Source organism: Alkalibacterium thalassium, assembly GCF_900101165.1.
In the GTDB taxonomy this organism is placed as follows: Bacteria; Bacillota; Bacilli; order Lactobacillales; family Carnobacteriaceae_A; genus Alkalibacterium; species Alkalibacterium indicireducens.
The window spans coordinates 1-57,671 of record NZ_FNFK01000005.1; the positions used below are offsets into that span (position 1 = coordinate 1).

Annotated in this window: 51 protein-coding genes, 1 tRNA gene, 1 riboswitch and 1 other annotated feature; of the genes, 48 read left to right on the forward strand and 4 right to left on the reverse strand. The window is 42.7% G+C overall.

Annotation, left to right across the window (positions count from 1 at the left end):
* Positions 1-119: 119 nt before the first annotated feature.
* Entirely contained in the window at positions 120-1,529 is a 1,410-nt protein-coding gene (locus BLR76_RS02175; RefSeq protein WP_091263916.1) for an ISLre2 family transposase, read from the reverse strand.
* Positions 1,530-1,738: 209 nt separating this feature from the next.
* On the opposite strand from BLR76_RS02175, the gene BLR76_RS02180 reads away from it, so the two are divergent.
* The 3 genes from BLR76_RS02180 (at position 1,739) to BLR76_RS02190 (ending at position 4,076) form a co-directional block, all read left to right on the forward strand.
* The gene (locus tag BLR76_RS02180; protein WP_091264901.1) at positions 1,739-2,518 is read left to right on the forward strand and encodes a Cof-type HAD-IIB family hydrolase; all 780 of its coding nucleotides are present in this window, start codon (positions 1,739-1,741) and stop codon (positions 2,516-2,518) included.
* 104 nt (positions 2,519-2,622) lie between these two features.
* Positions 2,623-2,695: transfer RNA gene (locus BLR76_RS02185), tRNA-Ala, on the forward strand.
* A 43-nt stretch (positions 2,696-2,738) separates the two neighbouring features.
* Positions 2,739-4,076 carry a DUF1576 domain-containing protein gene (locus BLR76_RS02190; RefSeq protein ID WP_091264903.1) on the forward strand — a complete coding sequence of 446 codons (1,338 nt, stop codon included), beginning with the start codon at positions 2,739-2,741 and terminating at the stop codon, positions 4,074-4,076.
* Positions 4,077-4,180: 104 nt separating this feature from the next.
* Here the strand turns inward: BLR76_RS02190 and def are convergent, their stop codons facing one another.
* On the reverse strand, positions 4,181-4,756 hold the full coding sequence (gene def / locus BLR76_RS02195; RefSeq protein ID WP_091264905.1) for a peptide deformylase: 576 nt from the start codon (positions 4,754-4,756) through the stop codon (positions 4,181-4,183).
* Between the two features lie 442 nt (positions 4,757-5,198).
* Here def and pdhA point away from each other — a divergent pair, with 442 nt between their 5' ends.
* From pdhA to pnp, 27 genes are all read left to right on the forward strand, one after another.
* Positions 5,199-6,305, forward strand: a complete 1,107-nt coding sequence (gene pdhA / locus BLR76_RS02200) for a pyruvate dehydrogenase (acetyl-transferring) E1 component subunit alpha (protein ID WP_091264908.1) — start codon at positions 5,199-5,201, stop codon at positions 6,303-6,305.
* 2 nt (positions 6,306-6,307) lie between these two features.
* Entirely contained in the window at positions 6,308-7,285 is a 978-nt protein-coding gene (locus BLR76_RS02205) for an alpha-ketoacid dehydrogenase subunit beta (protein WP_091264912.1), read from the forward strand.
* Positions 7,286-7,413: 128 nt separating this feature from the next.
* Positions 7,414-8,766 carry a dihydrolipoamide acetyltransferase family protein gene (locus tag BLR76_RS02210; protein WP_091264914.1) on the forward strand — a complete coding sequence of 451 codons (1,353 nt, stop codon included), beginning with the start codon at positions 7,414-7,416 and terminating at the stop codon, positions 8,764-8,766.
* Positions 8,767-8,778: 12 nt separating this feature from the next.
* The gene (gene lpdA / locus BLR76_RS02215) at positions 8,779-10,185 is read left to right on the forward strand and encodes a dihydrolipoyl dehydrogenase (protein ID WP_091264916.1); all 1,407 of its coding nucleotides are present in this window, start codon (positions 8,779-8,781) and stop codon (positions 10,183-10,185) included.
* Between the two features lie 137 nt (positions 10,186-10,322).
* Entirely contained in the window at positions 10,323-11,102 is a 780-nt protein-coding gene (locus BLR76_RS02220; protein ID WP_091264919.1) for an inositol monophosphatase family protein, read from the forward strand.
* A gap of 187 nt (positions 11,103-11,289) precedes the next feature.
* Positions 11,290-13,122 (forward strand): translational GTPase TypA, encoded by a 1,833-nt coding sequence (gene typA, locus BLR76_RS02225; protein ID WP_091264921.1) that lies wholly within the window; start codon positions 11,290-11,292, stop codon positions 13,120-13,122.
* 121 nt (positions 13,123-13,243) lie between these two features.
* Complete coding sequence (locus BLR76_RS02230; RefSeq protein WP_091264923.1) at positions 13,244-13,519, forward strand: DUF1507 family protein; 276 nt, start codon at positions 13,244-13,246, stop codon at positions 13,517-13,519.
* A 69-nt stretch (positions 13,520-13,588) separates the two neighbouring features.
* A complete protein-coding gene (locus BLR76_RS02235; protein WP_091264926.1) occupies positions 13,589-13,909 on the forward strand; it encodes a YlbG family protein in 321 nt (106 codons plus the stop codon).
* Between the two features lie 369 nt (positions 13,910-14,278).
* Positions 14,279-14,836: a 16S rRNA (guanine(966)-N(2))-methyltransferase RsmD gene (gene rsmD, locus BLR76_RS02240; protein WP_091264927.1), complete on the forward strand. Its 558-nt coding sequence runs from the start codon at positions 14,279-14,281 to the stop codon at positions 14,834-14,836.
* Complete coding sequence (gene coaD / locus BLR76_RS02245) at positions 14,837-15,334, forward strand: pantetheine-phosphate adenylyltransferase (RefSeq protein WP_091264930.1); 498 nt, start codon at positions 14,837-14,839, stop codon at positions 15,332-15,334.
* Positions 15,335-16,372: a SepM family pheromone-processing serine protease gene (locus BLR76_RS02250; protein WP_091264931.1), complete on the forward strand. Its 1,038-nt coding sequence runs from the start codon at positions 15,335-15,337 to the stop codon at positions 16,370-16,372.
* Between the two features lie 472 nt (positions 16,373-16,844).
* Positions 16,845-17,513 (forward strand): helix-hairpin-helix domain-containing protein, encoded by a 669-nt coding sequence (locus tag BLR76_RS02255; RefSeq protein WP_176759579.1) that lies wholly within the window; start codon positions 16,845-16,847, stop codon positions 17,511-17,513.
* A 93-nt stretch (positions 17,514-17,606) separates the two neighbouring features.
* On the forward strand, positions 17,607-18,083 hold the full coding sequence (locus tag BLR76_RS02260; RefSeq protein WP_091264936.1) for a ComE operon protein 2: 477 nt from the start codon (positions 17,607-17,609) through the stop codon (positions 18,081-18,083).
* A 13-nt stretch (positions 18,084-18,096) separates the two neighbouring features.
* The gene (locus BLR76_RS02265) at positions 18,097-20,475 is read left to right on the forward strand and encodes a DNA internalization-related competence protein ComEC/Rec2 (protein WP_091264938.1); all 2,379 of its coding nucleotides are present in this window, start codon (positions 18,097-18,099) and stop codon (positions 20,473-20,475) included.
* The gene (holA, locus tag BLR76_RS02270) at positions 20,459-21,496 is read left to right on the forward strand and encodes a DNA polymerase III subunit delta (protein ID WP_176759580.1); all 1,038 of its coding nucleotides are present in this window, start codon (positions 20,459-20,461) and stop codon (positions 21,494-21,496) included. The genes BLR76_RS02265 and holA overlap by 17 nt, the downstream gene beginning before the upstream one ends.
* A 153-nt stretch (positions 21,497-21,649) precedes the next feature.
* Complete coding sequence (gene rpsT, locus BLR76_RS02275; RefSeq protein WP_091264941.1) at positions 21,650-21,901, forward strand: 30S ribosomal protein S20; 252 nt, start codon at positions 21,650-21,652, stop codon at positions 21,899-21,901.
* A gap of 95 nt (positions 21,902-21,996) precedes the next feature.
* On the forward strand, positions 21,997-23,982 hold the full coding sequence (gene uvrB / locus BLR76_RS02280) for an excinuclease ABC subunit UvrB (protein WP_091264944.1): 1,986 nt from the start codon (positions 21,997-21,999) through the stop codon (positions 23,980-23,982).
* 341 nt (positions 23,983-24,323) lie between these two features.
* Positions 24,324-24,866, forward strand: a complete 543-nt coding sequence (gene pyrR / locus BLR76_RS02285; protein ID WP_091264945.1) for a bifunctional pyr operon transcriptional regulator/uracil phosphoribosyltransferase PyrR — start codon at positions 24,324-24,326, stop codon at positions 24,864-24,866.
* A gap of 248 nt (positions 24,867-25,114) precedes the next feature.
* Positions 25,115-26,029: an aspartate carbamoyltransferase catalytic subunit gene (locus BLR76_RS02290; RefSeq protein WP_091264948.1), complete on the forward strand. Its 915-nt coding sequence runs from the start codon at positions 25,115-25,117 to the stop codon at positions 26,027-26,029.
* Positions 26,030-26,048: 19 nt separating this feature from the next.
* Positions 26,049-27,329: a dihydroorotase gene (locus BLR76_RS02295; RefSeq protein ID WP_245683002.1), complete on the forward strand. Its 1,281-nt coding sequence runs from the start codon at positions 26,049-26,051 to the stop codon at positions 27,327-27,329.
* Entirely contained in the window at positions 27,326-28,417 is a 1,092-nt protein-coding gene (locus BLR76_RS02300) for a carbamoyl phosphate synthase small subunit (RefSeq protein ID WP_091264951.1), read from the forward strand. The genes BLR76_RS02295 and BLR76_RS02300 overlap by 4 nt, the downstream gene beginning before the upstream one ends.
* Entirely contained in the window at positions 28,410-31,595 is a 3,186-nt protein-coding gene (gene carB, locus BLR76_RS02305) for a carbamoyl-phosphate synthase large subunit (RefSeq protein ID WP_091264954.1), read from the forward strand. Before BLR76_RS02300 ends, carB begins: the two co-directional genes overlap by 8 nt.
* Positions 31,596-31,619: 24 nt before the next feature.
* A complete protein-coding gene (locus tag BLR76_RS02310; protein WP_091264956.1) occupies positions 31,620-32,546 on the forward strand; it encodes a dihydroorotate dehydrogenase in 927 nt (308 codons plus the stop codon).
* Positions 32,539-33,246 carry an orotidine-5'-phosphate decarboxylase gene (pyrF, locus tag BLR76_RS02315; protein WP_091264962.1) on the forward strand — a complete coding sequence of 236 codons (708 nt, stop codon included), beginning with the start codon at positions 32,539-32,541 and terminating at the stop codon, positions 33,244-33,246. The genes BLR76_RS02310 and pyrF overlap by 8 nt, the downstream gene beginning before the upstream one ends.
* Positions 33,247-33,251: 5 nt before the next feature.
* The gene (gene pyrE / locus BLR76_RS02320; RefSeq protein WP_091264964.1) at positions 33,252-33,881 is read left to right on the forward strand and encodes an orotate phosphoribosyltransferase; all 630 of its coding nucleotides are present in this window, start codon (positions 33,252-33,254) and stop codon (positions 33,879-33,881) included.
* A 136-nt stretch (positions 33,882-34,017) separates the two neighbouring features.
* The gene (gene rpsO, locus BLR76_RS02325) at positions 34,018-34,287 is read left to right on the forward strand and encodes a 30S ribosomal protein S15 (RefSeq protein ID WP_091264966.1); all 270 of its coding nucleotides are present in this window, start codon (positions 34,018-34,020) and stop codon (positions 34,285-34,287) included.
* 232 nt (positions 34,288-34,519) lie between these two features.
* Entirely contained in the window at positions 34,520-36,634 is a 2,115-nt protein-coding gene (gene pnp / locus BLR76_RS02330) for a polyribonucleotide nucleotidyltransferase (RefSeq protein WP_091264969.1), read from the forward strand.
* Between the two features lie 109 nt (positions 36,635-36,743).
* On the opposite strand, the gene BLR76_RS02335 is transcribed toward pnp, so the two are convergent.
* Complete coding sequence (locus tag BLR76_RS02335; protein WP_091264971.1) at positions 36,744-37,724, reverse strand: biotin--[acetyl-CoA-carboxylase] ligase; 981 nt, start codon at positions 37,722-37,724, stop codon at positions 36,744-36,746.
* Positions 37,725-37,894: 170 nt separating this feature from the next.
* Here BLR76_RS02335 and BLR76_RS02340 point away from each other — a divergent pair, with 170 nt between their 5' ends.
* The 7 genes from BLR76_RS02340 to BLR76_RS02370 all read left to right on the forward strand — a co-directional run bounded on the left by BLR76_RS02340 (position 37,895) and on the right by BLR76_RS02370 (position 45,861).
* A complete protein-coding gene (locus BLR76_RS02340; RefSeq protein ID WP_091264973.1) occupies positions 37,895-39,577 on the forward strand; it encodes a ribonuclease J in 1,683 nt (560 codons plus the stop codon).
* Positions 39,578-39,602: 25 nt separating this feature from the next.
* Positions 39,603-39,708: riboswitch (TPP riboswitch) on the forward strand.
* 91 nt (positions 39,709-39,799) lie between these two features.
* Positions 39,800-40,366, forward strand: coding sequence for an energy-coupled thiamine transporter ThiT (thiT, locus tag BLR76_RS02345; RefSeq protein WP_091264975.1), 567 nt, complete (start codon positions 39,800-39,802; stop codon positions 40,364-40,366).
* A gap of 90 nt (positions 40,367-40,456) precedes the next feature.
* Complete coding sequence (cls, locus tag BLR76_RS02350; RefSeq protein WP_091264978.1) at positions 40,457-41,911, forward strand: cardiolipin synthase; 1,455 nt, start codon at positions 40,457-40,459, stop codon at positions 41,909-41,911.
* Positions 41,912-42,385: 474 nt separating this feature from the next.
* The gene (locus BLR76_RS02355) at positions 42,386-43,552 is read left to right on the forward strand and encodes a betaine/proline/choline family ABC transporter ATP-binding protein (RefSeq protein ID WP_091264980.1); all 1,167 of its coding nucleotides are present in this window, start codon (positions 42,386-42,388) and stop codon (positions 43,550-43,552) included.
* Between the two features lie 45 nt (positions 43,553-43,597).
* Positions 43,598-44,197, forward strand: a complete 600-nt coding sequence (locus BLR76_RS02360) for an ABC transporter permease (RefSeq protein ID WP_176759582.1) — start codon at positions 43,598-43,600, stop codon at positions 44,195-44,197.
* Between the two features lie 16 nt (positions 44,198-44,213).
* Complete coding sequence (locus BLR76_RS02365; RefSeq protein WP_091264985.1) at positions 44,214-45,170, forward strand: osmoprotectant ABC transporter substrate-binding protein; 957 nt, start codon at positions 44,214-44,216, stop codon at positions 45,168-45,170.
* 1 nt (position 45,171) lies between these two features.
* Positions 45,172-45,861 carry an ABC transporter permease gene (locus tag BLR76_RS02370; RefSeq protein ID WP_091264987.1) on the forward strand — a complete coding sequence of 230 codons (690 nt, stop codon included), beginning with the start codon at positions 45,172-45,174 and terminating at the stop codon, positions 45,859-45,861.
* Between the two features lie 47 nt (positions 45,862-45,908).
* On the opposite strand, the gene BLR76_RS02375 is transcribed toward BLR76_RS02370, so the two are convergent.
* Complete coding sequence (locus BLR76_RS02375) at positions 45,909-46,232, reverse strand: hypothetical protein (RefSeq protein ID WP_091264989.1); 324 nt, start codon at positions 46,230-46,232, stop codon at positions 45,909-45,911.
* 250 nt (positions 46,233-46,482) lie between these two features.
* Here BLR76_RS02375 and BLR76_RS02380 point away from each other — a divergent pair, with 250 nt between their 5' ends.
* The 11 genes from BLR76_RS02380 (at position 46,483) to BLR76_RS02430 (ending at position 57,658) form a co-directional block, all read left to right on the forward strand.
* Positions 46,483-47,349 carry a DegV family protein gene (locus BLR76_RS02380; RefSeq protein WP_091264991.1) on the forward strand — a complete coding sequence of 289 codons (867 nt, stop codon included), beginning with the start codon at positions 46,483-46,485 and terminating at the stop codon, positions 47,347-47,349.
* Between the two features lie 117 nt (positions 47,350-47,466).
* Positions 47,467-47,513 (forward strand) — a sequence feature (sodium ion sensor (DUF1646 type); this cis-regulatory element may regulate processes involved in with the transportation of sodium ions).
* A gap of 43 nt (positions 47,514-47,556) precedes the next feature.
* Positions 47,557-47,883: a hypothetical protein gene (locus BLR76_RS02385; protein WP_091264994.1), complete on the forward strand. Its 327-nt coding sequence runs from the start codon at positions 47,557-47,559 to the stop codon at positions 47,881-47,883.
* A complete protein-coding gene (locus BLR76_RS02390) occupies positions 47,870-49,831 on the forward strand; it encodes a V-type ATP synthase subunit I (protein ID WP_091264996.1) in 1,962 nt (653 codons plus the stop codon). The genes BLR76_RS02385 and BLR76_RS02390 overlap by 14 nt, the downstream gene beginning before the upstream one ends.
* 32 nt (positions 49,832-49,863) lie before the next feature.
* Positions 49,864-50,340 (forward strand): V-type ATP synthase subunit K, encoded by a 477-nt coding sequence (locus BLR76_RS02395; protein WP_091264998.1) that lies wholly within the window; start codon positions 49,864-49,866, stop codon positions 50,338-50,340.
* A 110-nt stretch (positions 50,341-50,450) separates the two neighbouring features.
* The gene (locus BLR76_RS02400) at positions 50,451-51,029 is read left to right on the forward strand and encodes a V-type ATP synthase subunit E (RefSeq protein ID WP_091265000.1); all 579 of its coding nucleotides are present in this window, start codon (positions 50,451-50,453) and stop codon (positions 51,027-51,029) included.
* Positions 51,030-51,043: 14 nt separating this feature from the next.
* A complete protein-coding gene (locus tag BLR76_RS02405) occupies positions 51,044-52,048 on the forward strand; it encodes a V-type ATP synthase subunit C (protein ID WP_091265003.1) in 1,005 nt (334 codons plus the stop codon).
* The gene (locus BLR76_RS02410) at positions 52,038-52,349 is read left to right on the forward strand and encodes a V-type ATP synthase subunit F (protein ID WP_091265004.1); all 312 of its coding nucleotides are present in this window, start codon (positions 52,038-52,040) and stop codon (positions 52,347-52,349) included. Before BLR76_RS02405 ends, BLR76_RS02410 begins: the two co-directional genes overlap by 11 nt.
* Positions 52,350-52,415: 66 nt before the next feature.
* Positions 52,416-54,146 carry a V-type ATP synthase subunit A gene (locus BLR76_RS02415; protein ID WP_425425692.1) on the forward strand — a complete coding sequence of 577 codons (1,731 nt, stop codon included), beginning with the start codon at positions 52,416-52,418 and terminating at the stop codon, positions 54,144-54,146.
* A complete protein-coding gene (locus tag BLR76_RS02420) occupies positions 54,139-55,515 on the forward strand; it encodes a V-type ATP synthase subunit B (protein WP_091265074.1) in 1,377 nt (458 codons plus the stop codon). Before BLR76_RS02415 ends, BLR76_RS02420 begins: the two co-directional genes overlap by 8 nt.
* Before the next feature lie 5 nt (positions 55,516-55,520).
* Positions 55,521-56,153 (forward strand): V-type ATP synthase subunit D, encoded by a 633-nt coding sequence (locus tag BLR76_RS02425; RefSeq protein WP_091265010.1) that lies wholly within the window; start codon positions 55,521-55,523, stop codon positions 56,151-56,153.
* 131 nt (positions 56,154-56,284) lie between these two features.
* Positions 56,285-57,658: a patatin-like phospholipase family protein gene (locus BLR76_RS02430; protein WP_091265012.1), complete on the forward strand. Its 1,374-nt coding sequence runs from the start codon at positions 56,285-56,287 to the stop codon at positions 57,656-57,658.
* Positions 57,659-57,671: the final 13 nt, after the last annotated feature.

The window sequence follows — 57,671 nt, forward strand, 5'->3', positions numbered from 1 at the left end:
GTATGTGTAAAGTTATTCTCGGAAATTTATTCTAGAAATCTGAAACGTAGTTTATTGTTTTTGTCTTTCTCAAGCCTTTTTTGCTCTTCGAGCTTTTAAAAGGCTTGAGAAAGTCAGTTCTAATTAAATAATTTCTGTAATTGCCCCATTGGACTTGATGGAGAGCCATTATTAGCTATTCTTCCAATTTTTACACCTATTGAAGGTCTATGTTGGCTTTTCTTCAAAGCTGCTCTCACTGCACCCTTAAACTCCGGCTGGAGTTTCGTTGTAAGTTCCGGTATTTTATCTGTTAGCGCTTTGAGAAACGTTCCGTTCTTACGTGCAGATATGATCGCTGCTACATTCCCAGCACCTTGAGCTGAAAACCCTCGTCCTTGTCGTTTCATACGATAACTATAAGGACGATGATTACTTTCGCAAACACCAATCCCTTTATTTACGGGTAAATCCCTCATTTTAAATGGTTTAAGACTTTCCCAATTTCTATATAGATAAGCTTTTAACATGGTAAGTTCTTCCTGAAATTCAGTTGCTTTTTCATTGTTAATTTCAATGCGACTCTCCGTTGTAGCGATTATGGTTTCAATACGATCCCAATCGTATGTACGCACAGCTTCTTTCATTTTCTTTTCCATCTTTTTATCAAAATACATTCGTTGTTTGATTTTCTCGTTTACATGATAAGCATCTCTAAAATGTTCGTGTCGCTGGCATTTGCCAATGATTTGATGGAATTTATCTTTGTCGTAACCACTGCCTCCATCACTGTTTGAAATGACGATCGTCTCGCGTATATCATACAGCGACTCTAACCAAAGGCTTGCACGTTTAAAAGCTTCTTTACTTGATACAGTACTCTCAAACATTTTAGAATTAATTAAGACAGGTCTTTTCTGTTTTCCTTTATACTCTACCCCTTCATGAAACTGAACACGATGAATCTCAGGACGTTTTTTCTCCTTGCCTTTTGTAAGCATTAACCCGTCACCTTCAATAAATAAGACAGGCGTTTTTTTCTTATCTTTCTGAGACGTCTCGTCTTGAAGAGGTGCTGTTTCTGTCCATTCTTGAATGGTTTCACCGACTTTTTGAGTGATAGTATGAATGGTCGTATGACTCAGCGAAAAAGATGTAAGAAGATTAATAGCTTCTTCTGCTTTGCGGTACGTTCCATCTGAAGCTATTTGAGCTGCTTTCATCTCTACAAGAGGAGAATTACGGATTCTAGGCTTTAAGCCGACGGCTTTATCAAAAGGAATCACACTTTTTTCGCCTTCTTTTCGCATACGGTGGCGTTCAAATTCAACGGTTCCGAATGTAAATTGAAGCGTACGGTCAGGCACACTGTCAATCTCATATCCTTGTTCTTTGTAATCATGAAGTAATTCTAAATCAATCTGTTTAATAGCGGCACTGAGTAACTGTTGAGTGATACGTTGAAAAACCGTTTCTAAGGCTAATTCTGCTTCTAAAAGGGAAGAAGAATCCTTTAAAGTTGTGATGATTTCTGATATAATTTGATTCATAAGAAGACCTCTTTCTCTAGCGTTGTCGTTATCTCTAGATTAAGGGTCTTCTTTCTTTTTGTCTAGGTCGAATTTCCCCTCTTCCGACATTAATTTTACACATAGAAGCCGCCATCATCGAAACAATCTGTTGATAAAGCATTGAGTAAATGCTGCTTTATGTATATAGTAGGAGAATAGCAGTGAAAAAAGGAAGTGTGTAAATAGATATGGCAAACAGGAAATTATTCGTATTTGACATTGACGGCACTCTGCTGGACGAGAACAAGCAGATTCCTGACAGTACGAGAGAGGCAGTTAAGAGACTGGCTGAAAATTATGAAGTAGCTATAGCTACTGGCAGAAACCGGACCATGGCTTCAGAAATTATTGAGGAACTGGCCATTGAAAACTATATTGTCTGCAATGGTGCAGCTGCATATTATAAGCACGATTCAATCTATACCAATTTTTTAAATAAGGATGAGCTTGATCGCCTTATTAGATTAGCTGACGAGAACGGACATCAAATTGTATATGAAACTGTCGATGAGCTCAAAAGACGAAGCAGCCAGGCAAATAAGAGGATGGAGGAAGGAATGGCTCATGTCGGGTTTCCAGTACCTGAACACGATCATGACTACTATAAGGAACAGTCTCTTGTACAGTGTCTGATTTTTTATACAGAAGAAGAATCCTCATTGTATGAAGATGGACAATTTGATCATTTCAGATTTGTGAGATGGCACGACAAAGGGGTCGATGTTCTTCCTGTTGGAGGATCCAAGTTTTCGACTATTGAACGTCTGGCTGAACACCTTGATATAAGAAATGAAGATATTGTGGCCTTCGGTGACGGATTTAATGATATGGAAATGATTAAACATGTCGGCACTGGTGTAGCGATGGGTAACGCTGAAGCTGAGGTAAAAAAAGTTGCTGATCTTGTAACAACAAGCAGCAGTGAGAATGGTATTCAGCTGGCTCTTGAAAAATTGGGTTTCAACTGATGAAATATGTCAATCTTGTGAAAAACGACTGGGAAACCAGTCTTTTTTCTATGATCTTATAGACAAAGTAGGGTCTATGAGTAATAATAAGAAAGTATGACGCAGGGGGTATAGCTCAGTTGGGAGAGCGCTTCGCTGGCAGCGAAGAGGTCGTCGGTTCGAGCCCGTCTATCTCCATTCAACCATCTAGCGTAACTACGCTGAGGAAAGAGGAATTGATGTGATATCTGAAAACCAGCTGCATATTACTCAATACACTGTCATATCACAGAATGTGAAGTATGGCTTTCTGTTAAGTCTGGCACTGTTTTTTGCTTCTCTGGCATTCTTATTCAATACCCCTCAGGAAATCATCACTGGACAGATTACGATCTTAACTTCTCCAGCCAATCTGACAACCGATTATTTTGCACTTTCAAACGTAGGCGCTACGCTTTTTAATTCTGCATTATTGACAGCGCATTCTATTGGTATCATCCGCCTGACGCGGGCGAAAGTCAACGGTCCGATTATTGCCGCTGTCTTTACAGTAGCTGCCTTTTCATTTTTTGGTAAAAACCTGTATAATTCCATGCCGATTGTTCTGGGTGCTTTTGCTTATGCAAGGGTAACGGGAGTCCCGGCAGAGAAATCCTTGCTGGCCGCTTTATTCGGGACAGCACTTGGACCGCTGGTGAGTGAAGTGACATTCAATATAGGTCTGCTGCTCCCGGTAGGTATTTTTTATGGATACTTAGTCGGATTTGTTGCTGGCTTTATCCTTCCGCCTCTGGCTAAGCACTTTGTCGGGTTTACAAAAGGTTTCAGTGTCTACAACGTTGGTTTCACCAGCGGTATAGTTGGAACAATTTTTACCTCACTTCTGAGAAGTACTGGTAGAGACATTGAACCCGTTTCAATGATATCCAGCGGAAACAATCAGCCATTTACTATCATTTTTTTAACTTTGTTTACTCTGATGCTAGTAGGGGGGCTGTATTTAAATTCCTGGACGCTGAATGGTTATGGCGCACTGATCAAGCATTCCGGCCAGCTGTCCACTGACTTTCTTACTACCAACGGATTCAGTGTTACCCTGATCAATATGGCACTGCTAGGTTTTGTCTCGACATTTTATGTGCTGTTTCATGGCGGAGAAATAAACGGACCGGCTATCGGTGGGATACTTACAGTTGTCGGGTTCGGTGCATTCGGGAAACACCTCCGCAACGTTATTCCTATTCTCATAGGGGTCACCTTGATGGGATATATCAATGGGTACGACATGAGTGCAACATCGGTAGTAATCGCAGGGTTGTTCGGGACGACGATTGCGCCTATAGCAGGTCGCTACGGCACGCTGATCGGTATTCTTGCCGGCGCACTTCACCTTAGTGTCGTCAGCAATACAGGGTATCTGCATGGTGGGATCAATTTATATAATAACGGGTTTGCAGGAGGCTTCGTAGCAGCCATTATGATTCCTCTGCTGGAAGCAATTCAGTATCAGCAGCAGAAGAGAAGACAGCTGAGAGAACCGGTGGATCCTGCGGATGAAATTAGAGTAGAGGAACGCTGACTTATAAGTTAACCTAAATTGAAAAGACGATAGTCTTTCCGGCCACTTTAAGCCGGAAGGACTATCGTCTTTTTACATTATTATTCAGGTAATTCGCATTCGTATTAGTCTTCTACTGTACCTAGTACATCAATGTCATCTGGCAGTGCCAATGGATTTTCAGGATCGATTCGATCGTAGAACATGATGCCGTTCAGGTGATCGATTTCGTGCTGGACGACAATTGCCGGAAAATCTCTTAGTCGAATGCTCTGTTTTTTTCCGTCCAAGTCAAAGTAATCCACTTTAATCCGCTTGTGTCTTGGGACATAGCCTGGAACTTCGCGGTCGACAGACAGGCAGCCTTCTCCATCTGACAGGCAAGTCTGCTGGACAGAATGACTGATGATTTTAGGGTTGATCATCACAGCGCTGAACTCGGGGGTGCTGTCTTCTTCATCTGCCGAAGGGACATGTACAGCAATCAGCCTTTTAGATACATCGACCTGGGGAGCTGCGATTCCCACTCCAGGTCTCAATTCATACTTTTCAGCAAGGTCAGGGTCCTGACTGTTCTTTAAAAACTGAAGCATATCTTCTGCGAGCGACTTTACTTCAGGATCTAAAGGAAATTCAATTGTTTCAGCAATTTGTCTTAAAGTAGGGTGTCCTTCTCTAATGACATCTTTCATAGTTAACACGCATATAACCTCCAATGCTATTATTCTTTTCCTATTCTAACAAATATGAATAGGTCCCGCACCTCAAATATTCCTATAGTCAAAATAAAAGTATTCTAATAATAAATAGTGATCTGATTCACATGCGAAAAGCTGCTTATCCTTCCAATGGTACAAAGACATAGCTCTAAGTTCTTTTATATAACAGATAAAATGCCTGTATTACTTTAATTAATCAAGTTCCGGAGGGTATCGTATGGGGAAAGTATAACAGCGTGTTTGTTATAGTTATCACAATGGGCTGTAATTGCTTTAATATCAAGGATTTATACTGCGACACTACATGAATATCGCTTGCATTAATTCATGAATCATGATAGATTTAGAAAGGAATGGATTAAAATGTAACAGGGGATATTATCTGTTATATTGAACTTTAAAAACAGAGAGGAATGGGTAATCTATGGCAAAGCAACCAGTTGATTACGAAGCATTACTAAGTACAATCGAAGCTTCGTTTCCGATGGTTCAAATTCTGGATAAAGATGGGAAAATCGTCAACGAAGACATTATGCCGGATTTATCTGATGATGAATTAGTAGAATTAATGAGAAGAATGGTGTGGTCACGTGTTCTTCACGATCGCTCAATGGCACTTGCACGTCAGGGAAGACTAGGTTTCTATGCACCTACTATGGGGCAGGAAGCTTCTCAGTTAGCAAGTCATTTTGCATTTAAGAAACAGGACTGGTTCTATCCTGGGTACCGTGATGTACCTCAGTTGATCCAGCACGGTCTACCTGTATCACAGGCTTTTTTATGGTCTCGTGGACATGTAGAAGGAAACAACTATCCTGAAGATTTACACGCTATTCCACCTCAAATCATTATCGGTGCTCAATTTATTCAAGCAATGGGTAATGCCGTGGGACAGAAAATGGCTGGGAAAGAAGATGAAGTGACATTCACCTATACTGGTGACGGTGGATCTTCTCAAGGTGATGTATACGAAGGGATGAACTTTGCCGGACGTTACAAAGCGCCTGTCGTATTCTTTATCCAAAACAATGGGTATGCAATCTCTACTCCACGTGAGAAGCAGTCTGCTGCTAACACACTTGCTCAGAAAGCTGCTGCTGCAGGTATCCCTGGTGTTCAAGTTGATGGAATGGACCCACTTGCAGTATATGCTGTTACTAAACAGGCTCGTGAATGGGCTGCTGCAGGAAACGGACCAGTATTGATCGAAACAATCACGTCACGTTTCGGCCCTCACTCAACTTCAGGTGATGATCCTACACGTTACCGTGAACAGGAATCATTTGACTACTGGGAACAGAGAGATCCACTTATCCGCTTCCGTAACTTCCTGACTGAAAAAGGTCTGTGGTCAGAAGAACAGGAAGAAAAACTGATTGAAGAAACTAAAGAAGAAATCAAACAAGCTGCTAAAGAAGCAGATCAAGCTCCTAAGATGAAAATTTCAGACTTCCTGAAAAACATGTACAATGAGCCTGGTCAGAACATTAAAGAGCAGATTGAGAAATACGAAGCAAAGGAGAGTAAATAATCATGGCGAATCTTACAATGATTCAAGCAATCACGGAAGCACTTGATCAGGAAATGGCCCGTGATGAAAAAGTCCTGGTTTTCGGTGAAGACGTAGGTAAAAACGGCGGAGTATTCCGTGCGACTCAAGGACTTTTCGACAAGTACGGTGAAGATCGCGTCAGTGATACTCCACTTGCTGAATCTGGTATCGGAGGAATGGCTTTTGGTTTAGCTGTTCAAGGTTTCCGTCCAGTTATGGAAATCCAGTTCTTCGGATTCGTATTCGAAGTAATGGATTCAATTGTTGGTCAAATGGCTCGTACCAGCTACCGTATGGGTGGAAAACTGCACCTTCCGGCAGTTGTTCGTTCACCATTTGGTGGAGGAGTACACACGCCTGAAATGCACGCAGACAGTCTTGAAGGACTAATGGCTCAGTCTCCTGGACTTAAAGTTGTTATCCCTTCAAACCCTTACGATGCAAAAGGTCTTCTAACTTCAGCAATCCGTGACGAAGATCCGGTTGTTTTCCTTGAGCACATGAAACTTTACCGTTCTTTCCGTGATGAAGTTCCTGAAGAACAGTACACTGTACCTCTAGGTAAAGCTGCTGTAGCTAAAGAAGGAACAGACGTAACAGTTGTAGCCTATGGTTACATGGTCCGTGAAGCATTGAAAGCTGCTGAACAGCTTGAAAAAGACGGCGTATCTGTTGAGGTGATCGACCTGCGTACTGTTTCTCCAATCGACTATGAAACTGTTGTAGCTTCTGTTGAGAAAACTGGCCGCATGGTCATGGTTCAGGAAGCTCAGCGCATGGCTGGAGTAGGAAACACGGTTATTTCTGAAGTGTCTCAACGTGCAATCCTTTCTCTGGAAGCACCTATCGGATTTGTTACAGCACCTGATACAGTTTATCCATTCGGACAAGCTGAAAACGCTTGGTTGCCGAACGCTAAGGACATTACTGATTCAATCAAAGAAACCGTTGAATTTTAATATAATTTGATACAGTAAACTCAAAAAGGAACATTCTTTTTAACTCGATACAAGAGAATAGAAAGATTGTTCCTTATTGAGTAAATTTAATTTCTTAAATGAAATCATTATAGAAGGGAAGAAGAATAATGGCTTTTACATTTAAACTCCCTGATGTTGGGGAAGGTATGGCTGAAGGCGAAATCGTCAGCTGGTTAGTTTCTGAGGGAGACACAGTTGAAGAAGGCGATTCGATTGCAGAAATCCAAAACGATAAATCAGTTGAGGAACTAGCTTCTCCAGTTGATGGAACAATCAAAAAATTCTTAGTTGAACCAGGTACAGTAGCTTCTGTAGGAGATCCAATCGTTGAGATCGACGCAGAAGGTCATGAAGGTGGCGAGGAAGAAGCTGATTCAACTGAAGAAGCAGCTGAATCTGAAATGTCATCTGAAGAAACTGCTGCTGGAACAGAAGAAACAGATCCAGCAGGTTCAGAAGGTGCTACTTCCGGTGAGGTAGTTAAAACATCTGATCCGAATAAACGTGTACTGGCTATGCCATCTGTTCGACAATATGCGCGTGAAAAAGATGTAGACATCAGCCTGGTTGAAGCCACTGGTAAAGGTGGACGTACAACTAGAGACGATATCGACCGCTTCTTGCAAGGTGGCGGAGCATCTGCTGAATCTAAATCAGCTGATCAAGGGTCTTCTTCTGAAGAAGGAACTTCAACTGAAAGCAAGCACATTCAACGTGTATCTTCAGAAGCGAAACCATTCAAATCTGGTCGTTCTGATGAAGAAACTAGAGAAAAAATGTCTACTACTCGTAAAGCAATCTCTAAAGCAATGGTCAACAGTTCATTGACAATTCCTTCAGTATCACTGTTCGATGAAGTTGATGTAACTAAATTGATGGCTCACCGCACTAAATTCAAGACGATTGCCGCTGAGCAGGATGTTAAACTGACATTCCTACCTTACATTGTTAAAGCTGTCATCTCAGTTATGAAGAAATTCCCGGCATTGAACTCATCTATCGATGATACAACTGATGAAGTAGTCTACAAAAACTACTTCAATATCGGTATTGCTGCAGATACTGAACAGGGACTTTACGTGCCAGTTGTTTCAGATGCTGATAAGAAATCAATGTTCGACATTGCATCAGAAATTTCAGAACTTGGGGCTAAAGCTCACGAAGGTAAATTGAAATCCAGCGACATGGCTGACGGCTCTATTTCAATTTCCAACATCGGTTCTGTTGGCGGCGGATGGTTCACACCAATCATCAACCACCCTGAAGTTGCCATTCTAGGTGTTGGCCGTATCGCTAAAAAAGCGATCGTAAACGACGAAGGTGAAGTCGTTGCTGCTCCAATGCTTGCATTGTCACTAGTATTCGACCACCGAGTAATCGATGGAGCGACAGGTCAGAAAGCTATGAACGAACTTAAACGTCTATTAGCAGATCCTGAATTATTATTAATGGAAGGATAAGGTGAATCGTAAATGGTAGTAGGAGATTTCGCAATTGAACTGGATACAGTAGTTATCGGAGCTGGACCTGGCGGATACGTAGCTGCAATCAGAGCTGCTCAAATGGGACAGAAAGTTGCTATTGTAGAAAAAGAATATATCGGTGGTGTATGCTTGAACGTTGGATGTATTCCATCTAAAGCATTGATCGCTGCTGGTCACAAATACCAGGATTCTCTTGATTCTACATCTTTTGGTGTATCATCTGAGAACGTAACGATCGACTTCGCTAAAACTCAGGAATGGAAGAACAATCAAGTTGTTTCTAAACTGACTAAAGGTGTTGAAGGTCTGCTTAAGAAGAATAAAGTTGAGATTCTTGACGGAGAAGCTTTCTTCGTTGACGAAAATACTCTACGTGTTATGGGCGAAGATAAAGCTCAGACTTATTCTTTCAACAACGCTATTGTTGCAACAGGAAGCCGTCCGGTTGAAATCCCAGGATTTAAATTCGGTGAACGTGTTCTTGATTCAACTGGCGCATTGAACCTATCTGAAATTCCTGGAAAAATGGCTATCGTCGGTGGTGGATACATCGGTTCTGAATTAGCAGGAGTTTACGCTAACTTAGGTACCGAAGTCACTATCCTTGAAGGTCTGCCATCTATCCTTAATGGTTTCGACAAAGATATGGTTAAACTTGTTGAGAAAAACTTTAAATCTCGTGGCGTTGACATCGTTACTGATGCAATGGCTAAAGAAGCTGTTGTTTCAGATAACGGAGTGACAGTTAAATATGAAGCTAAAGGAGAAGAAAAATCTCTTGACGTGGATTACGTACTTGTCACTGTAGGACGTCGTCCAAACACTGACGAGTTAGGTCTTGAACAGGCTGGCGTTGAAGTTGGAGACCGTGGTCTGATCAAGGTCGACAATCAGGGACGCACGAACGTATCAAGCATCTGGGGCATCGGAGACGTTGTACCTGGACCTGCGTTGGCTCACAAAGCCAGCTATGAAGCTAAAATCGCAGCGGAAGCTATCTCAGGTAAGAAAGTAGCGGTAGATTACCGTGCACTTCCTGCAGTAGCCTTCACTGATCCGGAAATTGCTTCTGTTGGTTTAACAGAAAGTGAAGCGAAAGAACAGGATATGGATATTAAAGTCACTAAATTCCCACTTGGCGGAAACGGACGTGCATTATCTCTTAATGCCACTGAAGGATTTGTCAGACTGGTCACTACAAAAGAAGATAATGTCATTGTAGGGGCTCAGGTTGCAGGAATCAGTGCATCTGATATCATTGCTGAATTAGGGTTAGCTATTGAAAGTGGTATGAATGCTGAAGATATCGCATTGACTATCCACGGCCACCCTTCACTAGGCGAAACAGTTATGGATGCTGCTGAAGCTGCTTTAGGATTACCAATCCACATGTAAGATTCAACAACTGGTTAGAAAGACCTTTAGTATGACTAGAGGTCTTTCTTTCTGTACATAGTCACCGAAGATTTTGCTTTTTGTCTTCACTTTTATTAAAATAAACCTATTCATTCGACACAGAAGAGGAGAATACGATGACAAATCCAGAGAATAGACATGCATTGATTCTACAATGGTTAAAAGAAATCAAGTCATATATTACTGAACAGAAGAACAATGATTTGAACGTCGAGCAGAAAACAGCAGACAACGATCTGGTAACGAAAATGGATCGCTCGATAGAAGAGGAACTAGTAGAAAAAATTCGTAAGCATTTCCCCGATGATAAAGTTGTAGGGGAAGAAGGCTTTGGAGACGATGTATCTAGTATGGATGGGACTGTCTGGTTTATTGACCCAATCGACGGCACACTTAACTTCGTCAAGCAGCAAGAAAACTTCGCCGTTATGCTGGCAGTTTATGAAGATGGAATAGGCCAATCTGCTTATGTGTTTGACATCACGGGAGATAAATTGTACAGCGCAACTAAAGGGAAAGGCGTCAGTTGTAATGGTCAAAGGTTAGCTGAACCTGCGGACCTTTCACTCAGAGAGGGACTGATTGCAGCCAGTTCTGCACTGATGATGAAAGAAGAAAAAACAATTATACGTGAGATTGGAAATACGAGCATGGGAGTACGTATGCTAGGATCTGCTGGTCTTGAGAGTGTAGAGGTAGCTAAGGGAAGTGTAGTGGCTTATGTGGCTTCTAATCTCAAACCTTGGGATGTCGCTCCTGGACTTGTATTTATGGAAGAGTTGGGGATGTCTGCTGTGACGTTTACTAATGAACCGATCGATCTCCTGACTAACAATGACATTGTCTTTTCGACAAAAAATGCACACAAAGACATTATTAAGATGCTTAACGCTTAAAAAACGTTGTACATGTCTTCTAATTACTGATATAATATTCTCTGCAACAATACAGGATATCTGGGAAACATTTATTCTTGAGTTAGGTATTCAGGAGTAAGTGTTTTTTTTTGTGAAAGTATATGAAAGTGTTATGAAAACACTATAAGCCAATTATTGATTTAGAACCACAAACTGGAGGAAATTTATGAATAGACGAGATGATATAAGAAATATTGCAATTATTGCCCACGTTGACCACGGAAAAACTACCTTGGTTGACGAACTGCTGAAACAGTCGGACACTCTGGACGCGCACAGCGAACTAGGGGAAAGAGCTATGGATTCCAACGATATCGAAAGAGAACGTGGTATTACGATTCTTGCGAAAAACACAGCAGTTAAATACAAAGATCACCGTATCAATATTCTGGATACCCCAGGACACGCCGATTTTGGTGGAGAAGTGGAACGAATCATGAAAATGGTTGACGGTGTTATCCTTGTCGTGGATGCTTATGAAGGAACGATGCCTCAGACACGTTTCGTTTTAAAGAAAGCTTTGGAAATGAAACTTCGTCCACTAGTTGTCGTAAACAAAATCGATAAAGATACTGCTAGACCAGCCGAAGTGGTTGACGAAGTATTAGATTTGCTGATCGAACTGGATGCTGACGAAGATCAGCTGGAGTTCCCGGTTATCTATGCCTCTGCAATCAACGGAACAAGCAGCTATTCTGCAGACTTGAGCACTCAGGAAAAAACGATGGAACCAGTCTTTGAAAGTATTCTTAAAGAAGTTCCATCTCCAGTAGATAACAGCGAAGATCCGCTGCAGTTCCAAGTCTCTCTACTTGATTATAACGATTATGTCGGTCGTATCGGAATTGGACGAGTATTCCGTGGAACCATTAAAGTTGGAGATAACGTTACATTAAGTAAACTTGACGGCACAACTAAGAATTTCCGTGTAACCAAATTGTTTGGATACTTCGGTTTACAGCGTGTTGAAATTGAATCGGCTAAAGCAGGCGATCTGATTGCTGTTTCCGGTTTTGAAGATATCTTTGTTGGAGAGACGGTAACACCTGTTGATCATGTAGATCCACTTCCGATCCTTAGAATTGACGAACCAACTTTACAAATGACTTTCGTTGTAAATAACTCTCCATTTGCTGGTAGAGAAGGTAAATTTGTGACTTCTCGTAAAATTGAAGAGCGCTTGATGCTTCAGTTACAGACAGACGTATCATTAAAAGTTGAACAGACAGACTCACCTGACGAATGGATCGTTTCAGGTAGAGGAGAACTGCACCTATCTATTCTTATTGAAAATATGAGAAGAGAAGGATACGAACTGCAAGTTTCCAGACCTGTGGTTATTATTAGAGAATTCGACGGTAAGAAATTTGAACCGTTTGAAAGAGTTCAAATCGATACTCCAGAAGAATACATGGGTAGTGTCATTGAAAACTTAGGAACTAGAAAAGCAGAAATGCAGGACATGATTCATACTGGAAATGGACAAGTTCGTTTAATATTCCTTGCTCCTGCCCGTGGTCTGATTGGATTTACTAACGAATTTCTATCTATGACACGTGGATACGGAATCCTGAACCACACATTTGACCAGTATTTACCAATGCTTAGCGGTAAAACAGGTGAACGTAGAAATGGTGCACTGGTTTCTATGGAAAATGGTGTGGCTACAACTTACGGCATTATGAACCTGGAAGATCGTGGAGTGATCTTCGTAGAACCGGGTACTGAGATTTACGAAGGAATGATCGTTGGTCAGCATAACCGTGACAATGATCTGGCCGTTAACCTGACTAAAGAAAAACAGAAAACAAATATTCGTTCAGCTAACAAGGATCAGACCAATGTCATCAAGCGTCCAAGAATCATGACACTTGAAGAATCACTTGAGTTCCTGGCTGACGATGAGTACTGTGAAGTAACGCCTGAGTCAATCAGACTGAGAAAGAAGATACTGAACAAGAATGAACGTGAAAAAGCAGCTAAGAAATCTAACAGCTAATTAAACTGTGTGATAGTCTGAAGCTGATCTCCAGGTCATATAGCCTTTCACATTCCTGAGCAGTATGCTATACTAATGTAAGTTATAGACTACTTATGGATGATAAGGAAAGGAAATGCCTATGGATCAGCTGCAGACTGCTCTAGCTAAAGATGTTCTTAACGAAGATGCGAAAAAGATATCATCACTGATTGAAAATCAGCAGCATCTTTGTGTATCGTGTCCTGCTTTTGAAGAAGTCATAGATACTCAAATGTTCGGATTTTCGAAGAAAGTAGAATTTGCTATCGCTATGGGTATGATTGATGAAGAAGAAGGGCATCTGATGCTCGGGACCCTTGAGAAACATTTAAATGATGTTTACTCAGAGGCTTTTAACTCTAAACAAAATGACTGAAACTTAAAAAACCCTCTCACAAAGAGGGTTTTTTTGATATAATGAAAAAAACTCTTGAAGGTGAATCTAATGAGCGAACAAAAAAATGGAAGAGCCGGGCTTATCGTATGGCTTTATACTACAAAATATGTAAATAAACTAAAACGTTATGGGCTAGTGCACTATGTCTCTAAAAATATTAATTACGCAGTTCTGTATGTGAACAAGGACGAACGTGAAGATCTGAGTAGAACCATCAGCAAACAGCATTTCGTCAGAAAAGTGGAAAATGCCTACCAGTGCGAGCTGCCGAAGACATTTGACGGTGTTCTCGACAAAGTGACGGAGATGGCAAAGAAAAAAACTGAACTTGAAAAATCTGAACTGGAAACATCCAGACGAGTCATTTAACGTAATTCCGAAAGAAGTCTCCCACTTCTAAACGTATGGGTACGAAGCACCAGTGAAAGTGGGAGATGAATTTCGGTCAAGCGATAGCTTGAAGTCGCGAACTTCCGTTTCATTTGGTATACTTCTTGTGTAGACGAAAACCAAGTCTATACTTAGGCGATAACCAAGCCTACTAAGTATTCCTTGGCATTAGCCAAGTAAAAGAAAACCTATGAGGCAGGGACTGCCTTTTGAGCCTACCCATATCCGATTCCTCTGTCTGCATGAATTTTGTGCAAACAAGAATGGAGTTCGTAGGAAGCTCCCACTTCAAAATCCAAAGGATTTAAGTGGTGGGTAGTTCACTTATAAGATAAAGGATGGAAATATATGCGTGTAATCTCCGGTGAGTATGGTGGGAGACCCTTAAAAAGCTTAAAAGGATCGAACACCAGACCAACGACGGATAAAATCAAGGAATCTCTCTTTCATATGATAGGTCCTTATTTCAGTGGAGGAACTGCACTTGATCTTTATTCCGGAAGCGGCTCTCTTGGAATAGAAGCGGTCTCAAGGGGTATGGATAAAGCCTATCTGGTGGATATCAATCAGTCAGCTGTATCTGTGATAAATGAGAACGTAAAAATGACAAGAGAAGAAGATAAATTTACAGTATGGAAAAAGAAAGACAGGCAGGCACTTGCTAGTCTTAAAACAGCAGAAGAAACATTTGACTTAGTGTTTCTGGATCCTCCTTATGCGAAGCAGCAGATAGAAGAGGTTATCGGACTTCTGGTATCGTATGAGCTTCTCAAACCGGACGCACTGATTGTATGTGAAACGGATAAACACGTCCTGATCACTCCTACCAGTCACAGGCTGGCAGTATATAAAGAAAAGACATATGGTACCACTAAACTGACTATATTTGAATGGGTGGAAGAATAAGTGAAAAAAGCAATGTATGTCGGCAGTTTTGATCCTGTGACAAGTGGACATATCAATATTCTTGTACGTGCGTCACGACTGTTTGATGAAGTTGTCGTAGTCGTCAGTGCCAATACAGCGAAAAAATACTGGTTCTCAGTCGATCAGCGTGTTGACATGATCCGAACCGCTCTTGAGGATAACGGAGTCAGACAGGTGAGTGTAATGGCTCACGACGGTCTGACCGTTTCTCTTGCAGAAGAACTGGATATTTCCATATTGATCAGAGGTATCCGGTCAATTAAAGATATGGAATATGAGGTAGATATCGCGACCTTGAATAAGATACAGAATAATAATATCGAGACAGTCTTTCTGATATCCGATGAACAGTATCGGTCGATCAGTTCGACTATGGTCAAGGAAATTGCCTATTACAATGGGAAAATCGATTCACTTGTTCCTTCTAATGTAGCTGGAGCACTTATAGATGCAGTAATTAAAAGGCGGTCCTCTTAAGTGAAAAAAAGAAAAATTATTAAAGGTATAATCTATGCCACTGTTTTCTACTTCTTTTTCTTTGTGCCGATTCCTTATTATATTGAAAGACCGGGTAGTGCCGTTGAAATAAATCCGCTGGTTGAAGTCGAAGGTGTAGTGGAACCTGTCGATGGAAGGTATATGTTGACGACAGTCGAAATGTTTCAGGCAACGCCTTTCACCAGCTTTTTCCAGTTCCTCCCTTTTCACTCCGGTGTCTGGGAGAATCAGTTACTTGGTCAGATAGATGATTATGAAGAATACCGGACTATGCAGAGGTATTTCATGAGCAATTCGATTGATATGGCGAAAGTCGCTGCATTCGAGGAAGCAGGCTTGCCTTATGACATCGATTACCTAGGCGTATATGTAATGAGTGTATCAGACGAGTCTCAGTTTGAAGACGAGCTCTCTCCAGGAGACATTATTCTGGAACTGAACGGTGAGCGCTTTGAAAACACTCAGCAATTCGTTGATAGCGTAAGTGGGAAGGATGCCGGAGATACGGTCTCCCTTCTTATTGAAAGAGATGGCGAAGAACTGACGGTCAATGGTGATCTTGTCGTGCTTGAAAGTACGGGTCAGCCAGGTATTGGAATTACTCTTGTGACCAGGACACAAGTAGAAACTGATCCGACAGTAGTCATCAACTCTGGAAATATAGGTGGCCCCTCAGCAGGTCTGATGTTTGCCTTGGAAGTCTATACACAGATTACAGATTTCCCCTTAAATAACCTGCAGGTAGCTGGAACTGGAACCATCAATGAGTTCGGGGAAGTTGGTCGCATTGGTGGCGTCGATAAAAAAGTCGTAGCTGCTGACAGAGAAGGGGCAGATATCTTCTTTGTACCTGACGATCACGTAGATGAGGAGACGATTGCTCTTATACCGGATTACGTGTCGAATTATTATCTTGCCTTGGAAACAGCTGAAGCAATTGATACAGAGATGGAAATCGTTCCTGTACAACATATCAGCGATGCTATCAGCTATTTGGATCAGCTGGTTGGTGATTAAGGTACAGCTGAACAGCGCTTTAAATTATAGAAAACCGCAAATCTGGGTGTCCTCCCGAGATTTGCGGTTTTTGTATTCTTAGAAAGGCTTTCTTTTAGATGTATTTTAGATAATCTGCGAATAAATACATCAGACAAAACGGTGATAAAGAGATTCTATAATTGAAGAATCTCATCTAGAGGATGGTATTCTCATCAGAAGATATCTTTTGATGATCGAATAGCTGCTTGATTCATTTTAAGACTCACTCAATTCATCCGTTATGTCTGGTCTGATCTGGTTTTAAGACGTTTTTTAGAACCAACTTGTTGCAACTAAAAGCTCGAGTCTGTCGCAAAAGTTGTCTTAGCAGCAACTCCCTATGCCTGCAAACTTATTGCTTCACTCAATCCATTACAAAAAAACGACATTAATTTAGTGAGTTTTAGCTTAAATGGTAAATATGTATAGTATGACCAGAAGGGAGAGTGAAGTGGGTACGTTTGAAAAATTGAAACCATTTATCATTACTGCAGTGGCTGCGGCAGTTATTGCTTTAGTAGGCTACAGACTGCTTATAATAAAGCAAGCTCCGTACGAGCAGCTGCCGTCGAGTGAGGAGCAGACGCTGGATAGCTTGTTGTCAGCAGATGAGCTTCCCAAAGACGAAGGCGGAGACAATATTGTGGATGCAGCCTCACCCAATACCGACAAGGGTCAAGTATCGACTGTATTTGTAGACGTGAAAGGGGCGGTCAACCAACCCGGTGTCTACGAAATGCAGTCTGGACAGCGTGTAGCGGATGCTGTCCAAGTTTCTGGAGGAACAGTGGAGCAGGCGGAGGTGAAAGCAGTCAATTTCGCCCAGCTCCTATATGATGAAATGGTCATTTACATTCCATATGAAGGAGAAGAGGCTGATCTGCCACTCTTTGAGATCAGCCCGTACGGAGAAGAGACAGATAAAGGTAAAATAAACATCAATACCGCGGGAGTAGGAGAACTGTTGGAATTAAATGGCATAGGGCCACAAAAAGCAGAAGCTATTGTTATTTATAGGGAAGAACAAGGTCCATTTGAAAAACCAGAAGACATCGTAAATGTATCGGGAATAGGAGAAAAGACGTTTGAAAAAATCCAGGATCAGATTATCGTACATTGACAGAGAATATTGCTTCACAAGTTCCGCTCTTGTATACTGTATAAATAGGTTAGACACTGAACATATTGAACACATTTGACAAGGAGTGACAAGATGAATGAGAGAATACCATGGGACCAGTACTTTATGTCTCAGAGCATGCTTCTATCCATGAGAAGCACCTGCTCGAGACTTGCAGTGGGTGCCACGATTGTCAGAGACAAACGAGTGATTTCCGGGGGCTACAATGGATCGGTAAGCGGTGATGTTCATTGCATCGATGAAGGCTGTTTTGTCGTCGACGGACATTGTGTGCGAACAGTCCATGCAGAAGCTAATGCGCTGCTTCAATGTGCCAAGTTCGGTGTGAAAACTGAAGGAGCCGATCTCTATGTCACTCATTTTCCTTGTCTGCAATGTACAAAACAGCTTATACAGAGCGGGATTCAAAAAATATATTATCTGAATGATTATCGAAACCATCAGTATGCCGTTGAATTGCTTAAAAAAGCCGGTGTCCTGACGGAAAAAATATCTGTACCGACGGATTTCTTCAAAACAATCGAGCACGTTTACACTGATCCTGTTTAATAATTCCTGACTAGTGATTAGAGGAAGACTGATCATCTTTTCTATTCTGATAGGTTTACTGGTATCGTATATCCTGACGGGGTATACTGTGCTTCTTCTCATACTCATCAGCGCCATGATTAAAACAGTAAGGTCTGCGGACCGTCGTCTGACAGGACTGATTATTTTCAGTCTAGCTGTCGTCACTATCCGTATGCACGCAGCTGACGATCAATTTGATCCGTCGGACTCTATTCCAGAAGACTCCTATCTTGTTGAAGTTAAGCAAACAAGTTGGACCGTAGATGGCGATCGTCTTCGTTTTCAAGGGTTTGCAATGAACGAAAAGGTTAGTCATGAAGTCATGGTGGTACACCGATTATCCAGCGAACAGGAAAAAGAAGAACGCAGAGCACTTATTCCATCTCACTTGTTGATTGAAGGCGAGTTAAACCAGCCAGGTCAGGCAACCAACTTCAATCAGTTTGATTATCGGACCTATCTGAATCGAAAGAATATAACCTATGTTCTGTATACGAATGAGATAGAAGACATTGACCTTGCGCCATCCTTTTTAGAACGGGCCTACAAAACAGATCCGCTTAGACAAGACCTGCTGAATTATTGTGACCGGATCTTTCAGCCGACTACCGGACGCTATATCAAAGCATTGATATTTGCAGACAGGCGGGAACTGGGAGCGGAAGTGACCGAGACCTTCAAGAAGTTAGGAATCATTCATCTTCTTAGTATTTCGGGACTACATGTCTCACTGCTGATTGGTATGATGGACCGAATTATGACTGGTATGACTGTGACCAGAGAGTCGAAGAGGCTGGTCTTTCTTTTCATCCTGCCGGTGTTCTACATATTTGCGGGTTTTGGCATAAGCATATACCGGGCGGCCATGCAGGCATGGATCCGATACCTTTCCGATACTCTCGACTGGCACCTGACATCGCTTGACTGTTGGGGACTCACATTCTGTCTTGCCGTGTTTGTACGGCCAGTGATCATCTTTTCAGTGGGCTTTCAGCTGAGCTTTCTTATGAGCTTCATCCTTCTGTTTCTTTCTGATCAGGCCTTTTTCAGGGATCTGTCGGGAATAAAGCAGATAGTTCTCGTCAACTGTGCACTATTCGCTTTTTCCGTACCAGTTCTCAGCTTTCATTTCTACGAGCTGTCCTGGGGCGTGCTCTTTTTAAACAGTCTGTTCGTACCGTATGTCACCTATCTTCTTATGCCAGCGCTTCTCATTCTTTTCGTTAGCTCACCGCTTCTTGCACTTACTCAATTCGGGCTTATTCTGGATGAACTGGTCAGGTGGGTGATTGTCATTATGGAAAAGGCGAGTCTGATCATTGATCAGGCGATGTCACTGATGGTCGTCACAGGAAGGTTCAGTGGAACCATGATTGTACTATGGATCGTCTTCTGTATTTTAGGACTGCTTCAAGTGGAAAAGAGTAAAAAGTTAATTTCTACCATACCGGTTGCAGCTTTGCTCCTGCTGCTTATAAATGTGAATACCTATTCACCGATCGGCCAGGTTATGATGATCGATGTGGGTCAGGGCGATGCAGTTCTGATTAAAGAACCATTCGGGAGAGGATCTGTTCTGATCGACACTGGAGGCTTACAGGTATGGAATGAAAAGGAAGAGTGGCAGATCAGAAGCAATGACTATACGCTGGGAGAAGAGGTACTGATTCCTGTGATGAAAAGTCTGGGAATCAGAACACTCGATCAGCTGGTGATTACCCATCCGCATTGGGACCATTATGGTGCCATGAGCGAACTTATCCATTCCTTTCCTGTGAAGACGTTGGTGATGAATGACTTTACAAAAAACCACTCAGCCTTTCGACAGTCTCTTTCCCAGATAAAGGAAGGTGCCTTGAACGTTCGAATTATAAAACCCGATGAACCTGTGAAGCTGACAGATCAGCTTCATGTCATTCATGACAACTGGACAGATCAGACGAATGAAAACAACCAGTCTATCGTTCTGCTGGGCAAATATGGAAGACTGGACTGGCTGTTTACGGGAGACATAGAGGAAGTAAGAGAAAAGAATATAATGAAGCACTTCCCTGAACTGAATGTCGATGTACTGAAAGTTGCTCACCATGGTAGTAGGACGTCTACACACGAAGCATTTTTAAAACAGATCGACCCTGACTATGCTCTGATATCTGTTGGGGAGAACAACCGATTCGGTCATCCTAATCGGGAAAAAATCGATCAGCTGAGCGGATATCCGGTCTCTCTGTTTCGAACCGACGAGAATGGGGGCATACGCTATACCTATTCGGACCTCAAGTATCTGGACAATTACCTTCAGAAAAAAGGGGCATTTAACGTAATGACTGATAACGATAGTAAGGAGTCAAATGATGAAAACAGCTTTTAAGCAACTGAAATCCATTTCCAATGATAAGCTCAACAGCTGTTATCTGATTTGGGGAACAGAAGAACTTCTCCTGGATAACGCTGTAAAAGCCTTCAATAAGAGAATGGAAGAAGATAATGAAGACCCGATGAACATCTACCATTTCGATCTGTCCGACACCCCGATACAGGATGTCATTCATGAAGCTGAAAGTTATCCTTTTTTCGGGGGTAATAAGCTGATCATTGTACATGACAGCTATATCTTTACAGGAAAAAAGGTGACACATTCCTTTACTCATGAAATTGAGCAGCTGGAAAGGTATATCAATGATCCTTCTGAGTTTTCAGTTCTGGTTTTTCTAGCACCGTATGATAAGCTGGATAAGCGGAAGAAAATAACCAAACTTGTATTGAAGAAGGCTGAAGTAATTGAAGCCAACCCGGATAAGCAGACGGATGTAAAAGAATATGCGCTGTCTTTTTTCAGTCAGAAAGGATTGTCGATTTCCAGAGAAGGAGTAGATCTTTTAGTTAATCTGACCGATCATAATCTGACTCGAACGATCAGAGAAGCGGAGAAGCTGGCCTTATACCACTCAGGAGAAACGGCAGTATCGATCGATGCGATTCATCAGCTGGTATCCAAGTCACTGGAACAGAATATCTTTGAGCTGAACGAACGCGTACTTAAAAAAGATGTCGGTGGATCGATCCAGCTTTATCAGGATCTGCTGACTCAGAAAGAAGACCCTGTAAAGATTTTAGCTTTGATGATCAGTCAGTTCAGACTGCTCCTGCAGGTGAAGATACTTAAGAACAAGGGATATCAGCAGTCTGATATCGCAACGATACTGAAAGTACACCCTTATCGTATAAAACTGGCTGTACAGAAACAGCAGAAGTTTCCTCAGCCTGTACTGTCTCAAGCGCATCACATGCTTATAACTGCAGACCATGAAATAAAGACTGGAAAGGTCGATCCTGAGCTGCAAATCGAGCTGTTTATTTGGAAATTCTCCAAACTGCAGGAGAAGATATAAGCAATGAATGAAAAAATCATTGAAAAAAGCTTGCAGATATTGTAAAATGAGGAATGTTGAATAAATCAACTGTTAAGGTTGTCATTTATTGCAGGATATGAGCAATAATCTGTAGACCAATTTAATTGAGACGATATAAGGAGTGTTTTACCTATGCCAAACATGATTCAAACTGAAAAAAGACAGAGACAAGACGTTAAGAAGAGACTGAATAACATGAGTCAGGTTACTTCAATGAGAACAGCTAAGAAAAAATTTGTTGCTGCGGTAGACAGCAACGCAGACAACGCTCAGGAGCTTTACAGAAAAGCTGTTAAAGCGATCGATAAAGCTGCTGCAAAAGGTCTTGTTCATCCGAACAAAGCTGCTAGAGACAAGTCCCGTTTAAGCAAAAAATTAGCATAATTGACTGAAAAGTATTCTCTTGAGACGCAAAGTCTTTGAGAATACTTTTTTTATGATAAACTAAGCTTGAATGACTGCTAGAGAGGGGAATTTATTTGGTCGAACAAGCATTTAAACTGAAATCAGTATACCAGCCAGGGGGAGACCAGCCTGAAGCAATAAAGAAATTGGTCAAGGGAATCAAGGAGAACCAGAAAGAGCAAGTTTTACTTGGAGCGACAGGGACTGGGAAGACATTTACCATGTCCAACGTAATTCAGGAAGTGAACAAGCCAACACTTGTCATGGCACATAACAAGACATTGGCCGGTCAACTTTATACGGAGTTTAAGGAATTCTTTCCGGACAATGCTGTCGAATACTTCGTCAGTTATTACGACTACTATCAGCCTGAAGCATACGTGCCGTCTTCCGACACCTTCATTGAAAAGGATGCCAGCATTAATGATGAAATAGATAAGTTGCGACACTCTGCGACAAGTGCTTTGCTTGAGCGAAGAGATGTGATTGTAGTTGCTTCTGTATCCTGTATTTATGGACTGGTCAATCCGAAAGATTACGCGGAACACGTCCTTTCTCTGCGTTCAGGAATGGAAATCAGCAGGGAAACGCTGCTCAGACGCCTAGTCGATATGCAGTTTGAACGAAACGACATTGATTTTCAGCGTGGACGCTTTCGTGTTCGCGGGGATATCATTGAAGTTTTCCTTGCCTCCAGAGAAAGTGAAGCCATTCGTATTGAGATGTTCGGTGATGAGATAGACAGGATTAGAGAAGTTGATGTTCTGACAGGTGAAGTCAAAGCGGATCTGTCTCACGTACCGATCTTCCCTGCCACTCACTTCGTTTCAAATGATGAACAGACTAGGTCGGCTATCGAATCCATTCAGGCAGAACTGAAGGACCGTCTGGAAGAATTGAAAAGAGATAATAAACTGCTCGAAGCACAGCGACTGGAACAGCGGACGAATTATGATATTGAAATGATGATGGAAATGGGCTACTGTTCAGGCATAGAGAACTATTCTAGACACTTGGATGGCCGGAAGCCTGGTCAAGCACCCTATACACTGCTGGACTTCTTCCCTGAAGACTCTCTTTTCATTATTGATGAATCTCATATCACTATGCCTCAGATCAGAGGGATGTACAATGGGGACAGAGCCAGAAAACAGCAGTTGATCGATCATGGTTTCCGCCTGCCGAGCGCACTGGATAACCGCCCGCTGCGCCTGGAAGAGTTTGAAGAACGCGTGCCTCAGATCAACTATATTTCAGCTACGCCGGCTGATTATGAAATGAACCGATCCAGTCAAATCGTCGAGCAGATCATTAGACCAACAGGCCTGCTTGATCCAATCGTTGAAGTCCGTCCGATCAAAGGACAGATTGATGACTTGATCGAAGAAATCAATGATCGAGTCGAGAAAGACGAAAGAGTCTTCATTACGACATTGACCAAGAAAATGTCCGAGGACTTGACCGACTACCTTAAAGAGGTAGGGATAAAAGTCGAATACTTGCATAGTGACGTTAAGACGCTGGAACGGACACAGATCATCCGGGACCTTCGTGTCGGGAAGTTTGACGTTCTGATCGGAATCAACTTGCTTAGAGAAGGTCTGGACGTTCCCGAAGTCTCTATGGTTGCTATTCTGGATGCAGATAAGGAAGGATTCCTGAGAAGTGCCCGTTCACTGATTCAGACTATCGGACGAGCTGCTCGAAATGAAAATGGCCGAGTGATCATGTACGCAGACCGTATAACGGACTCAATGAAGCAGGCAATAGAGGAAACCGAACGTCGTCGCCAGATTCAGGAAGAGTATAATAAGGAACATGGCACCACGCCGAAGACGATCAAAAAAGAAGTAAGAGATCTTATCAGAATCTCTACCGTTGTTGATGATGAAGAAAAAGACTTGTCAGAAGAAGTCGTCAAGCAACTGTCCAGAGAAGAGAGACGACAGCTGATCGAAACAATGGAGCTGGAAATGAAAGAAGCAGCGAAAGAACTAGACTTCGAGAAAGCCGCACAACTACGGGATGTTGTCATGGAATTAAAGACGAAATATTCATAATCTATAAATATCCGGTTGACTTTTTTACAGTAAACCTTTAGAGTTAATTTAAATTAAATAACTGTCCTTTAAAGATAGTCCAGAGAGGCTAAGAAGGAGACGCGTATCTTCATGATGTACCAGAGAGTATGTATGGAGATAATAGTCAGGTAGACTGGTTATGCCAGAACTGCCGGATTATGCCCAACAAAACAGTCAATGGGAAGCACTCTTATCTTAGATGGATAGGAGTGCTTTTTTGTATACTTCAAACGAAGTAAGTGACATGCTTTATCGGCAGATATTTAATAAAAAAGCTGGACATAGAAATATGCTTTTCAGCTGTCTACAGGAGGCAGGTCATGGAAAATAAAACAGTAGTAGAAGTTGTCAACGAAGCGGCAATCAAACGGGCACTGACACGTATTACTTATGAGATTATTGAAAAAAATAAAGGGATCGAGAAACTGGTGCTTGCAGGTATCCGTACGAGAGGAATCATTTTAGCCCAGAGAATTGCAGATCGTATTCTTGAACTGGAAGGCGAATCGGTCGAAGTAATAGAGCTGGACACATCATTGTATCGCGATGACAGAGAAGATGATGCTTCTGCAGCACAGGTATCAGCCGGACATGTTCAGGATGCAGCCGGTAAAAAAGTAGTGATTATTGATGATGTACTGTATACAGGCAGAACTATACGAGCAGCCCTTGATGCTATAATCGATAGAGGAAGACCTGAAAAAATATATCTAGCTGTACTGATAGACAGAGGCAATCGGGAGCTTCCCATAAGGGCAGATTTTGTCGGCAAGAATCTTCCAACTTCCCGTGAAGAGTCCGTTCAGGTTTATTTGAATGAAGCAGATGGAAAAGAACACGTAGATATAATAAAACCGTCATGAACAAAGTGATGTGAGCTTTAACTGAAGCCCCGTGAGGCACAGAAGGTCACAGGATAGACTATGAGTACAAAGGATGCTTGGGGGCTCCGTGAGTTCATTCAGCTAAAATAGCTGAAAGGATCGTAAGCCTGACTTGCAGCTGTTATTGTTTCATAGTTATTCCCGTGAAGACCCGGTGTCCCTGGATACACCGGGTCTTTTAATATCCAGAGAGCCACTGAATATCCGTAAATACAAAGGAGGAAGAAATGGATACGTCAGAAAGAAGACAGGCCAGACACTTTGTTTCATTGAATAATTATAACGAGAATGACATCATGTCATTAATAAAGAAGGCACTTGCCTACAAGCATAACTTATCTGTTCCTAAGTACAAGGGAATGTATGCCGTGAACTGCTTTTTTGAAGAAAGTACGCGCACACACAAAAGCTTTGAGATGGCTGAAAAAAAATTAGGAATGGATGTGCTGGATTTTCAGCCCTCCATGAGTAGTGTCAGGAAAGGTGAAAGTCTCTATGACACGGTTCTTACCTTTCAGTCACTGGGAATCGATCTGATGGTTATCAGACACAGTGATGTTGCTTACTATAACCAGCTGATCGACAGCGAGTCCATTACATGCTCAATCGTCAATGGAGGAGATGGTGCCGGACAGCACCCTAGTCAGTCTTTACTTGATCTTATGACGATTTATGAAGAATTTGGAACATTTAAAGGTGTGAAGGTCGCCATAGCAGGGGATATCCTTCACTCAAGAGTAGCCAGAAGCAATATGCAGATCCTGAAGAAACTTGGAGCCGAACTCTTTTTTTCCGGTCCGGAAGAGTTTCTTGGAACTGAATGTCAGACATATGGCGAGTACAGATCTATTGATGAACTGGCAGATCAAGTCGATGTTGTAATGCTACTTCGGGTTCAGCGTGAAAGACATATACAGCAGCCAAGTCACGAGCTGGATGTCTCATATTTGGCTCAGTATGGGTTGACCAAAGAAAGAGAATCCAGAATGCACAGAAAAGCCATCATCATGCACCCGGCACCAGTTAACCGAGGCATCGAAATTACTGATGAGCTGGTAGAATGTGATCGATCGAGAATAGTCAGACAGATGGAAAATGGAGTATTTGCACGTATGGCAATTATAGATTCGATTTTAAACTAAAAAACAGGGGATGACACGTGTGTCAATTTTAATAAAAAATGCAGAAATAATTGATGGAACAGGACAGACTCGTCAAGTAGATATATACACTGACAAGGGAATCATTCAGAAAATTGGTATGAATCTTGATGATGAAGCTGGACGGATACTGGATGCTGAAGGAAAATTGGTTTCACCTGGACTGATTGATGTACATGTCCATCTTAGAGAACCGGGCTATGAGTACAAAGAAACGATCGAGAGTGGGTCAAAGGCAGCAGCTCGAGGCGGATTTACAACTATCTGTGCTATGCCGAATCTCAGCCCAGTTCCTGATACGCCTGAACGATTCAAGAAAATCATAGAGAGAATAGATGAGAATGCGCAGGTCAAAGTGAAACATTACGCTCCGATAACAAGGGAACTTACAAGCAATGAACTGACTGATCAGAAGGCTATGTTAGAAGAAGGAGCCTTTGCTTTTACAAATGACGGTGTCGGAGTTCAGACAGCTGGAATAATGTATAAAGCAATGCTTGAAGCCGCAGAAAATGGCGCAGCACTAGTGGCTCATACCGAAGATGACAGCCTCCTGTTTAATGGTGTGATGCATGAAGGGAAAAGAAATAAGGAACTGAACCTTCCCGGCATGCTGCAGCTGACTGAGTCAACGCAGATTGCAAGAGATGTCCTGCTGGCTGAAGCCACTGGAGCTCATTACCATGTCTGTCATGTGTCAGCAAAAGAAAGTGTGCGTGTTATTCGAGATGCAAAACGTTCTGGAATCAACGTGACGGCAGAGGTCACACCACACCATTTACTTTTATGTGATGAGGATATCCCTTCTGATACAAGCCAGTATAAAATGAATCCCCCTTTGCGCAGCAGAGAGGACAGAGAGGCTCTGATCGAAGGGCTGATTGATGGGACGATCGACATGATCGCCACAGATCACGCTCCTCATAGCGATGAAGAGAAAAGCGGATCAATGATCGGGTCTCCTTTTGGCATTGTGGGAAGCGAAACAGCTTTTGCTCTGTTATACACTTATCTTGTTAAAAAAGGGAAGCTCAGCTTAGATCAGCTGATTAGTAAGTTGACCACCATCCCTGCAGATATATTTCAAATGGAAACTGGAAGAATCGAAGTTGGGGCACCAGCAGATCTGGCCTGCTTTGATCTGGGTGGGGAAGAACGTATCTCGCGTGAGGATTTCCTCTCAAAATCTTCAAATACCCCATTCTTAGGCTGGAAAGTCAACGGACTGACAGTATTTACAATGGTTGATGGTCAAGTCGTATATGAGGGGGAGAACATATGAAAAAAAGAATGCTCGTACTGGAAGACGGAAATGTCTTTAAAGGATTCGGATTTGGTGCTGACAAAGAAACGATCGGAGAAGTCGTGTTCAACACAGGAATGACCGGTTATCAGGAATCGATCACTGATCAGTCATACAATGGTCAGCTGCTGACTTTTACTTATCCTTTAGTAGGAAATGCAGGCATAAACAGGGATGACTACGAATCCATTTTCCCAACGATAAAAGCTGTGATCGTCAAAGAATTTGCGAGACGACCATCAAACTGGCGAAGCAGAATGAATCTGGATGAATTTTTAACAGAAAAAGATATTCCGGGGCTTACTGGTGTCGATACGAGGCGACTAACGCGAGTGATTCGTGAACACGGTGCTATGAAAGCCATTTTAACGGATTTTACAGAAGAGACTGATGCATTGATCGATCGGCTTAAATCCGTTACTCTTCCGACTGATCAGGTTGCTCAAGTGTCTACTGAACGCCCTTATGTCAGTCCTCAAAATGGACGTCGCGTGATTGTCATCGATTTTGGTCTGAAGCATAGTATCCTGCATGAATTGAATAAAAGAGAATGTCATGTAACGGTTCTGCCGCATGATACAAAAGCAGAAACCATACTTAATCTGAAACCTGACGGGGTGATGCTGACGAACGGCCCAGGGGATCCTAAAGATCTGCCGTATGCTCATGACATGATCAGAGAACTACAGAAACATGTACCGATTTTCGGGATATGTCTTGGTCATCAGCTGATTGCTCTGGCGAATGGTGCAGATACGTTTAAAATGACTTTTGGTCATAGAGGATTTAATCACCCAGTACGTGAGATCGCGACTGGTCGAATCGATTTTACGTCTCAGAACCACGGATATGCGGTATCTGAAGAATCAGTCGATAATAATGAACTGAGAATCACACACATTGAAATCAATGATGGAACAGTTGAAGGCTTGAGACATCGCCGGTATCCGGTGTTCAGCGTACAGTATCATCCGGATGCTGCACCTGGTCCTCATGATGCCGCAGACCTGTTCGACCAGTTTATTGAAGAAATAGATGCATGGAAGGTGGAAGAAACGAATGCCTAAGCGAACAGACATGAAGACGATTGTAGTGATTGGCTCTGGACCAATCATCATCGGGCAGGCTGCAGAATTTGACTATGCCGGGACTCAGGCGTGTCTTGCTCTGAGAGAAGAAGGCTATGAAGTGGTCCTTATCAACTCTAACCCGGCTACGATCATGACGGATAAGGAGATAGCAGATAGAGTGTATATCGAACCTCTGACTGTCGAATTTATTTCAAGAATACTGAGAAAAGAGCGACCGGATGCACTGCTTCCGACCTTGGGTGGACAGATGGGACTGAATATGGCGATTGCGCTCAATGAGACAGGCATACTTGATGAGCTGGGAATCGAGCTGCTGGGTACTCGTCTATCAGCTATTAATAAAGCAGAAGACCGCGATCAGTTTAGAGAACTGATGAGAGAGTTGAATGAACCTGTACCGGACAGCGACATTGTTCATACCACCCAGGAAGCATTGGATTTCGCAGACTCAATCGGTTATCCCGTTATTGTCAGACCGGCATTTACCATGGGTGGAACTGGAGGCGGACTGTGTGACAATGAAAAAGAACTGCACGACATCGTTGGAAATGGACTGAAACTGTCTCCAGTGAACCAGTGTCTGATCGAGCGCAGTATTGCCGGATATAAAGAGATTGAATACGAGGTCATGAGAGATTCTGATGACAATGCGATGGTCGTGTGTAATATGGAAAATATCGATCCCGTCGGCATTCATACGGGAGATTCGATCGTGATTGCGCCTAGTCAGACCCTGACCGACAAGGAATATCAGCTGCTGAGAGATGCCTCCCTTAAAATCATTAGAGCATTGGGTATTGAAGGGGGATGTAACGTCCAGCTGGCTCTTGACCCGAACAGTTTTGATTACTTCGTAATTGAAGTCAATCCAAGAGTAAGCCGATCCTCTGCTCTGGCCAGTAAAGCTACAGGTTATCCTATTGCTAAACTTGCAGCTAAAATCGCTGTAGGATTGACTTTAGATGAAATGAAAAACCCTGTCACTGAAACGACATATGCCCAGTTCGAACCAGCTCTGGATTATGTAGTTGCTAAGATCCCGAGATGGCCTTTCGATAAATTTGAAACAGGGGACCGCACACTGACTACTCAAATGAAAGCGACAGGTGAAGTTATGTCGATTGGTCGGACTATTGAAGAAAGTTTATTGAAGGCTGTCCGGTCACTTGAAATAGGGGTCAGCCATATACAGCTGGCTGAGCTGGATCATCTTGACGATGACCAGCTGATCAACAAGACAGTCAAAGCTCAGGATGACCGTCTGTTTTATCTTGTTGAAGCCATTAGAAGAGGGTATCCAGTGGAAGAACTCGCGTCACTGACAAAAATCGACTTATTCTTCCTCGACAAACTGCTTCATATCGTCGAAATCGAACAGCGGCTGACAGAAGGTCGGTGGGATCTTGATCTGCTTGCCTATGCTAAATCCTATGGCTTTTCTGACTGGAAAATAGCTGAACTATGGAATGCGACCGAAGATGAAATCAGTCAGTTCAGAGTCATGCATGAGCTTCTGCCGGTGTACAAGACGGTCGATACGTGTGCTGCTGAATTCGAATCATCCACGCCCTATTTCTACAGTACTTATGAAGAGGAGCAGGAGAGCTTGGTTACAGATAAACAGTCAGTGCTTGTCTTGGGTTCCGGTCCGATCCGCATAGGGCAGGGGGTTGAATTCGATTATGCGACCGTCCATTCAGTTAAAGCCATTCAGGAAGCTGGGTATGAGGCGATCATAATGAACAACAATCCGGAAACTGTGTCTACAGACTTTTCCATTTCGGATAAGCTGTACTTTGAACCTTTGACAGTTGAAGATGTCATGAATGTTATCCAGCTGGAAAATCCAGTAGGAGTGATTGTTCAGTTTGGTGGACAGACGGCTATCAATCTGGCTGAACCTTTACAAAAACGTGGGGTTAAAATTCTTGGGACTACTGTTGAAGATCTGGATCGAGCAGAGAACAGAGATGAATTTGAGAAAGCCCTGAAGAGTCTGAGTATTCTTCAGCCTGAGGGAGGAACCGCTGTTACGGAAGAACAAGCGCTGACTATAGCCTCTTCTATAGGCTATCCGGTTCTTGTCCGTCCGAGTTATGTACTTGGAGGCAGAGGAATGCAGATTGTAGATAATGCTACTGATCTGTCAAAATACATGAATGATGCTGTACGTATATCTTCAGAACATCCCGTACTTATCGACCGCTACCTGATAGGCGAAGAAGTAGAAGTGGATGCCATCTGTGATGGAGAACAGGTGCTGATTCCAGGAATCATGGAGCATGTAGAACGCTCGGGCGTCCACTCTGGAGATTCCATGGCTGTTTATCCACCACAGCGCCTTTCTCAGAACGTGATCGATACGATTATCGATTACACCGAAAGATTGAGTCTGGGTCTGAACTGTGTGGGGCTCATGAATATTCAGTTTGTTATTCACGAAGAGACGGTATACGTTATTGAAGTTAACCCGCGAGCTAGTCGTACTTTACCATTTCTAAGCAAGGTTACCGGCATTGCAATGGCTCAAGTTGCAACCAAAGCCATACTAGGTCAATCAATTCTGGATCAGGGCTATACACCGGGTCTCCATACACTTTCTTCAATGGTCCATGTAAAAGCACCAGTGTTCAGTTTTTCTAAACTGAACAAAGTGGATGCCACGCTGGGACCAGAAATGAAATCGACTGGAGAAGTCATGGGGAGCGACAGCACATTGGAGAAAGCATTGTACAAAGCCTTTGAGGCAAGTGATATGAGACTTCCGGAACACGGAACCGTCTTATTCACTGTATCTGATGAAGATAAAAATGAAGCTGCTGATTTAGCGGCCAGACTGGTCAGTATCGGCTATTCCATTACCGCTACGCAAGGGACGGCCCATGCTTTCGGTCAAAGAGGAATACCGGCTGAGTATATTGAAAAAACTGGTAATCCTGAAGACCAGTCATATGATATTCTTGATCTGATTATGAGTGGACAAGTCAATCTGGTGGTTAATACTATGGGCAAAAACATCGATGCTGTACAAGACGGTCTGTCAATCAGAAAAAGCTCAATTGAAAAAGGGATTCCACTGATGACATCACTTGATACTGTTTCAGCCATCATCAGTGTTCTTGAATCGCGTACATTCACAACTTCAGCACTTTAAAATACTATTAAATGGAGGAGCAATATGACACGACTATCTGTTTCACTACCCGGATTAAATTTAAAAAATCCAGTTATGCCTGCAAGTGGGACGTTCGGATTTGGTGATATGTACCATGATTTGTATGACTACGATCGTCTTGGAGCAATTGTGTTGAAATCTACCACCCGTCAGGCAAGAATAGGCAATGAAGATCCGAAATTTCATCCTTTGAAGCATAGCGCACTCAATGCAGTAGGTTTAAAAAATCCTGGTGTAGAAAAGGTTGTCAGCGAAAAACTGCCACGATTACGTGGATTCAAGACCCCGGTCATCGGAAGTGTAGCAGGAGAGACGGAACAGGAATTTGTAGAAGTAGCAGATATTTTAAGCGGATCCGGTGTGCTGAGCGCTCTGGAGCTGAATTTATCCTGTCCTAATGTAAAAGAAGGAGGACTGACTTTTGGAGTCGATCCATCCGCTGTCAGACGCATAACCGAAAAAGTCAAGCAGGTGACTTCACTTCCAGTGTACGTCAAACTGACGCCTAATGTGACGGATATTGTGACTATCGCCAAGGCGGCTGAAGAAGGAGGAGCAGATGGTCTGAGCCTCATCAATACAGTTTTAGGGATGAATTTTGACACTAAAACTAGAAAGCCGGTCCTGGGGAATGTAATGGGTGGGCTGTCAGGTGAGAGCATCTTTCCAGTCGCTGTTAGAATGGTCTATCAGGTATCACATGAGGTGTCAGTTCCGATTATCGGAATGGGTGGAATCCGAAGCGCAGATGATGTCATTCAAATGTTTCTGGCGGGAGCTTCGGCTGTCGCTGTAGGGACAGCAACTTATCATAACCCGGTGGTCATGAATGAAATTATTGATGCTCTTCCTGGCCGAATGGCTGATCTGGGTATCGAGTCGATCGAAGACTTGATCAGGGAAGTGAAGGAGGGACGCCGGCTTGGATAGTGAACCGATCATTGCACTGGATTATGCTAATGTAGAAGATACTGAAGCGTTTTTAAATCGATTCGATTCTGATACATTAAATGTTAAAATAGGTATGGAACTGTTTTATCAGCAGGGACCAGAGATCGTCTATCTGGTCAAGAACAGAGGGCATAGTGTCTTTCTTGATATCAAGCTTCATGATATTCCAACAACAGTGAGAAAAGCGATGTCCGGCATTGCCGGTCTTGGAGTGGACATGATAAATGTTCATGCAGCAGGTGGAAGCCAGATGATCGAGGCAGCGATTGAAGGACTTGAAAAAGGAACAGCCGCTGGCCATAAACGCCCGCTCTTACTGGCAGTCACTCAGCTGACATCGACTTCGGAACAGTCTATGCAGGCAGAACAAGGGACAAGCTTTACAATGAAAGAGAGTGTACGACATTATGCGGAGCTGGCCTTTAAATCAGGAGCCAATGGCGTGGTCTGTTCTGCTCAGGAAGCTGAACTGATCAGAGGGGCAACGGATGACAGTTTTCTTAGAGTGACGCCAGGTATACGTCTTGATTACTCGTCCAAAGATGATCAGGTAAGAATTGCTACACCTTCAGAAGCGAGGGAAATGGGATCCACTCATATTGTAGTCGGACGTCCGATCACTCAAGCTGCTGATCCAGCAGAAATCTACAGCACGATTCAAAGCGAATGGAAAGGATAGAGAGAATGAAAACAGAACATCACACCATACCTGAAGAATTGTTAAGAATAAAAGCTGTCACAGTATCACCAAAAGAGCCATTTACATGGTCAAGCGGACTCAAAAGTCCTATTTACTGCGATAATCGTCTGACTATGAGCTATCCTGAAGTAAGAGAGAAGATTATCAGTGCATTCGTCAATATCATTCAGACTTATTACCCTGAAGTGGAAGTGATTGCTGGTACTTCTACAGCAGGAATTCCCCATGCTGCATGGATTGCAGACAGACTCAAACTGCCGATGGTCTATATCCGTAGTGAAGCGAAAAAGCATGGAACCGGAAAGCAGATCGAAGGGACCTTCCAGCCTCATGCTAAGATCGTAGTGATCGAAGACTTGATCTCTACTGGACAGAGTGTCATCGATGCCGTCAATGCAGCAAAAAGTGAAGGTGCTGATGTACTGGGGGTGGCTGCTATATTTACCTATGAGCTCGACTTGGGGACCAGCGCCTTTCATGACTTGAATATAGACTACCGCACTATAACAGATTATTCTTCTCTGATCGAGACTGCATTAAGGAACGGGCTTGTGGATCAGGAAGAGATGTCGCGTCTTGAAAACTGGAAAAAGAGTCCGGAAAGTTGGCTTTGATGCTTGATTTTCACCTGTAAATCCTGTAGTATTTGTATAGTGTTGACAGCGTCGACACACTGACCTTTACTTGGTTTGTCGTTTCACCAGCGCTTACTCAGTAAATGGAGTCATAAACAGGAAAGAGGTGGAAAACATGGCAGTTTCAAAAGAACAGAAACAACAGATCATTACTGATTACGCTCGTCACGAAGGAGATACTGGTTCTCCGGAAGTACAGATCGCAGTTTTGACTGCTGAAATCAACGAGTTGAATGAACACGCAAAGACACACAAGAAAGATTTTCATTCAATGCGCGGACTAATGAAAAAAATTGGTCACCGTCGTAACCTTCTTGCTTATCTACGTAACAAAGACATTACCCGTTACCGTGAATTGATCAAGAGACTTGGTTTACGTCGTTAATTTTGTCCTGTCACATCACGCTGATCTTCATGCTTATGCATAAAGAATGAGCGGGACTACAGACAAATTAATCTTACTAGTTGAAGCGGGATTCTTAGGAATCTCGCTTTATTTACTATAACAAACACTCAGAGGCTTAATTGTCTACTATGCAAATGTGAGCAGATGAAAATGAATCTGATCTGCTGACCTTTGTCTAGTAGGTTAGGCTGCCTGAACAAAGGAGAATATCATGTCAAACAAACAAGTGTTCAAGACAACTATCGGCGGCAGAGAACTGACCGCAGAAATCGGACAAATGGCAAAGCAGGCTAACGGGGCAGTTCTTGTCCGTTACGAAGATACTGTTGTTCTATCCACTGCTGTCGGCAGCAAGAAGCCAAGTAGTATGCCGTTCTTTCCGCTTATGGTTGTATATGAAGAAAAAATGTACTCAGTAGGTAAGATTCCAGGAGGCTTCATCAAACGTGAGGGCCGTCCTTCAGAGAATGCAACATTAACAGCGCGTCTGATCGACCGTCCCCTTCGTCCAATGTTTGCTGACGGATTTAGAAACGATGTTCAAATCTTCAATACAGTTATGTCCGTAAATCCTGATAATTCTCCGGAAATGTCAGCCATGTTCGGATCATCCCTTGCTCTATGCATTTCTGACATTCCATTCAACGGACCAATCGCTGGAGTTACTGTCGGACGAGTAGACGGCAAATTCATCATCAACCCGACTGAAGAGGAAACTGAAAAATCAGATATCGAACTGATCGTAGCTGGTACCAAAGATGCTATCAACATGGTAGAAAGTGGAGCGGATCAAGTTGCTGAAGAAGATATGCTTGAAGCCCTTCTGTTCGGACACGATGCAATCAAAGAGCTCGTTGCTTTCCAGGAAGAAATCGTTGCTGCAGTCGGACAGGAAAAAATGGATGTCACTCTACTCCTTCCTGATGAAGAACTTAAACAGGAAATTATCAGCAAGTATAACGATCAGATGAAAGAAGCGATCCAGACTTTCGATAAACAGGAACGTTCTGAGAAGACTGGTGCTTTGAAAGACCAGATCATCGAAGTCTACGAAGAAGAGTACCGTGATTCGCCAGATCTTGATTCTATTGTAAAAGATGTCAAGACAATCGTCGACGGGATGGAAAAAGACGAAGTCCGTCGTCTGATTACAGAAGAGAATACCAGACCTGACGGCCGTAAAGTAGACGAGATTCGTCCACTTGAATCCGAAGCAGGCATTCTGCCTCGCGTTCACGGATCAGGGTTATTTACACGTGGCCAGACTCAGGCATTGTCAGTTGCTACGCTTGGACCATTGAACGAACATCAGATCATTGACGGATTGAGCAGTGAAGACAGCAAGCGATTCATTCACCACTATAATTTCCCTCCATATTCTGTTGGAGAGACGGGGCCTGTCAGAGGACCAGGTCGACGTGAGATCGGTCACGGGGCTTTGGGTGAACGTGCACTGTCATATATCATTCCTAATGAGGAAGACTTTCCGTACACCATTCGTTTAGTAGCGGAAGTACTTGAATCAAATGGATCATCTTCTCAGGCAAGTATTTCTGCCGGAACACTCGCGCTGATGGATGCCGGTGTGCCTATTAAAGCACCAGTCGGCGGTATTGCCATGGGCTTAGTTATGGACGGAGAAAACTATACAGTACTGACAGATATTCAGGGACTTGAAGATCACCTTGGCGATATGGACTTTAAAGTTGCCGGTACAAGAAAAGGGATCACCGCTTTGCAGATGGATATCAAGATCGAAGGAATTACGAAAGAGATTCTTGAAGAAGCACTTGTACAGGCTAAGAAAGCTCGTCTTGAGATCATTGATAACATCGAAGAAGAAATTCCAGAACCTCGCAAAGAACTGAGCAAGTACGCGCCTAAGATCGAATCAATCAAGATCAAGCCTGATCAGATAAAAGTCGTTATCGGTAAAGGCGGCGAAACGATCAACAGCATTATTGATGAAACGAATGTTAAAATCGATATTGATGAAGAGGGTAATGTTTCTATTTACGGTCAGGATGCAGAAGGCATCAAGCGAGCGATCGAACTTATCGAAGAGCTGACTGAAGAAGTGGAAATCGGCAAGGTTTATACTGGAACGATCAAGCGAATCGAGAAATTCGGTGCATTTGTGGAAATCATCAAGGGTACAGATGGTCTGGTTCATGTATCGGAACTGTCTGATAAGTACATTAAGGATGTTGCCAAAGAATTTTCTGTCGGCGATGTGCTTGATGTCAAAGTGACGGAAATCGATGACAGAGGCCGTGTCAACTTGTCACGAAAAGCTGTACTGAATGGGAACAGCGACGAAGCCTGATTGGACTCAGCTTCCATTATTTAAAAGTATAAAAATAACCCGCATGGCTATCCTTACGAGGCAACTGCTTATCGTAAAGGACAGCCATGTGGGTTTTTACATAACTGCATCAGAGGTAACCGGATTGTCCTCTGACTGAGAAATTCAAAGAATTGAGATGGTCTGTTTCGTTAGTATCCGGATATCGGATGACTAGTTCTCCTTCATCACTGATGTCCATGACACGGGCAGATTTTGAGATCTGGTCATGATGAACGGTGATTTCCCGACCGATAAGTCCAGACTTTTCTCTGCATACCGAAATGAATGTAGACGCATCCATCGACTCGCTCCATGCTGTATAAAAGGTGTCGAACCAGGATAGAAATCTGGTGATGATCGGATTAGGGTCAATGATCTGATCATTTTCGATTGCCAGAGAAGTGGCTTTAGATTTCAACTCTTCAGGGAGTTCTTCTCTGGACAGATTCGTGTTTATTCCCGTTCCGATCACGATGCCGGTCAGTTCTGATCCGCTGAAGTGAGATTCTACGAGAATGCCAGCCACTTTACGGCCGTCGATGAGAACGTCATTTGGCCACTTGATAGAAGCAGACCAGTCCGGTTCAAGTGCTTTGACCAGAGCAGCAGCAGTCAGCTGAGTCAGAAGGACAGCCTGCTGACTGTCGAATTTTGGTTTGAGTACGATAGTCAAGGCAACGGATTTTCCTAGATCAGTATGCCAGGAACGGCCCAGCCTGCCTTTTCCTTTGTACTGATAATCAGTCAGGATGACCGACCCATGAGCCAGTTCTTGAAGGTTTTTTAAAGCATAGGTATTTGTCGAATCGATTCTGTCGAAGAACTGGAACGATCGCCCGATAGAATAAGATTGCAGGTTTTCCGCTACAGACTCTTTACTGACTAGAGGGAGTGTCAGTCTGCAGGTGTCCTGTTCAGTCTGAATCGAGTAGCCCTGCATTTCAGCATCATTTATAAGCTGATTTATCTCTTCTGTCTCTATGTGAAAGGTCTTACTGACGAGATCAAAAGAAACGAAAGACGGATAGTCTGCTTTAAGTAAAGCAATAAAAGAAGAAATTAGTGACATGAGAGACTCCTTTTTAAAATTAGTTAATTAAGGTCAGTATACCTGATAAGTAGGCATTTGCCTATATCTATGCTATACTGAAACTGTTAAGCACATAACGGGCGAACGTACATAGGTGAAATAAACTATAAAATCAAATGCTGTAACAAGCGTATTAGAGGTGGAAGATTGTGAGTAATATAAAGATTATTCCTCTTGGAGGAGTAAGAGAAAATGGTAAAAATCTGTATGTACTGGAATCTGGAGACGATATTTTCGTCTTGGACTGTGGACTGATGTATCCTGAAGATGAACTGTTCGGAATCGATGCGGTCATTCCTGATTTCAGTTATCTTGAAGAAAACAAAGACAAAATTACCGGAGTCTTTCTGACTCATGGCCATGAAGATGCAATAGGCGCACTGCCTTATTTCCTTGATACATTTAATGTTCCTGTATTCGGTTCAGAGCTGACTATAGCTTTAGCTAAGCTGTTTGTGGGTCAGTCTAATCTGTCGACATCCTTCGATGACTATCATGTGATCGATGAACACACTGAAATCGACTTTAATGGAACAACAGTCAAATTCTTCCGTACGACCCATACGATTCCAGATTCAATGGGAATCGCCGTTCATACAGAAGAAGGAAACATTGTCTACACCGGGAACTTCAAGTTCGATCAGAGTTCTCAGGACATGTACAGAACAGATCTTTCTCAGATCGCAGACTTAGGTAAAGAAGGCGTTCTGGCCCTGCTGAGTGATTCTGGGGACGCAGAAAGTCAGACTGAAAATGTGTCTGAGAAAAAAGTCCAGGAAGAAGTGCTTGATATCTTTCAGGATACCAGCAGCAGGATTATCGTGGCTGCAGTAGCAAGCAATATTTTAAGAATTCAGCAGGTTTTAAATGCGGCGCACAGTTCAGGTAGAAAAGTGTTCATCACTGGAAAGAACCTGGAAGCTATTCTAGAAACAGCCATGGATCTTGACAAGCTGACACTGCCTGATGAACATCTGATTGAACCTATCAGTAAAATCGATAAATATGATGACGACGAAATTCTGATTCTCGAAACGGGATCAGCGGGTGAGCCGATCAAAACACTCAACCGTATGGCTACATCTAATCATGATCAGGTGAACATCAAAGAAGGGGATCTTGTGTTTATTGCTACCAGCCCATCTACAGCAATGGAAGTCATGGTAGCTGAGACAGAAAACCTGATTTATAGAGCCGGTGGGACAGTAGTCAAGTTATCCGGCAGACTGAAAGCGTCCGGGCATGCGACGCCTAATGATCTGCAGCTGATGATCAACCTGCTGAGACCGACTTACTTCATACCGATTCAGGGTGAATACAGAATGCTTGCTGCCCATGCAGACCTGGCAAATGAGACAGGAATCCCTTATCAGAATATCTTTATTTTGAGTAATGGTGACGTCGTTAGCTATGCTAAAAATAAAATGACACAAAGCGGACAGGTATCTGCAGATAATACACTGATCGACGGGATAGGTATCGGTGATATCGGGAACATTGTCTTGCGTGACAGACGTCTGTTGTCAGAAGATGGTATTTTCGTTGCAGTAGTTACAATCGACCGTAAAAAGCAGCGTATCGTGTCTGATCCTCATATCGTTACGCGCGGATTTGTATTTGTAAAAGAGAGTCAGGATCTGATTAATGAATCGACGGAAATAGTGAAGAGTATAGTCAAAAAAAATCTCAAGCATAACGATTTTGACTGGGGTTCAATCAAACAGGATATTCGTGAAGGCCTGAATAACCACCTGTTCAAGAAAACGAAGAGAAGACCGATCATTCTTCCAGTAATTATGGAAGTCAATCAGAACAGACGCTTTACGAGATAATTATTTTGTATATAATTAAATTCAGATACTGTACTAGGGGAGTCAATATATTGGCTGAGAGTGAACTGTGAGTTCAGACCCTTAGAACCTGTACGTTCATACGTGCGCAGGAAGAGTACTTAACTGAGATCGACAGATCAGAGTAGGCACAAGCGCGCTCTCATAAATGTCATAATCTCCTTCCCTAGTTCAGTAAACTAACTAGAGGAGGAGATTTTTTTTATGCAGAACAGACAGTTGAGGATCTATCTTGAAGGGACCTTATTTGCCGCACTTGGGATGGTGCTCTCCTGGATTCCCTCAGGAATAGGGTCGTCATTCAGTGTTTCCTTAGGCATGATTCCGTTGACTTTCTACGCTATCAGAAGAGGATTGGGGCCAGGGATATTTGCCGGTTTTTTATGGGGGATCCTTCATTTTGTTACAGGATCGGTATATATGCTGAATGTGTATCAAGTCATTATTGAATATACAATCACCTATGCGAGCATTGGGCTGGCCGGATTCTACTCCAAAGACATTCTTGAGGGGATCAGAAACCAGAAAGGAAAACGGGTAAACATGACTATCGTCGCTGCTGTTCTAGTTGGAGCTGCCGCTCGGTATTTCTGGCACTTTATAGCCGGCTGGATATTCTGGGGAGACTATGCTTTATGGGGACTCAGTGCCTTTACATTTTCTCTAGTCATGAACGGTCTGAGTATGATCTCGACCGCCTTAGTGACCATGATCGTATTGCTGATGCTGTATGACCGGTCTCCACTGATTTTTTTCCCTAAAGGGAAATAACTGCTGCCGGCTTAAGATAGTGGACAGGAGGTTACAGGCTAATGTACACTAAGATAAATAACATTACCTTAGTGTATGAAGGAGACCTGTATGACGATTTTAAGCACGATTTTCTGGGGGTTTATTTTTCTGAACTCGGCTTTAGCCATATTTACTGTGTTTAAAGAAAAGGAACGGGACATCGCAGCGATCTGGGCCTGGCTGCTGGTCATTACGATGCTGCCAGGTTTCGGATTTGTAATCTATCTTTTTTTGGGAAGAAAAATATCACAAGAATCCATTTTTGATCTTCGAAGTCAGGATCGTATCGGCATGCATCAGCTGGTCGAGTCACAGAAGAGTCTGATCGAATCAGAGAACCTTGATGTTCCTGAATCAAATTATCAGGATAAGACATTTGAAATGGTCCGTTTATTTCTGGAAAGTAATCAGGCTGTTTTAACGAAAGGCAATAAAGTAAGAATCATAAGTGATGGAGAGGAAAAATTCGACCAGCTCATAAGAGATATTGAGAAAGCAGAGCATCATATTCATGTGACGTATTATATCTTTAGAGGGGATAATATAGGTCTGAGACTCTTGAGGGCTCTAGAAGAAAAAGCGAAACAGGGAGTTGAGGTCAAAGTATTGTACGACCCGGTTGGGGCCCGAGTACTGGGCAAAGATTTCTTCAACAAACTGAGAACATACGGCGGCCATGCTGAACCGTTTTTCGGCTCGAAATTTTTCCTGATCAACTTGCGTCTAAACTATAGAAACCACCGGAAGATTGTCGTAATTGATGGAAAAGTCGGCTACACTGGAGGATTTAACGTTGGCGATGATTATCTGGGTATGTACGAAAAAATGGGCTACTGGAGAGATACCCATCTAAGAATAGAGGGAAATGGTGTGCTTACTCTGCAGACTCGATTTTTAATGGACTGGAACGCATCAGCTAAAGACAAGCAAGTAAACTATGGGGAAGCTTATTTCCCGTTTTCAAGTCTAAAAGGGTCAACAGATATGCAGATCGTTTCCAGTGGTCCGGACAATGAGATGCATGCCATCAAGAAAGGGTTCATCAAAATGATCAGTATGGCTAAAGAATCCGTTTTGATCCAGACACCTTATTTCATTCCTGATGAAGCATTGATGGAAACAATCAAAATAGCCATCCTGTCAGGCATCAAAGTGAAAGTGATGATACCTAACAAGCCGGATCATCCATTTATTTATCGTGCCACTCTAAGCTACGCAGAAGAACTGGTAAAGAGTGGGGCAGAAGTTCATATTTACGACAATGGATTTCTTCATTCCAAAGTTATTGTGATAGACGGTGAGATTTTATCAGTAGGGACTGCAAATTTTGATATAAGAAGTTTCCGTCTGAATTTTGAAGTCAATGCATTTATTTATGATCGTTACCTCGCCAAAAAACAGGTCAGACTTTTTGAAGAGGATGAAAAGAAATCGTATTTACTGACAGAAGACATGATCAACAATTATTCCAGATGGGAAATTTTTAAACAGCAGTTTTCCCGGCTTTTTTCACCCATACTATAACTATCATTCACGTCTGTTCACTGCATGTGGAAATCCTTAGGGTACGTCCAGCATATTGAACAGGCGTGTTTTTATTCCTTAATTAATTCTGTCTCATCATATTATAATGATTAAATCATAAAATGATTTTTTATATGCAAAATTATACAAACGCTTACAATAGGGTCATCACAAGGAAGTTGGCTTAAAAACGTATCATTTGCAATTGTTTAAGCTTTCTGTAATAATGAATAAGGTCCTTTTTCTTGCAAAAATATGTAGGGTAAACTGCATGTGTTTGCTTGAAGAAACTAATTAGCCAGTAAGGTTAGGCAGGAACATTAAAAATGAATGAGATAACCGCTGGTACATAATCCAGTTATGTGTCTGTGTCTGTGTGAAGAGAAGAAGGTCTATTCCTTTTGTGGATTCATACAGTTTTTTTATGTGTTAAAACTCAGACCATAACAGAATAAACGTAGAGGAGATACGATTATGATCGAGTTCAAAAATGTATCAAAAGTATACGGAGATGGAACGAAGGCTGTTGACGATGTATCGTTTACGATCAACGCAGGAGAATTTGTCGTTCTGATCGGAACGTCCGGGAGTGGGAAAACGACGACCATGAGGATGATCAATCGGATGATTGATTCGACATCCGGAGAGATCCTTATTGACGGAAAAGACATAAAAAAAGAAGATGCCGTTCAGCTGAGGAGAAAAATCGGATATGTTATCCAGCAGACAGGCCTTATGCCTCACATGACAGTATACGAAAATATTGTAATGGTTCCAAAATTATTAAAATGGGAAAAAGAAAAAATGCAGGAGATCGCAGAACGTCTACTGAAGCGAGTCGATATGGGTCCTGAATTTCTTGACCGTTACCCACAGGAACTTTCTGGCGGACAACAGCAGAGAATTGGTGTCATCCGAGCACTTGCCGCTAATCAGGATATTATCCTAATGGATGAACCGTTCGGTGCACTGGATCCGATCACTCGAGATGCCTTACAAGAACTGGTCAAGCACCTTCAGGAAGAAATGGGTCGTACAGTCGTATTCGTTACTCATGATATGGACGAAGCACTTAAGCTAGCAGACAAGATTGCGATCATGTCAGAAGGAAAAATCATTCAGTATGACACACCCGATAATATTTTAGCCGAACCTGCAAATGAATTTGTCGAGAGCTTCCTGGGTGAGGACAGACTGCAGCAGCGTTCAACCATGCAGACGGTAGATCAGGTCATGGTGAAGAGACCCATTTCAGTTACATCGGATATTACGTTGGGAGAAGCCATTCGTGTCATGAGAGACAGAAGAGTAGATACGTTATTTGTAACTGATATGGATAATGTCCTTCAGGGGCTGGTCGATTTCGAAGCAATAAACAAAAATAGAAAGACAGCCTCTACAGTGCAGGACATTATGTCTCATGTCTATTACGTAAAATCTGGAACCTTACTGAGCAGTGTGGCAGACAAGATGCTCAAGCGTGGATACAAGAACATCCCTGTTGTCAGCGAAGAAGGGAAACTGGAAGGTCTTGTCACACGGGCATCACTGGTAGATATCGTCTACGATACAATCTGGGGAGATGACGAAGAAGTGGAAAGCATTCCTCTAGAGACGACCCAGTTTTCAGAATCAGAATAGGAGGAGACCTAAGTGATCGATTTTTTTAACAACTATGGTGCTCAGATGATGAGACTGATCTGGGAGCACTTATATATATCAATAATAGCATTAGGTTTAGGGGTGATCGTAGCTGTCCCAGTCGGCATACTGCTGACACGGACGGATAAGCTGGCAACGTTTTTCATCGGTCTGGCATCCATACTTCAGACTGTCCCGTCACTGGCACTGCTGGCACTGATGATTCCTTTTCTTGGGATCGGTCGGTTTCCGGCTATCATGGCACTGTTCATTTACTCTCTGCTTCCGATCCTCAGAAATACGTATACAGGTATGAAGGGTGTGAATCCGGATCTTGTAGACGCAGCTAGAGGTATGGGAATGACAGAATCACAGCTGGTCAGAAAGGTGGAGCTCCCTCAGGCAGCCCCAGTTATAATGGCGGGGATCAGACTTTCAGGTACATACGTTATTGCCTGGGCAGCTCTTGCTTCATATATCGGAGCAGGCGGACTTGGAGATTTTATTTTCAATGGGTTGAACCTGTATATTCCTGAGCTGATCATAGGAGGCACGATTCCTGTGACCATACTAGCTTTACTCGTAGATTTTGTATTAGGTCGTGTAGAGAAGAAGGTTACACCTAGAAACCATGTCATAGACTAGAGAAAGGCTGATAATAATGACGTTTAAGAAAAAAATGAAACTTGCTGCTTTAAGTTCTGCAGCAGTAATGATGACAGCTTGTTCTCTTCCTGGCCTTGGAGCAGGTCTGACCGAAGAAGGGAATATTACCATTGCTACTCAGTCTTCTACTGAGATGGTCATTTTAGGCTACATTGTTCAGGGGATGGTCAATCATTACTCAGACATCAATGCTGATGTTATTCAGAACCTCGGATCGTCCACTATGGTTACACAGGCTTTAGCCCAGGGTGATGCGGATGTAGCTGCTGCAAGCTACACAGGGACTGCGCTGACAGGCGAATTAGGGATGGATCCGATCACGGACCCTGATGAAGCCAGAGAGGCTGTGACAGAAGGATTTAGAGAACAGTATAATATGAGATATTTTCCATCATATGGATTTGAAAACACCTATGCCTTTCTCGTAACCAGTGAACTGGCAGAAGAGCATGGACTCGAAACAATAAGTGATCTGGAGCCCATTGCTGGAGATCTGACTGCTGGAGTCGATAATTCCTGGATGGAAAGAGAAGGAGACGGGTACCGGGCGTTTCTTGAGACTTATGAATTTGACTTTGACACCGTCTATCCTATGGAAATAGGTTTGGTGTACGATGCGGTTCAATCAGGTAATATGGATATCGTCCTGGGATATTCAACGGACGGACGTATCGCCAGTTACGATCTGGTCTTTCTTGAAGACGACCTCAACTTCTTCCCTCCATATGACGCAAGTCCATCAGCTTTATATGATACGCTTGAAGAATACCCTTTAATTGAAGATATTCTTCTGAAACTTGAGGGAATGATTGAAACTGAGCAGATGCAGGAAATGAACTTTATTGCCGATGAATATCTGATCGAGCCGGCAACTGTAGCTGTAGAATTTCTTGAAGCCAATAATTATTTTGAAGACAGTGAACCTTATCTCGAACCAGCAGGAGGGGAATAAGATGTTAAATATAGAAGGATTAGATGAATTATCACAAATGAATAATGTTCAGCAGCTGATTTACTATGTACAGCAGAACGGACCCTATTTATGGGATCAGTTTGTCAGACACTTTCTCATCTCGATTTACGGTGTGCTGTTTGCAGCTCTTGTTGCCATTCCTCTGGGATTTTATATAGCCAGACACAGTAAGCTGGCTGACTGGGTCGTCGGCGCAGCTAACGTCATACAGACAATACCGTCACTGGCGATGCTGTCGATTCTTATGCTAGGATTTGGGATAGGAGTCAATACAGTAATTATTACAGTATTTCTATATTCGCTGCTTCCAATCGTTAAAAACACATATGCGGGTGTGAAGAGTGTAGATAATGCGCTGATGGATGCGGCGAAGGGCATGGGCATGACCCGCTGGCAGCAGACTTACAAAGTTGAACTGCCTATGGCTTTATCAGTGATCATGGCCGGTCTAAGGAATGCTCTGGTTGTGGCGATCGGGGTAACGGCTATAGGAACATTTATTGGTGCGGGAGGACTTGGAGATATCATACAAAGAGGTGTCAATGCTTCTCAAGGAGGAGCTATCATCCTGGCCGGTGCGATTCCAACTGCGCTGATGGCTGCTGTGGCCGATCTGGTCCTGGCGTGGCTTGAAAGAAAACTGAATCCTGCAAGTCGGGTAAGCAGATAAAGTAAAACAGCTATGGAGATGGATGGACTATCTCTCATAGCTGTTTTTTATTTTGCTAATCTGATATGCCTGATATCTTTGGCATTGATTAAGTAGGTCGTGCGTGATGATGCAGTTTTTATAATGATTTGAGTTGAGTGAGGTGAAAATACTGGAATCCCGATATACTCGTTGATCTGATCTGAATGAGTAGTAGGATTGACCTGAATGATAATACGCTGCTGCTTTTTCACAGACTGTTTAAGGAATAAGCCCAACTGACTCTTGGGCATCTGTGGCTGTACTTTAGATAAACTGGTAGAAAACAGGGCGCCGTATCCTTTCCTGAAAACATCTACAATATGCTGTGTTTCGATGGCTAATTTACTCATGATCGTCCTCCCCGAACATATGTTACCTTTAGTATATCGTACGAACATACATTCGTCAACAGTCTCATGTAGTTTTTTTAATAATTGTCTGTAATGTATTTGTCTGTCTAAAATTCTGGAGCATGATCAAGTCAGATAAAGAGGAACTGAAGATAAACCCGAACTGGGAGGAGATTTTAGTGCTTTTGTTTCAATTTAACTAAAAAAAACGTATAATAGAAATGAATACATTATAAGGAGTGGGTATTTTATGGATTATCAGCTGATAACCGATTCCTGTTGTGATCTTCCGCTGGAACTAGTGGAAAGATTCGACTTGGATATTGTCAACTTCACAATTACTATCAGTGGAAAAGAGCTGATCGACGATATGGGAAAAACGTTTGATAAGACGTCCTTTTTTAATCGACTTAAAGAAGGTGAGACTGCTTCAACCTCACAAATCAACGTTCATGCCTATCTCGAAAAATTTAAGAAGTATGTAGAAGAAGGTAAGCCGGTTATTTACTTAGGGTTTTCTTCTGAACTTAGTGGGTCACTTAATAGTGCCCGTCAAGCTAAACAGATGCTTGAAGAAGAATATGATGATGTGGATCTGACCATTATCGACACAAGGGCAGCCAGCCTGGGGGAAGGTCTACTAGTCTATGAAGCTGCACTCAAAAAAGAGGCAGGTATGAGTAAGGAAGATCTGGTCAAGTGGGTCGAGGATAATAAGTTGAACTATCACTCCTGGGTTACCGTAGATGACATTAAACATCTTCAACGTGGGGGAAGAATCTCAGCTACTGCAGCGACAGTAGGTTCACTGCTCAATGTTAAGCCCATCATCATCTTGAACCGTGAAGGGAAGCTTGTCCCGTTCTCAAAAGTTCGAGGCAGGAAGAAGTCGCTTCAGTTCCTTATCGATCAGACAGTTAAAAACATCAGAGATGAAGAGGATCATGCGGTCTTTATCGGTCATGTTGGAGTACCTGAAGATGCTGACTTTGTCAGAGAGAAACTGCTTGAAAAAGTGAGCCCTAAGGAAATCATCATATCAAGTTACGGTCCCACAATCGCAGCCCATACAGGATTTGGCTCTTTATCCGTCTTCAGTTATGGAGAAGAACGGTAACCGTTTAGATCTCTCGTCACCGCAGTCATGAATAAAGAGACTGCTGATAAGTTTAAGTTGACACTAATTTTGAGAGTATGCTATTATAAATTTTGTTAATACAATTTATATCAATGCGGTTGGGCGTGAGCTTTCAAGGTTATTTTCTTCTAGGGCGAGAAGAAGGCCTGTTAGCCGCGCCCTTTTTTTTGAAAGGGGGAATATAAAGTGAACCGTGAAGCAATTAATTATGTTAAAGATGCTGAGGCTAGAGTTGAAGAACTTAGAGCCAATGCGGAAAAAGAGATAAAAGACATCAAGGCTGGGACTGCTCTTCGAATGGATAAGATAACCGAACAGACCGAACACGAACTGGCTGCTTTTAGAAAAGAGTGGCAAGAACAAGTCGAGTCCAGGCTGGAAGAAGACGAGAAAGTGTTTGAAGAGCAGATCAATGAAGATATCAACCGTTTCAACGGCACCTATGAATCGGAAAAAGACAGACTAGCCAGTCGAATAGCAGAGGAGGTATTGCGTCGATATGGCAATAGCTAAAATGAAAAAACTGACTTTATTAGCAGAACATACTAATAAAGAAGCTGTTTTGAAGAGTGTCCAGGAAATGCAGAGTCTTGAAATCATTCCTGTAGCAGAAGTTCTGGAGGAAAGTCTGCTGAATGACTTCGATACGAGTGCTTCGCGTGATTTGTCTAACGACAGTCAGGCCAGACTGCAGGATATTGAATATGCAATCAATTACTTACAAGATTACGTCGAACAGCCGGGTTTGATAGAGCGCCTTAAAACTAAGAAAGAAGTATTTTCATTAAAAGAACTTGAAAGCATTGTAGAGAGTGCAGACGTTGATGCTCTTCTGGAGCAAGTATCCCTGAAGGAAAAGCAGCTCAACAATCTGGATGAGAAAATCAAAGACCTCAAACAGGAAGAAGAATTCCTGAGAAAGTGGCGGGCACTTAGTTTCAAGCCTGAAGAGGTCAGTCATTTCAGACTGATGGATGTTCTGGTGGGAACCGTTGATAAAGAACAATCAGAAGCACTTGTTGAGGGTTTACGTGATAATGGCAGAATATATTATGACGAAGTATATAGAAGAAGTGACGAAGTCGCTTATCTCATCATTCTTCCTAAAACCGAGAGAAAGCAGTTTGATGATCTTGTCGCTCAATACAGTTACAGAGAACTGACATATACACATGAACTTCTTCCGGAAGATGAGTTATACCGTAATCTTACCGAACAGAAGCAAGTCAGAGGTGATAAAGAAAAGATAATTGCTGAGATGAAGAAATGGACAAGTCTCTACAGGAACCTGGAGCTCGCTGAGGAATATTACTACAATCTGTCTGAACGAGAAAAAGCACACAATCTTCTTCTAGACAGCCATCACCTGTTCCTTCTATCTGGATGGATAGAGGAAGAGAAAGTGGATTCTTTAAAGGCTAACATCGATCAGACGATCGGCGAGAGCGAAGTCGCTGTTCTATCCGAAGATATAATGATGAAGGAATACAATGAGGTTCCTGTCGTGCTGAAGAATAACAGTTTTGTCCGACCATTCGAGATGATTACAGAGATGTTCAGTTATCCAAAATACAACGAAGTCGACCCCACACCGTTGATGATGCCGTTCTTTATGGTATTCTTCGGCATGATGGCCGCCGACCTTGGCTACGGTATGCTGCTCTTTGGAGTCACATTGTTCGCCTTGAAGGCATTCAATATAGAAGGGTCGATGGGGAACTTCTTGAAGTTTCTTTACACCCTCTCGTTTCCGACGATGGCCTTCGGAGTATTTTTCGGAAGTTTCTTCGGAATAGAGCTGCCCATACAAGTCTTCTCCTTACAGGATGATGTACTTGAAATTATGGCATTTTCAGTTGTGCTCGGACTGATCCAGCTGCTTTACGGGCTCGTCTTGAATGGAATCATCAAAGGAAAGCAGGGACAGAGAGCCTCTTCATACGTCGATGGCTATGCCTGGTTCCTTATGCTGATCGGTTTCATCCTATGGGTCGGTGGAGCCATGCTGCTGAACATGCCGCTGCTTACGCAGATAGGTATCGGACTTGTGGTTCTTAACGCAGTAGGGATCCTTGTCGTATCAGCACTTTCCAGTTCCAACAAAGCATTGGGTATTGGTCTTGGAGCATACAATTTATATGGAATATCAGGTTATGTAGGAGATATTGTCAGTTATACAAGACTGATGGCACTGGCAGTAGCAAGTGCAAATATTGCGATGGCGTTCAATATGATCATCGGTTTCCTGCCGCCTATAGCAAGATTTACTGTAGGTGTTCTGATCATTATTGCCCTGCAGGCACTAAATATAGCACTGACATTCTTAAGTGCTTATGTCCACACATCCCGACTGCAGTACGTTGAGTTCTTCGGTAAATTCTTCGAAGGCGGAGGCAGACCACTGACTCCACTCAAAATGCTTGAAAAACATGTCTGGATGGAAGACAATAATAACGGTTAAAACTATATTTATAATAATGGAGGAAAAAAATAATGAGTAACTTTGAACTGTTTTTTGGAGATAATTTAGGTTTTGTATTTGGTGCAGTAGGTGTCGCTCTGGCAGTCATCCTTTCAGGTATCGGATCATCAAGAGGGGTAGGATCTGCAGGTGAAGCAGCAGCTGCCTTGACAAAAGAACAGCCGGAAAAATTCGGTCGTGCCCTTGTTCTACAGATGCTTCCAGCAACACAGGGACTTTACGGTTTCGTTATCGGACTGCTGATTATTATCAACTTGTCTACTAACCTTGACGTATCAACTGGATGGTACTATCTGATGGTCGGACTTCCTGTAGGATTTACTGGACTGACATCCGGTACGCTTCAGGGTCGTGTCTCAGTAGCTGCAATGCAGATCCTAGCTCAAAAACCTGAACACACAACTAAAGGGATCATTTATTCAGCGATGGTTGAAACATATGCAATTTTAGGTTTCGTTATTTCCCTGATGATGATAATCTTCATGTAATAAATGAGAGAAAGGAATTTAGAATTCAGTGATCAGACAGCCATCTGTCACTTAATAAACTGAATTCCTTGTTTCATTTCATTATTATTACTCTGAACAGGAGGGAAATCATGGCAGATTTAAAATTACTGACTGAACGAGTCGTTGAAAAAGAAAAAGCGGCTATCCGAAATGAAATTGAAGAAGCTAAAAAACAGGCTGAAGATGACATTCAGGCTGCCGAAGCAGAAGAGGTACAGAAACGCCTTCAAGCTAAGGAGCAGATCGAATCAGATGCCGAACATGATTACACGATTCGAAGAAACACATTGGATATCAGACGGCGCAATGAGGTGCTGGCTGCGAAACAGTCTATTCTGGACAACATGTTCAAAGAGGCTAAAAACAGACTGGATAATCTGGATGATGAGACATTCAGACAGTTTACTGCGAACGTATTGAAACAGTTCGACAAAGAAGGACAAGTGACGTTGAAACTGGGAGAAAAGTCTGCCCATTCTATTGACGGAACTTGGGTAACTTCTAATAAACCTGCTGAGCTGACTGTGCTGGTATCCAAGGATACTGTAAAAGGACAGTCCGGCTTCATTATTGAAAAAAATGGCATAGAATACAACTTCTTATTCGATTCTTTAGTGGAAGATGCCAGAACGGACATTTTACCAGATATATCTAACGAATTATTTTAAGGAGGAGAATACAGTTGAAAGATACCGCTTATGGTTCAAGTAATGTTCTCATACGGATTTACGAGAACGATCTCCTCACTCGATCTCATTTCGAACGCATGCTGACTGCCGATTCTTTTGAAGATGCTGTCAACGTGCTGAGAGAAACACCTTACAGGAATGACGTCGATAGAATCAAAGAAGATAAAAGTTATGATGAGATGTTCATGAATGAGCTCCACCAGACATTCGATGAGCTGTTAAAGATTGTTCCCAACAAGGAACTTATAGAGCTTGCTGGATTGAGGTATGCTTATCACAACCTGAAAGTTCTCTTTAAAGAGGAGTTTACAGATCAGAATCTGGATCATTTATTCATCCCGATCGGCCGTTATCCTGTATCAGAATTGAGACAGGCAGTCAGAACAGGTGAATCTGATGTCCTTCCTGCTGAGTATATGGACAGCATCCATGAACTTCAGGAGGATTACGATCAGTATCAGAACGTTCAGTCTGTCGATATCATACTGGACAGACGGTACTTTACACATCTTCGTCTTCTGGCTGACCAGACAGGTGAAGAGGGCGTGCCTGAACTGATAGAAACGCTTATAGATTATAACAACATATCTACTTTGGTCAGAGGAATGAAACAGAATAGAACACGCAATTTTCTGCTGACTGTTCTTTCAAGTTCCGGATCTATTCCTAAAGAAGATCTGCTCGAAATTGCAGATAATGGGCAGCAGTATGCGCTACAGTATTTTAGAACAAGTGATTACAGAAAATTGATCGAACAGTCTGTCGATTCTGAAACGAATGAACTATCTACTGTCAGGATCGATCATCAGACAGATGATGCGTACATGAATATGATGAGAGATGCCAGACTTCAGTCTTTTGGTCCGATGCCGGTGCTTGCTTATCTTTATGCTAAGGAAATTGAAGTCAAAAACCTCAGACTTATTCTTTCAGGTAAGGAAAATGGTGTACCTGCTGATGCGATCAGAGAAAGGATGCGATTGAACTATGCCCAATAAAATTGGAGTTGTCGGAGACAAAGATTCCGTTCTGGCATTCAAAATGCTCGGCTTTTCTGTTTACTTCGCATCTGAAGCGAAAGAGACCCGTCGAATCATCGACAATCTGTCAGACAAAGATTATGGTGTGATTTACTTGACAGAACAATTAGCAGAATTAGTCCCTGAAACAATCAGACGCTATGACGCTAAAATGAAACCTGCCATCATTTTGATCCCTAATCATACAGGCTCACGTGGCATCGGTAAGAAACGTGTGCAGGAAAATGTCGAAAAAGCAGTGGGTCAAAATATTTTATAGGAGGGTACGATTTTGAGTAAAGGAACGATTGTAAGTGTTTCTGGCCCTTTGGTCACAGCAAAAGGGATGGAAACAGCTAATATACAAGATATTTGCCGTGTAGGTAAACTAGGCCTTATTGGTGAAATCATTGAAATGAGAAACGACGTTGCCTCTATACAGGTTTACGAAGAAACGTCTATGGTAGGTCCAGGAGAAGTCGTCGAAACGACTGGTGAAGCATTATCCGTTGAGCTTGCTCCGGGTATGATTTCTCAGATGTTTGACGGAATCCAGAGACCACTAGATGAATTTATGGAAAAAACAAACAGTAACTTTCTTGAACGCGGCATGTCGATCGAGCCGCTGAATCGTGAGAAACAGTGGGAATTCACTCCTTCTCTGGAAGAAGGAACAGAAGTATCTGAAGGAGACATTGTCGGTATTGTTCAGGAAACTAAAGTAATTGAACACCGCATCATGGTGCCTTTCGGCGTTAAAGGTAAAATCAAATCTATTTCTTCTGGTTCCTTCACTATAAGCGACCCAATCTACGTGCTTGAAACTGAAGATGGCGAAAAAGAATTTACTATGATGCAGAAATGGCCAGTCAGAAGAGGCCGTCCAATCAAGACAAAGCTGAACCCGGAAGAACCGCTTATTACCGGTCAGCGAGTTATTGATACATTCTTCCCAGTTGCCAAAGGTGGCGCGGCTGCTGTTCCTGGACCTTTCGGAGCAGGTAAAACTGTCGTTCAGCACCAGATCGCAAAATGGGCAGACGTTGACTTGGTGGTCTATGTAGGCTGCGGAGAACGCGGGAATGAGATGACAGACGTTATCAATGAGTTCCCTGAACTGATCGACCCGAATACTGGAGAATCAATTATGGAGCGGACTGTACTGATTGCCAACACTTCCAATATGCCCGTTGCTGCGCGTGAAGCCTCTATCTACACGGGTATTACAATTGCTGAATATTTCCGTGATATGGGCTATTCTGTAGCAATCATGGCAGATTCGACATCACGATGGGCTGAAGCCTTACGTGAAATGTCAGGTCGTCTGGAAGAAATGCCTGGTGATGAAGGGTATCCAGCCTATCTGGGCTCTCGTCTTGCAGAATACTATGAACGTGCAGGTAAAGTGGTTACGCTTGGATCTGGAGACCGTACTGGAAGCATAACAGCGATCGGTGCCGTGTCCCCTCCTGGAGGAGATACTTCTGAACCGGTAACGCAGAATACCTTGCGTGTCGCTAAAGTATTCTGGGGTCTGGACAGTTCCCTTGCCCAAAGACGTCACTTCCCATCGATCAACTGGTTGAATTCCTATTCACTATATAGTAATGAAATGAATGACTATGTAGGTAAGCAGCTCGGAGAAGACTGGAATGACATGGTAACGCGAGCGAAAGCCCTCTTACAGGATGAATCGGAACTGCAGGAAATCGTCCGACTAGTCGGAGTAGAATCTCTATCAGAACGCGACCGTCTGAAACTGGTTGTTGCCAGAATGATTCGTGAGGACTTCCTTCAGCAGAATGCCTTCGATGATGTAGATACCTACACATCAAGAAACAAGCAGTATGAAATGCTGTTTACCATCCTTAACTTTGAAGATCAGGCTGTTCGTGCGATGGATCTGGGCGCCTATTATGATGAAATCATTAAAGGCACAGACAATGTACGTGAACGTGTCGGTCGAATGAAATATATCAGTGAAGATGATATTAAGACAATTGAAACGATCCGTAATCAAACGAAAGATGATATTCAGACAGTATTAGAGAAAGGCGGTGTTGAATCAGATGCTTAAAGAGTATAAAACAGTTTCAGAAGTCGTCGGCCCGCTGATGACAGTTGAAGGTGTCGAAGGCGTCAAGTTTGACGAGCTGGTCGACATCGAACTTCAGACCGGTGAGCGCCGGAGAGGACAGGTTCTTGAAATCAACGGAGACAAAGCTGTGGTACAGCTTTTTGAAGGATCAACAGGGATCAACCTGGAAGATACTAAAGTACGTTTCCTGGCTAAACCTCTCTCACTAGATGTATCAGAAGATATGATCGGACGAACATTTGATGGGATGGGGCGAGTCAGTGATGGTGGACCGAACCTGATTCCTGAAAAAAGTCTGGACATCAATGGAATTGCGATCAATCCGATTGCAAGAGACTATCCGGATGAATTTATTCAGACAGGTATTTCTACAATCGATCACCTAAACACGCTTGTTCGTGGGCAGAAGCTTCCGGTATTTTCCGGTTCTGGACTTCCGCACAAAGAACTCGCTGCACAGATTGCCCGACAGGCCAGTGTAACGAATACAGATGAGAAATTTGCCGTTGTATTTGCTGCGATCGGTATCACATTTGAAGAAGCCGAGTACTTCATGAATGACTTCAAAAAAACCGGAGCGATCGACCGGTCTGTTCTGTTCATCAACCTTGCAGATGATCCGGCGATCGAACGTATTGCGACACCAAGAATGGCCTTGACTGCTGCAGAATACCTGGCTTTCGAAAAAGATATGCATGTTCTGGTCATCATGACCGATATGACAAACTATGCCGAAGCGCTGCGTGAAATTTCTGCTGCCCGCCGTGAGGTACCTGGTCGTCGTGGGTATCCTGGATACCTGTATACCAACCTGGCTACACTTTATGAGCGCGCAGGTCGTCTGGAAGGAACCAAAGGGTCTGTAACACAGATTCCGATTCTGACCATGCCTGAGGATGACATTACCCATCCGATTCCCGATCTGACAGGGTATATTACTGAAGGGCAGATCATCCTATCACGGGACCTGTATAACCAGGGCTATCAGCCTCCAATCAATGTTCTGCCTTCTCTGTCCAGATTGAAAGATAAAGGTACGGGAGAAGGAAAGACCAGAGTGGACCACGCGCCTACAATGAACCAGATTTTCTCTGCCTATGCACAGGGTAAAGAGGCTAAGGAACTCTCTGCCGTGTTAGGTGAAGCTGCACTGTCTGAAACAGACAGAAAATATGTCGAGTTTACAAATAAATTCGAAAAAGAGTACGTGAATCAGGGGAACTATACTAACCGTACGATTCAGGAAACTCTGGACCTAGGCTGGGAACTTCTGAAAGTTCTGCCTCGTGCAGAGCTGAAACGTATCAAGGATGATATGCTTGACAAGTATCTGCCAAAAGGAGAGTGAGGTAAATGGCTAAATTAAATGTCAACCCCACTCGTATGGAACTGGCAAATCTAAAAAAAAGATTGAATCTTGCCAGCAGAGGGCACAAGCTTCTGAAAGACAAGCAGGATGAACTAATGCGTCAGTTCATTCAGCTCATCAGGAAGAATAATGAACTTAGAAACCAGGTAGAAGAAAAGCTCGAGAAAGCAATGCAGTCATTCGCAATGGCCAAGTCATTACTTCATGAAAATTATATTGAAGAACTGATGGCTGTACCAAGCCGAAGTGTATCCTTGAATATCGATCGTAAGAACATCATGAGTGTTCGCGTACCACAGATGAACTTCCATTATGATGATCATACGAACGACGCAGCCGACTTAAGCTATGGATATTTGAATTCCAACGGTGAACTGGATCTGACCTTTGAATACCTAATCGATGTCATGCCAGATATGCTTGAACTCGCTGAAATCGAAAAAACTTGTCAGCTGATGGCAGATGAAATTGAGAAAACACGAAGACGAGTCAATGCTCTGGAATATATGACCATTCCTCAGCTTGAGGAAACGATTTACTTTATTCGGATGAAACTTGATGAGAGTGAACGTTCAGCTATTACCCGACTGATGAAAGTTAAGGATATGGGACAGTAACAGTTGATAATTACAGTGAAAATGGAGAATAAGGCATAAGTTCTTATATCTGTTTTCACTGTTTTTACATAGTATGGACAACTAGAAACTTAATAGAATGAAGATAGGCTATCAGCCAGGAGGCAAGAGTCATGACACCATCTTTTTTTGAAAAAAAGAATAAAAAGAGAGCACTCGTTTTTGGTGGAGGCGGTGAGCGCGGCTCATTTGAAATAGGTGTCTGGAGAGCTCTTGATGAGCTTGACTATGTTCCGGATATCATCACAGGCACATCTGTAGGTGCCCTGAACGGTGCACTGTATATTCTGGGCAATGTCTCTGAGGCGGAGAGGATGTGGAAAGAAATTGAAACCGGCAAGGTTCTGGATCTCGATGCACCACTGTCGATCGACAGTTTTAAAGACTATCGACGTACTCTGACTGGTTTTCTGATCAGGATAATCAGAGAAAAAGGAATTAGTTCAGCTCCTCTAAAAGCTCTAATTGATACGTATATTGATGATGAGAGCAGGATAAGAAGTGACGGTACAATTTTCGGTCTATCGACAACCAACTTGAAGACGAGAGAAATCGAGTATTATTTTCTGGACGATATTGAAGAAGGCAGGCTTAATGACTACCTTCTAGCCAGTGCGTCACTTTATCCAGCCATTCAGAAAAAAATGATCGACGGGACCCCGTACATCGATGGGGGCTACTGGAATAACATTCCGATAAACATGGCACTGGATAAATTGCCCGACCAGATTGTCCTTGTTGACCTCCAGGGCCCTGGACTACTCCATTATGACCACCGGATAGAAGAATGCGAGTCACTGCTGATCCGAACAAAGTGGCCGCTTGGAGATATGCTGCTGTTTGATACGAACAGGACAGAAGTGAATATAGAACTGGGCTACTGCGAGACTATGAAGTTAGCCAGGCCGGATATCTATAGAGGACTATGGTATACTTATGATACAGACACAGTAGAAACAGACGCCTCTGTCTTCTATCTCGCTTTGAATGGGCTTTTGACTGGTAAACGGTCAAAAGGGGTCTATGAATATATTAAAAGGGATAATCATCAGCTGATCTTTTTGAGAGAGATTGAGAAACGATGGGGCAGCGCTGTGGATGAAACCACTGTTTCTCTAGCTTTATGTGAACTGACAGGTAAATTGTTCAACATGATCCCTGATAAAATATACAGTATAGACAAGTTTCAAAATGAGATAATCCATCGTCTGATTAAAATGAGAGATGCAGAACGGAAAAATCCTATAAATGAGTTTGAACCCAGATTTCTCTTAAGTGGAAAAGAGTGGACGGAAGAATTTCTTGAAGGATTACCGCTGATATCGAACCGGACACTTGTCATACAGATTTTTGAGAGACTTGAAGATGAGCAGCTGAAGTGGGATACCCCTTTCTATAAGCTAATGATTCGAACCAGACCTTTTCCGTTCATTATTGCTTTATACTGTAAATATCTTTTGAACAAAAATTTAGGTTTGTATAGGTAAAATCAAAATTAAC

What these genes read in the sequence shown, in the direction of transcription:
- typA (WP_091264921.1), top strand. Translation starts at nt 11,290, where the DNA reads ATGAATAGACGAGATGATATAAGAAATATTGCAATTATTGCCCACGTT.
- BLR76_RS02395 (WP_091264998.1), top strand. Translation starts at nt 49,864, where the DNA reads ATGAGTAACTTTGAACTGTTTTTTGGAGATAATTTAGGTTTTGTATTT.
- BLR76_RS02260 (WP_091264936.1), top strand. Translation starts at nt 17,607, where the DNA reads ATGAATGAGAGAATACCATGGGACCAGTACTTTATGTCTCAGAGCATG.
- holA (WP_176759580.1), top strand. Translation starts at nt 20,459, where the DNA reads ATGAAAACAGCTTTTAAGCAACTGAAATCCATTTCCAATGATAAGCTC.
- BLR76_RS02410 (WP_091265004.1), top strand. Translation starts at nt 52,038, where the DNA reads ATGCCCAATAAAATTGGAGTTGTCGGAGACAAAGATTCCGTTCTGGCA.
- rpsO (WP_091264966.1), top strand. Translation starts at nt 34,018, where the DNA reads ATGGCAGTTTCAAAAGAACAGAAACAACAGATCATTACTGATTACGCT.
- BLR76_RS02365 (WP_091264985.1), top strand. Translation starts at nt 44,214, where the DNA reads ATGACGTTTAAGAAAAAAATGAAACTTGCTGCTTTAAGTTCTGCAGCA.
- BLR76_RS02380 (WP_091264991.1), top strand. Translation starts at nt 46,483, where the DNA reads ATGGATTATCAGCTGATAACCGATTCCTGTTGTGATCTTCCGCTGGAA.
- BLR76_RS02205 (WP_091264912.1), top strand. Translation starts at nt 6,308, where the DNA reads ATGGCGAATCTTACAATGATTCAAGCAATCACGGAAGCACTTGATCAG.
- lpdA (WP_091264916.1), top strand. Translation starts at nt 8,779, where the DNA reads ATGGTAGTAGGAGATTTCGCAATTGAACTGGATACAGTAGTTATCGGA.
- rpsT (WP_091264941.1), top strand. Translation starts at nt 21,650, where the DNA reads ATGCCAAACATGATTCAAACTGAAAAAAGACAGAGACAAGACGTTAAG.
- thiT (WP_091264975.1), top strand. Translation starts at nt 39,800, where the DNA reads ATGCAGAACAGACAGTTGAGGATCTATCTTGAAGGGACCTTATTTGCC.
- BLR76_RS02420 (WP_091265074.1), top strand. Translation starts at nt 54,139, where the DNA reads ATGCTTAAAGAGTATAAAACAGTTTCAGAAGTCGTCGGCCCGCTGATG.
- BLR76_RS02290 (WP_091264948.1), top strand. Translation starts at nt 25,115, where the DNA reads ATGGATACGTCAGAAAGAAGACAGGCCAGACACTTTGTTTCATTGAAT.
- BLR76_RS02360 (WP_176759582.1), top strand. Translation starts at nt 43,598, where the DNA reads ATGATGAGACTGATCTGGGAGCACTTATATATATCAATAATAGCATTA.
- BLR76_RS02390 (WP_091264996.1), top strand. Translation starts at nt 47,870, where the DNA reads ATGGCAATAGCTAAAATGAAAAAACTGACTTTATTAGCAGAACATACT.
- BLR76_RS02175 (WP_091263916.1), bottom strand. Translation starts at nt 1,529, where the DNA reads ATGAATCAAATTATATCAGAAATCATCACAACTTTAAAGGATTCTTCT.
- BLR76_RS02400 (WP_091265000.1), top strand. Translation starts at nt 50,451, where the DNA reads ATGGCAGATTTAAAATTACTGACTGAACGAGTCGTTGAAAAAGAAAAA.
- BLR76_RS02415 (WP_425425692.1), top strand. Translation starts at nt 52,416, where the DNA reads ATGGAAACAGCTAATATACAAGATATTTGCCGTGTAGGTAAACTAGGC.
- BLR76_RS02370 (WP_091264987.1), top strand. Translation starts at nt 45,172, where the DNA reads ATGTTAAATATAGAAGGATTAGATGAATTATCACAAATGAATAATGTT.
- BLR76_RS02430 (WP_091265012.1), top strand. Translation starts at nt 56,285, where the DNA reads ATGACACCATCTTTTTTTGAAAAAAAGAATAAAAAGAGAGCACTCGTT.
- BLR76_RS02355 (WP_091264980.1), top strand. Translation starts at nt 42,386, where the DNA reads ATGATCGAGTTCAAAAATGTATCAAAAGTATACGGAGATGGAACGAAG.
- pyrE (WP_091264964.1), top strand. Translation starts at nt 33,252, where the DNA reads ATGAAAACAGAACATCACACCATACCTGAAGAATTGTTAAGAATAAAA.
- BLR76_RS02300 (WP_091264951.1), top strand. Translation starts at nt 27,326, where the DNA reads ATGAAAAAAAGAATGCTCGTACTGGAAGACGGAAATGTCTTTAAAGGA.
- BLR76_RS02310 (WP_091264956.1), top strand. Translation starts at nt 31,620, where the DNA reads ATGACACGACTATCTGTTTCACTACCCGGATTAAATTTAAAAAATCCA.
- BLR76_RS02425 (WP_091265010.1), top strand. Translation starts at nt 55,521, where the DNA reads ATGGCTAAATTAAATGTCAACCCCACTCGTATGGAACTGGCAAATCTA.
- cls (WP_091264978.1), top strand. Translation starts at nt 40,457, where the DNA reads ATGACGATTTTAAGCACGATTTTCTGGGGGTTTATTTTTCTGAACTCG.
- pdhA (WP_091264908.1), top strand. Translation starts at nt 5,199, where the DNA reads ATGGCAAAGCAACCAGTTGATTACGAAGCATTACTAAGTACAATCGAA.
- pyrR (WP_091264945.1), top strand. Translation starts at nt 24,324, where the DNA reads ATGGAAAATAAAACAGTAGTAGAAGTTGTCAACGAAGCGGCAATCAAA.
- BLR76_RS02235 (WP_091264926.1), top strand. Translation starts at nt 13,589, where the DNA reads ATGAGCGAACAAAAAAATGGAAGAGCCGGGCTTATCGTATGGCTTTAT.
- carB (WP_091264954.1), top strand. Translation starts at nt 28,410, where the DNA reads ATGCCTAAGCGAACAGACATGAAGACGATTGTAGTGATTGGCTCTGGA.
- BLR76_RS02220 (WP_091264919.1), top strand. Translation starts at nt 10,323, where the DNA reads ATGACAAATCCAGAGAATAGACATGCATTGATTCTACAATGGTTAAAA.
- pnp (WP_091264969.1), top strand. Translation starts at nt 34,520, where the DNA reads ATGTCAAACAAACAAGTGTTCAAGACAACTATCGGCGGCAGAGAACTG.
- BLR76_RS02210 (WP_091264914.1), top strand. Translation starts at nt 7,414, where the DNA reads ATGGCTTTTACATTTAAACTCCCTGATGTTGGGGAAGGTATGGCTGAA.
- BLR76_RS02230 (WP_091264923.1), top strand. Translation starts at nt 13,244, where the DNA reads ATGGATCAGCTGCAGACTGCTCTAGCTAAAGATGTTCTTAACGAAGAT.
- BLR76_RS02180 (WP_091264901.1), top strand. Translation starts at nt 1,739, where the DNA reads ATGGCAAACAGGAAATTATTCGTATTTGACATTGACGGCACTCTGCTG.
- BLR76_RS02335 (WP_091264971.1), bottom strand. Translation starts at nt 37,724, where the DNA reads ATGTCACTAATTTCTTCTTTTATTGCTTTACTTAAAGCAGACTATCCG.
- rsmD (WP_091264927.1), top strand. Translation starts at nt 14,279, where the DNA reads ATGCGTGTAATCTCCGGTGAGTATGGTGGGAGACCCTTAAAAAGCTTA.
- BLR76_RS02375 (WP_091264989.1), bottom strand. Translation starts at nt 46,232, where the DNA reads ATGAGTAAATTAGCCATCGAAACACAGCATATTGTAGATGTTTTCAGG.